Here is a 54,171-nt window from a genome sequence, read left to right on the forward strand (position 1 = left end):
CTGACCGAGTCGGTCAACGCGATGGCGGGCAACCTGACCACGCAGGTGCGGGACATCGCCCAGGTCGCCACCGCGGTGGCCAGGGGGGACCTCTCGCAGAAGATCACCGTCGACGCGCGCGGCGAGATCCTGGAGCTGAAGAACACCGTCAACACGATGGTCGACCAGCTGTCCTCGTTCTCCGGCGAGGTGACCAGGGTGGCGCGGGAGGTGGGCACCGAGGGCATCCTCGGCGGCCAGGCCGACGTCAAGGGCGTCTCGGGGACGTGGCGCGACCTGACCGACTCGGTGAACTTCATGGCCGGCAACCTGACCGGCCAGGTCCGGGCGATCGCCCAGGTCGCCACCGCCGTCGCCCGCGGTGACCTCTCCCAGAAGATCACCGTGACGGCCCGGGGCGAGATCCTGGAGCTGAAGACCACCATCAACACGATGGTCGACCAGCTGTCCTCCTTCGCCGGTGAGGTGACCCGGGTGGCCCGGGAGGTCGGCACCGAGGGCCGGCTCGGCGGCCAGGCCGACGTCCGGGACGTCTCCGGCACCTGGCGCGACCTCACCGAGTCCGTGAACGTGATGGCCGACAACCTCACCGCCCAGGTCCGTTCCATCGCCTCCGTCACCACCGCCGTCGCCGAGGGCGACCTGACCCGCAAGATCCGGGTGGACGCGCGCGGGGAGATCCTGGAGCTGAAGGAGACCATCAACACCATGGTCGACCAGCTCTCGGCCTTCGCGGACGAGGTGACCAGGGTCGCGAGGGAGGTGGGCACCGAGGGCAACCTGGGCGGCCAGGCGACGGTGCGGGGCGTCTCCGGCACCTGGAAGGACCTCACCGACAACGTCAACGTGATGGCGTCCAACCTGACCGGTCAGGTCCGCTCGATCGCCCAGGTCGCCACCGCCGTCGCCAAGGGCGACCTCTCGCAGAAGATCACGGTCGAGGCCAAGGGCGAGGTCGCCGCCCTGGCCGGGGTGATCAACACCATGGTCGACACGCTCTCGGCCTTCGCCGACGAGGTGACCAGGGTCGCCCGGGAGGTCGGCACCGAGGGCACGCTGGGCGGGCAGGCCCGGGTGGCCAACGTGGCGGGCACGTGGAAGGACCTCACCGACAGCGTCAACTTCATGGCGCACAACCTGACCAGCCAGGTCCGCAACATCGCCCAGGTCACCACCGCGGTGGCCAACGGCGACCTCACCCGCAAGATCGACGTCGACGCGCGCGGCGAGATCCTGGAACTCAAGACCACCATGAACACCATGGTCGACCAGCTGTCCGCCTTCGCGGCCGAGGTCACCCGGGTCGCCAGGGAGGTCGGCACCGAGGGTCGGCTCGGCGGGCAGGCCGAGGTCGAGGGGGTCTCCGGCACCTGGAAGCGGCTCACCGAGAACGTCAACGAGCTGGCCGGCAACCTCACCCGGCAGGTCCGCGCGATCGCCGAGGTCACCAGCGCCGTCGCCGCCGGCGACCTCACCCGATCGATCACCGTGGACGCCTCCGGCGAGGTCGCCGACCTCAAGGACAACGTCAACTTCATGGTGGAGTCGCTGCGCGAGACCACCCGTGCCAATGAGGAACAGGACTGGCTGAAGACCAACCTGGCCCGGTTCTCCGCACTGATGCAGGGCCGGCGCGACCTCGCGGTCGTCGCCGAGGCGGTCATGGACGAACTCGCCCCGCTGGTCGGCGCGCAGTGCGGCGCCTTCTACCTCGCGGAGGAGGGCGGTGACGGCACGGTGCTCCAGCTCGTCGGCTCCTACGCGTTCCCCGACGGCGAGCGCCCCACCCGCTTCCGCCTCGGCGAGTCCTTCGTCGGCCAGGCCGCCCGCAGCCGGCGCACCATCGGCGTCGACACCCTCCCGGCCGACTACCTGGTCGCCTCCTCCGGCCTCGGCCGCACCGGGACGCTCTCCCTGGTGGTGCTGCCGATCGTCGTGGAGGACCAGGTCCTCGGGGTCATCGAGCTGGCCTCCGTGCGGCCGTTCACCCAGGTCCACCGGGACTTCCTCGACCAGCTGATGGAGACCATCGGCGTCAACGTCAACTCCATCGTGGCCAACGCCCGTACCGACGAGCTGCTCGGCGAGTCCCAGCGGCTGGCGGCGGAACTCCAGGTCCGCTCCGAGGAGTTGCAGGCACGCCAGGAGGAGCTGCAGGCCTCCAACGCCGAACTCGAGGAGAAGGCCGAGCTCCTGGCCACCCAGAACCGGGACATCGAGACCAAGAACCTGGAGATCGAGCAGGCCCGTCAGGAACTCGAGGACCGGGCCCACCAGCTGTCCCTGGCCTCGAAGTACAAGTCGGAGTTCCTGGCCAACATGAGCCACGAACTGCGCACCCCGCTGAACAGCCTGCTCATCCTCGCCCAGCTGCTCGCGCAGAACCCGACCCGCAACCTCACCGCCAAGCAGGTCGAGTACGCCGGCATCATCCACTCCGCCGGCTCCGACCTCCTCCAGCTGATCAACGACATCCTCGACCTGTCCAAGGTCGAGGCCGGCAAGATGGACCTCACCGTCGAGCCCGTCCCGCTGCGCGCCCTGCTCGACTACGTCGACGCCACCTTCCGCCCGATGACCGGACAGAAGAACCTCGCCTTCGCCGTGCACACGGCGGACGGTGTCCCCGCCGAACTCCTCACCGACGACTACCGGCTGCGCCAGGTGCTGCGCAACCTGCTCTCCAACGCCGTCAAGTTCACCGAGCAGGGCCGGGTCGAGCTGCGGATCGAGCCTGCGGAGGAGGCCGAACTGCCCGACGGCGTCCGGCCCGGCGGCCCGGTCGTCGCCTTCCGCGTCACCGACACCGGCATCGGCATCGCCCCCCAGCACTTGGAGAGCGTCTTCGGCGCCTTCCAACAGGCGGACGGCACGACCAGCCGCAAGTACGGCGGCACCGGCCTCGGCCTGTCCATCAGCCGGGAGATCGCCTACCTGCTCGGCGGTGCGATCACCGTCCGCAGCACGCTGGGCCGGGGCAGCACCTTCACCCTCTACCTGCCCGCCGGACCCGCAGACCCGGCCGACCACCCGGGCACCGTGCCGGCGACCTGGGCCCAGGAGCCCGGCGGCGCACGGGCCGTCGCGGTACCGGACGAGCCGCCGGCCGCCGCCCCCAGCAGCACGCCGCGGCGGCTCCTGGTGGTGGAGGGCCGACCGCACGGCCTGCTGCGCATGGTCGCGGAGAGCGCCCTCGCCGAGCTGGCCCGGCCGCCGCAGCACGGCGTCGGGAGCGTCGTCGAGATCGTCACGGCCGTCGGCGCCCAGGAGGCGGCCGCCACCCTGGCCGCCACCCCCTGTCACTCGGTGGTCCTGGAACTCGACATGCCGGACGGCTCGGCCCTGGACCTCCTGCGGGAGATGCACGGCGACCCGGCCCTGCAGACGGTCCCGATCCTCGCGCACCGCAGCCGCGGTATCGCCACCGACGACGACCTTCCCGACGGCGGCGGCGCCCGGACCCTGGAGGTCATCTCCAGTCTTGACGAACTGCGCGAGCGCATCGCCCTGCACATGAGCACCGACAACCCGGGGGGCGTCCCCCAGCTGGCCCGGGCGGAGGCCGACTGGAGCGCCGACATCGACTCCTCGCTGACCGGCCGCACCGCGCTGGTCGTCGACGACGACGACCGCAACCTCTACGCCATCACCGGCATCCTGGAGCTGCACGGCATGCGCGTCCTGCAGGCCGAGAACGGGCGCGCCGCACTGGAGGCGCTGGCGGCGCACCCCGGGATCGACGTCATCCTGATGGACGTGATGATGCCCGAGATGGACGGGTACACCGCCACCGCCGCGATCCGCGCCATGCCCCGCCACGAGGGGCTGCCGATCATCGCCGTCACCGCCAAGGCCATGATCGGCGACCGGGAGAAGAGCCTGGCCGCGGGGGCCACCGACTACGTCACCAAGCCCGTCGACGCGGACGAACTGGTCGTCCGGATCAAGGGCCACCTCACCGCCCAGCCGGTCCGTCCGCAGGAGGCCGTGTGAACCCGCCCCTGGAACCCGTGCCCGCCGGCCCGGCCCGGGAGGCCGCCCGCGAGGGCGTCCGGGTCGGACCCCAGCGTGACGCCGCCACCCGGGCCCCGGCCCCGGCCGGCGCCGACCACGAGCCCGGCGCGGTGAGCCGGCTGGCCGCCACCGTCGAGCGCCTGCGCGAGGAACTCGCCCGGGCCCGCTCGGACGCCGCCGGCCGCTCCCTGGTCGAGCTCGCGGTCGGCGTCCTGGTGGAGCGGCTGCGCTGCGGCCCCACGGAGGCGTCCGTCCAGCTGACCACGCTGGCCGAGCAGGCCGGCGTGCCCGTCCTCGACGTCGCCGCCGACCTGATCAACCAGGCCTCCGCGGACCGGATCTCCGCCATCGCCCGCACCTTCGTCGACCCCTCCGCGGACCCGGTCCCCGACCCGGCCGCGCTGCGGCTGCGCACCGCCCAGGCGAATGCGCTGGCCCCGACGGACAGCGAGACGGCGGCCCGGTCGATGCTCGAACACGCGCTGCGCCCGCTCGGGGCGGCCGCCGTCGCGATCTGGGCCGCCCACCCCGACCAGTCGCTGTCGCTGCGCGGCAGCGCCGGCTTCGGCGCGGCCGAGGCCCGGCGCTGGCGGCACGTACCCCCGGGGGTCGTCACCCCGGCCCGCCGGGCCCTCGACGAACGCGCCGCGGTCAGCCACCCGGTGCTGGCCGACACCGCAGTGCCCTCGATCGGCCAGGAGGAGTTCACCGGGGGCAGGCTCGCCGTGCCGGCCGGACTCGGCGGGCGCCTGATCGGCGTCCTGGAGGTGTGCTGGCACGAGCCGCTGCCGGAGCTGACCCAGTCGCTGGAGCGACAGTTCGAGGCCCTGGCCGAGCTGGCCGCCGCGACGCTGGAGACCTGGACCGACCAGGGGCCCGACACCGGCACCGGGAGCACCGAACTGGACGGCCTGCGCCAGCTCACCGCGGGGGTCTTCGACCCCTGCCTCGTCCTCCACCTGGCGCCCGACAGCGGGGAGGCGCCGCTGGAGTTCGTGGTGCGCCACGTCAACCCCGCCTTCGTCGACTTCGCCGGCCGGCCCACCAGCGCCGTCCTCGGAGCCCGGCTGCTGGAGGCCTACCCGCTGGCCGCCGAGCCCGGCGGCCTCGCCGAGAAGATCGAACACGTCTACGCCACCGGAGAGCCCTTCCGCACCACGAGCATGCGGCTCGCCGCCATGGTCGACGGCGTGCCGCTGCACACCCGCGGGCAGGTCAGCATCAGCCGGCACGGCGACCACCTGCTGGTCGTCTGGCGGCTGGAGGACGGCACCTCGCGCGTCGCCCGACTGCTCCAGCACGCCCAGCGCCTCGGCCGGATCGGCGGCTTCGAGGAGAACCTGCACAACCGCCACATCGCCTGGAACGACACGCTGTTCGAGCTCCACGGGCTCCCGCCGACCGCCCGGCCCATCCCGCTGGAACACCTCGGCGAGCACGCCCACCCCGACGACCGGGACGCGATCGACCGCTTCCTGCGCACCGTCCTGCACCACCAGCGGCCCGCCTCCACCGCCTTCCGGCTCCAGCGCCCGGACGGCGTCACCCGCCACATCCGGGTGGTCGCCGAGCCCGTGGACCAGCCCGAGAGCGGCCTGCGGATCGTCCGGGGCGCCTACCAGGACATCTCCGCCCAGCACTGGACGGAGGTCGCGCTCGCCGCCACCCGCGACCAGCTCGCCCAGAGCGAGCAGCAGGCCGCCGAGCGCAGCCGCCTCGCCCTCCAGCTGCAGCACGCCATCATGCCGCCCGCCCGCGGGCCGCTCGACCTGCCGGACCTGCGCGTCGCCGTGCGCTACCGCCCGGCGGAGAAGGACCACCTCGTCGGCGGCGACTGGTACGACGCCCTCACCCTGCCGTCCGGGGACGTCCTGCTGTGCGTCGGCGACGTCGCCGGTCACGGGATCGAGGCCGCCACCGGCATGGTCGCGCTGCGCAACGCCCTGCGCGGCCTCGCCGCCACCGGCGCGGGGCCCGGCCAACTGCTGAGCTGGCTCAACAGCGTCACCCACCACCTGACCGACAACGTCACCGCCACCGCCGTCTGCGGGCTCTACGAACCGGCGACCCGCCGGCTGCGCTGGGCCCGCGCCGGCCACCTGCCACCGGTCCTGCTGCGCGCGGGCCGGGCCGGAACCCTCCCGCAGATCGGCGGCCTGCTCCTCGGCGTGCTCGACCACGCCGACTACGAGGAACAGGAGATCCGGCTCGAACCGGGCGACACCCTGGTGATGTTCACCGACGGGCTGATCGAGCGGCGGGACCAGTCGGTGCACGCCTCCCTCGACAACCTGCTCGCCCTGACCGAGAAGGCGTCCCGGACGGCCCCGGACGGCCGGGCGGACCTGGAGGCCGCCCTGGACCACCTGCTGCGCTACAGCGCGGCGGACACCGACGACGACACCTGCCTGATCGGCGTCTCGGTGGGCGAGGCGCCGGCGGACGGCGCGGGCGGCGGCGCGGCCGGTGCCTGAGCGGCCGCCGGCACGCTGACCGGCCCGGGCGGACGACGCCGCATGCACCGCCCGCGGCGGGGAAGCCGATCGGGGGAGAACGCGTCGAGCCGAAGGGATGGTCACCCATGAACCCCAGCCGGGAAGCAGTCGGCGCCCAGCCGGTCCCGGTCCGTGCGGGTCTCGCGCCCGTGCCGGCCGGCGGGCAGCGGCGGCGCCTGCCCCTGGTCGGACTGCCCAGGCCGGTGTCCCGTGCCCGGGCGTTCACCGTCGACGCGCTCGCCGCCTGGTCCTGGCCCGACCCCGGGCGTGCGGGCGACGTCGTCCTGCTGGTCGCCGAACTCGTCGCCAACGCCGCGCTGCATGCCGGGGGAGCCCTCGAACTGGTCCTGCACACCTCCGCCACCCGCCTGCGGGTCGAGGTCAGCGACCGGTCCCGGGTGGTGCCGGTGCCCCGGGGGCCCCACCGGCCCGCCTCGCCCGGCGGCCACGGCCTGATCGTCGTCCGGCGCGCCGCCGACCGCTGGGGCACGGCCCTGCACCACCACGGCAAGACCGTCTGGGCCGAGGTCGACGTCTGAGCCCCCCACCTGCCTGCCCGGGGTTGCCCCCCACCTGCCTGCCCGGGGTTGCCGTCCGCCTGTTTGCCCGGGGTGTCATCCGCCCGGCGCACATGACCGCGGCCGTCGCGGGCACCCGTCCGGACATGGGTACACACCAGGAGACCGAACGGAAGTACGACGGGGCCGCGCTCCCCGGGCGGCTCGACCGGGTGAAGGGCGTCGCGGCCGCGCGGAGCACCGACCCCGAGGAGCTCGACGCCGTCTACTACGACACCCAGGACCTGCGCCTGCTGCGGCGCCGGATCACCCTGCGCCGCCGCACCGGCGGCGAGGACGCCGGCTGGCACCTCAAGCTCCCGCGCGGCGGCGACGTCCGCGAGGAGTTCCGGCTGCCCTTGACGGCGGGCCCGCCGAACGGCGTCCCGACCGAGCTCGCCCGGCTGGTCGCCGCCTTCACCCGCCGCGCCCCGGTCCGCCCGGTGGCCCGACTGCGCACCCGCCGCGCCGCGCAGGCCCTGGTGGACGACCGGGGGAGCACGCTCGCCCAGGTGACCGAGGACCAGGTCACCGTGCAGCTCCTGGACGCCGAACGCCTCCCCGCCGCACGGCTCCCCTCCGCGCCGGCGGACGGGGCACCGGCGGGGGCGGCGGACGGGGCCGGCACCGAGGTCCGCGGGTGGACCGAGTTCGAGGTCGAACTCGTCGACGGCGCCCCCGCCCTGCTGGACCGCGTCGAGGAGCTGCTCACCGAGGCGGGCCTCGCCCGCTCCTCCTCGCCCTCCAAGCTGTCCCGCGCCCTCGGGGAGTCCGCACAGCCCGAGGCCCGGCCGGACGGCCCGGAGCAGGCGGAAGGGACGGCCGGTGCCCTCGTCATGGACGCCTTCCGGGCACGGCTGGAAACGCTCCTCCACCTCGACCCGGCCGTCCGCTGCGGCGAGGAGGACTCCGTGCACCGCATGCGGGTCACCGCGCGCCGGCTGCGCAGCCTGCTCAAGGCCCACCGGCGGCTGTTCGACCGCGACCGCGCCGACCCGCTGACCGATCGGCTGCGCCGGCTCACCCGGCTGCTGGGCCAGGCCCGGGACCAGGAGGTGCTCGGCGCGGAACTGGTCGACGGGCTGGACGCCGTACCCGCGCCGCTGCGCCCGGACGCCCTGCGCGGGCGGCTCACCGAACGCTACGCCCGCGGCTACCGGGCGGCCTGGCAGCGGGCCGTCGCCGAACTCGACGGCTCCCGCTACTTCGCCCTCCTGGACGACCTCGACGCCTTCGCCGCCGACCCGCCCCTGCGCGGACGGGCCGGCCGCCCGGCGAGCGCCCACCTGTCCCGCGTGCTGCGGCACGAGCAGCGCCGGACGGTGCGGCGCCTCGACGAGGCCCTGCGCCTCGAACCGGGCCCGCGGCGGGACGAGCTGCTGCACCGCGCCCGCAAGGCCGCCAAGCGCGCCCGGTACACCGCGGACGACGTCCAGTCGCAGGTGCCGCACCGGACGGCGAAGCGCGCGGCGAAGTTCGGCGCCGCGATGAAGAAGCTGCACAAGGTCCTCGGCACCCACCAGGACAGCGTGGTGGCCCGGCAGGAACTGATCGCCCTGCAGGGCGAGGACGCCGCCGCGGGGCGATCGGACGCCTTCGCCTACGGCGTCCTCCACGAGCGGTGGCGGCACACCGCCGACACCGCACAGCGGCGGCTGCCGAAGCTCCGGCACCGGGCCTCCCGTCGTCGGCTCACCCGACTGCCCTGACCGGGCCCGGCGCGGGTGGCCGGCGGGGGTGCGGCCGCCCCGACGGTCGCCCCTTCGGTCACCACGGCGGCAGGTGGCGGGCCAGCAGGGCCGGCTGGGGGCTGCCGAGGGTGCTGAACAGCACCGTGGTGCCGAGCGCGTCCACCGCGGGTGAGCGGGAGGCGGCGGGCAGTTGGCCGCCGTCGGGGGTGGTGCTGACGCGCTCGACGCGGCCGGTCCACAGGTCACGGCGGAAGACGTCGGAGGCGCCGTTGGTGTCGCCGGGGACGAGGGTGTCGGAGTCGGAGGCGAAGTAGACCCAGCGGTCGTCCGCGGACATCACGGCGGTCAGGGCGTCGGCCGCCGTCACCGTCGTCACGGTGCCCTCCCGCAGGTCCCGGGCGTAGAGCCGGACGCGGACGGCGTCCTGTTCGCGGTCGAACACCCGGAAGAGCGCGTAGCGGCCGTCGGGGCTGAGCCGGGCGTCCCTGGCCGCGTCGCGCAGGGTGCCGGAGGCGTCGATGCTGGCGCCCTGGATCCGGCCGGTGCGCACGTCGTAGGAGTAGAGCGGGAAGAGCTGCCGGGCCGGCGGGGGCTTGGTGGTGGTGCGCGCCGCCGCGGCGGCGGGCAGCAGGTTCGTCGCCTTGGACCGGAAGGCGACGGTGAGGCCGTCCGTGCTGATCGAGGGCTCGACCGAGTCGCCGTCGGCGGGGGTCCGGTCGCGGCCGGCGCTGACCAGGCGGGTCGTCGCGGTGCGGCGATCGGCCAGGTGGACGTTCTGGACGCCGGGGCGGGCACCGGGAGCGAGGTCCGTGCGGTCCGAGGTGTAGGCGACGTAGCGTCCGTCGGCGCTGATGGCCGGGGCCTGGGAGTTGCCGCCGCCGTCTCCGGGGGTGACCGCCTCGGTGCGGCCCGTCCGGCGGTCGCGCACGTAGACGTCGAAGCGGCCGCCGCCCGGCTGCCCCGGGACGACGCCGGAGGCGTCGGTGCTGAAGGCCACGTACCGCCCGTCGGCGCTGATCGCCGCCTGGTTGGTCGAGCCGTTCAGCTGCGAGCCGTCGTCGGCGACGCTGACGCGCTCGGTGCCGCCGGTCCACAGGTCGCGGACGAACACGTCGTACAGGCGGTTGGTGTCGCCGGGCACCAGGTTGGACGCCAGGGAGGTGAAGAGCGCGTAGCGGCCGTCGGCGCTCAGGCCGAGCGGCTCGGACCAGTCGTCGGCCGGTGTGCCGTCGGGGGCGGTGTTCACGGTGACGGTGTCCCCCCGGAACGGGGCGGCCTGGGCCGGGACGTGGCACACGGCGGCGGCCAGCAGGGCGGCCGCCACCACGCCGCCCGTCCGTGGCACCCACCGGCGGCCGGTCACCGGACGGGCCCTCATGGAATGCTGCTTCACCCGGGATGTCCTCCCCTTCGCTCGGGCCGGCCGCCCCGCGCCCCCGTCGGCCGGCTGGAGGTGAGCCAACCGTCCGTCCGTGTACGGGTCAACAGGGCGGCCCCGCGGTGCGGTGCGATCGCGCCACGCTCCGGCCTGCGGCGGGGGCGCCCGGCCGACACGTCGGCGGACGCCACCGCCGGTCCGGGCGGTTCCCGGCGGGCATTCAGGTTTGGCCGGAGCGAGGGGCGGTACACGCGGGGGATGGCAGGGCCGCAGTAGACGGGTTCCGCCTCCCGGGACGGCCCCGGTCCGACCGCCGGACCAGCGGGTCGCCCCTCCGACAACCGTCCCCGCACCCATCGGAGGGCACCGTGATCGTCCTCGGCGTCATTCTGCTCATCGTCGGCTTCGTCACCGGAATCTCGTTCCTGTGGACCATCGGCGTCATTCTCCTGGTCATCGGCCTCATCCTCATGGTCGCCGGAGCCCTCGGGCACGCCGTCGGCGGACGCCGTCACTACTACTGATCCGTCCAGGCCAACATGCCCCGTCCGGTCGCCCTCCCCGGGTCGGCCGGACGGGCGTTCAGCGGACGGGGACCGCTGGTGGCATGGACGCGGCGGATCGGGTTAGACGAACGGGCGGAAACCGACCGCTCCCCGGAAAGGACCCCCCGTGACCGACCTGACCCGTCTTCCCGGAGCGCAGGAGCACCACTGGAACTGGCAGTTGGACGGTGCCTGCCGCGCAGCGGACAGCAGCATCTTCTTCCACCCCGCCAACGAGCGCGGCGTCGCCGCGACGGCGCGCGAGCGGGCGGCCAAGGCGGTCTGCGCCCGCTGCCCCGTCCGGGCCGAGTGCCGCCGGCACGCCCTCGCCACCCGCGAACGCTACGGCGTCTGGGGCGGTCTGACCGAGGACGAACGCCGGGCGCTGCTGTCGGGCGCCCCCTCGGCGGCCTCGGCCGCGTGAACGGAGGCCGCGGCCGCCCACGGCGGCGTCCGCGTCCGGCCCGGGGCGGCGCGTTTGGCCCCGAAGCGCCGGGGGAGACGCCCGGTCGAAGAGGGGAGGCCGTCGAGGAGCCGAGGAGGAGACGCTCGATGTCGAACGACGCCATCGTCCTGCTACGAGAGGACCACAAGGAGGCCCGCCGCCTGTTCCGCGCGTACCGCAGCCTCGCCGACGGCGACGGCCAGGACGGCCACGGCAACGACCGGGCGAGGCGCGAGGCTGTCGAGCGGATCGTCGAGGCGCTGACCGTCCACACCTACCTGGAGGACGAGCTGGTCTACCCCCGGATCCGCCGGGAGGTGCCCGGCCTCGCCGAGGAGATGGACCGCGCCAAGGAGGAGCACCACGTCGCCGACCTGCTCTGCGAGGAGCTCAGCCGGATGACGCCCGACGACGACGGCTACGACGCCAAGGCGGCCGTCCTGATCGAGGCCGTCGAACGGCACATCGCCCAGGAGGAGGATGACTGGTTCCCGAAGGTCCGGGCCGCGATCGGCCGCAACGAGCTCCGGGAGATCGGCGAGCGGATGCAGGCCGTGCGCGAGACCGCGCCGCGCCGCCCGCCCGGCGGGGGCGTGCTGCACCGCATCGCCGACGCCCTGGAGGACTGACGCCCCGGAGGACTGGCCCGGGCCCGCGCACCGAACCGGGCCCGGACGCCGTGGAGCAGCCCCCGGGCCGCGCTCACCGGCCGCCGGGACCCGCGAGCGCCCCGCTGATCCGCCGGGCCGCGAAGCCCGTGCCGGCGACGAAGCGCATCAGCGGCCCGAAGGTGTCCGCCGCCGACAGCCCGGTGAAGTAGAGCCCGAGCACCGACGACTGGAAGTCCCGGTCCAGCCGGGGCGCGCCCGTGGGGGCGCGGACGACCGCCCTGCGCAGTGCGGCGTCGAGCAGCTCCAGGCGGTCCACGTCGACCCGGTAGCCGGTGGCGGCCAGCACGTGGTCCGTCTCCAGCGGCTCGGGGGCGCCGCCCACCCGGAGCCGGACGACGCCGTTGGCGGACTCCGCGCCGTCCAGGGGGCGGCGCAGCAGCACCGGGACCCGGCCCTCGACGCGCTCCCGCAGCCACCACGCGCCGGAGGGCCCGAGTACGGTGCGGACCAGGCGGGACCTGGTGGCGTCCGGCAGGTGCCGGAAGGCGATCGGGGCGTGGCTCAGGGCGTAGTGGGACCAGCCGGGGCCGAGCGGGGTGCCCGGCTTGACGGCGCGCACCGGCAGCGGGCGGTCGCTGCTGAGCTCGGTGGCGGGAGGGTCGCCGAACAGCAGCTGCTCGGCGCGGGCGACCACGGTGGGCCGCGCGCCGTTCTCGTGCAGGAGCGCGGCGCTCTCCAGCGCCGACTGGCCGGCCCCGATCACCGCCACCCGCCGGCCCGCGAAGCCGGACAGGTCGGCGTGCGCGGAGGAGTGCGAGGCCAGGCCGCGCTCCTGCAAGCCGGCCAGGGCGGCCGGCACGCGGGCGTAGGGGCGCAGCCCGGTGGCCAGCACCACCGCCGCGGCGGTCAGCGACTCGCCGGTGTCGAGCGTGACGGCGAAGCCGTCCCGGTCGGCGGAGACCGCGGTCACCCGGGCCCGCTCCAGCGTCGGCACGAAGATCCGCTGGAACCACTCGCCGTAGGCGACGAACTCGTCGAGCGGTACCGGGTGCAGGTCCCCGCCGGACGGGCGCTGGTGGAGGGCCCGGAAGGCGGCCAGGCTGCCGTGGGCGCCGGGGTCGGAGATGGAGGACGCGGACGGGGTGGACTTCAGGAACATGCCCGCCGGCATCTGCAGCCGCCAGCTCTCCATGGGTTCGCCGAAGATCCTCGGCGGTACGCCCAGGGCGCTCAGGTGGGCGGCGGTCGCCAGCCCGTACGGTCCGGCGCCGATCACGACGACCGGCCGGCCCGCCGCCGCGCTCACGGCCCCGCCTCCGCTGGTGACTCGGTCCTTCGGGTCCGGGAGAGGCGTGGCATCGGTCCTCCTACGAGCGGCGGGACGGCTCCCGTCCAGGATGCGTCGAAGTCGGGGCGGGGGCATCCGGGTGCCCTGAGCTGGCGGGGGGCGCCGGGCCGGCCCCTCACGGGCCCGGGGCCGTAAGAGGGCCGAGCGTGCCCTCAGGGTGTTTCATGGTGATATGCCCGCTTCTCCCTCGGCGCCTCGTACCAGGACCGGGCGCCGCTGCGCGGAGGCCCCGACCGCTCCGGAGAGTCCGTCATGACGCTGCCCGTGCTGTCGGAGGTGACGACCGGGTTCCACTCCGCCGTGGGCGACCCGACCTCCGCACCCGTCCACGTGCTCCAACTGGACCTGGCCGTCCCGGGATCGCTGCGCGCCCCCGGCGGCCTGCCGCCGGAGAGCACCCACGGGCGCGTGCTGACCCTGGTACGACTGGACGGGCACCCCATCGGGTGGGTGCGCGCGACCGTGGACCACCAGGACCCGGACGACCTCTACCGGGCCCTGGCGGACACCGCCCGCCGGGGCTTTCCCGTACCCGCGCCCGCCGTGCCCGCCGTGGAGCTCGCCCACCGGCGCCCCGACGACGGGCCCCTGGTCAGCGTGATCGTGTGCACCCGGGACCGCACCCCGATGCTGGGCGCCTGCCTGGACTCGATCCTGCGGCTGCGCTACCCGCACCTCGAGGTCATCCTCGTCGACAACGCGCCGGCCAGCGACGCCACGCGCGAGCTGGTCCGCACCCGCTACGGCGACCGGATCCGCTACCTGAACGAGCCGGTGCCCGGCCTGTCCTGGGCCCGCAACCACGGGCTGGCCGCCGCCCGCGGCGAGATCTGCGCCTTCACCGACGACGACGTCATCGTCGACGACGCCTGGGTCACCGCCCTGGTGGACGGCTTCACCACCGACGCCCGCGCCGCCTGCGTGACCGGACTGGTGGCGCCCGCCGAACTGGACACCGAGGCGCAGCTGACCCTGGAGGCGTACGCGCCGGCGGGCCGCGGCTTCACCCTGCGGACCTGGACGCTCGACGGGACGGACACCGACGGACTGGCCCAGTTCTCCACGGGCCGGTTCGGCAGCGGCGCCAGCATGGCGTTCCGCACCGACGTGCTCCGCGGAGTCGGCGGCTTCGACCGGGCCGCGGGCGCGGGCAGCCCCGCCCGCGGCGGTGAGGACCTGCTGGCGTTCCAACAGGTCCTCACCGCCGGGCACACCGTCGTCTACCAGCCGGACGCCGTCGTCTGGCACCGTCACCGCCGCACCATGGACGCCCTGACCCGTCAGATCAGCGCCTTCGGCGTGGGTTTCGGCGCCTACCTGACCGCGGCGGTGATGCGCAGGCCCGGCCTGCTGCTGGTCCTGCTGCGCCGCCTGCCCAGCGGCGTGTGGCGCTGGCACCAGGCCGCCCGCAAGCGCACCCGGGGAGCCCCGCCCGGTTACCAGGGCGCGTTCCGCTCGCTCAAGCGGCTGGAGCGGCGCGGCTTCCTCTACGGGCCGTTCTGCTACCTGGTGAGCCTGCGCACCCAGCGGCGAGCCGCCCGGACGAGGGCCCCCGGGTGACGCCCGGGCCGGGGCCGTCGGCGCCACCACCCGACCCGCGCCGTGCCGACCCGTCACACCGCCCGCCCGCCGGCCCCCCGGGGCACGGCGGGCCGCCCGACCGCGCCGCGCCCGGGCGCCCCCCGCCGCGCGAACCCCCGGCGGGGGCCGGGCACGACGGGCCCACCGCCAGGGAGGCGCCGCACGGATCCACCGCCCTCCCGACCCGGACCCGCCGGCCGGCCCGCACGGGCAGGGCGCTGCGCCCGGCCGCCCAGGCCGACTCACTGCTGCGCAACGGCCGGATCCTGGCGGCCAGCGCGGTCGTCGCCGCCGGACTCGGCGCGCTGTTCTGGATGCTGGCCGCCCGTCACTACAGTGCGGCGACCGTCGGGCGCTACTCGGCGGTGCTCGCCGCCGCGACCTTCCTGTCCACCCTCGGCAGCCTCAACCTCGGCGAGGCGCTGGTCCGGTTCGTGCCCACCGCGGGCGCGGGCACCCGGTCCCTGGTGATCCGCTGGTACGCCATCAGCGCCGTGTGCAGCGTCCTGGCGGCGGTGGGGTTCCTGCTGCTCGTCCCGGTGATCAGTCCCGAGCTGGAGTTCCTGCGCGCCCCCGGGCTCGCCGTGTCCTTCGTCGCCGCCACCGCCGGCTACTCGGTCTTCGTCCTGCAGGACGGCGCGCTCACCGGGGTGCGCAGGATGGGGTGGGTCCTCGGGGAGAACACCGTCTTCGCCGTGGCGAAGGCCGTGTTCCTGGCCGGCTGCATCGCCCTCGACCTGGCCACCGGCATCCTGGTCTCCTGGGCCGCGGCGATGGTGGTCTCGATCGTCCTGACCAACGTCGTGCTGTTCCGCTGGGCCGTACCCGCGGCCCAGCGCGAGTACGAGGGCCGGGACCACGACGGCCCCGACCGGCCGCCGGAGCGGATGGCCCGCTGGGCGACGGCCGACTACGCGGGCAACCTCTTCGGCTTCGCCACCTCCGCCGTCCTGCCGCTGATGGTGCTCGACCAGGTCGGGCCGGGCCAGAACGCCTACTACGCGCTGGCCTACGTGATCGCCTCCACGCTCTACGTCGCCGCCTTCAGCATGGGGTCCTCCCTCGTGGTCGAGGGGGCGCGGGACCCGCACCGGCTCCGCGAGTACTCCTACCGCCTGCTGCGCCACTCCGCGGTGCTGCTGGCCGCCGCGGTGGCCGTGATCGTGGTCGCCGCACCGTGGGCCCTGCGGCTGTTCGGCCCGGACTACGCGGCGCACGGCACCACCGTGTTGCGGCTGATGGCGCTCTCCGCCGTCCCCAACGTGGTGGTCAACGTGGCGATCCAGGTGGCCCGGGTCCAGCGCTCCCTGCTGTGGATGATCCTGGTCCGGGCGGCCGTCGCGGTGCTGGTCATCGGCCTCGCCGCCGTGCTGCTGCCACGGCTCGGGCTGGCCGGGGTGGGGCTGTCCTGGCTGATCGCCGAGTGCGTGCTGGCGGTGCCGCTGCTGCTGCTGGTCCGTCGATGGCTGTCCCCGGTCCTGCCGGGCCGGCCCGAAGGAGGCTGACGGCATGGACCTCGGGCCCGCTCTCCCGGGTGGTCACGACGGCCCGTCACCGGGGAACGGCGTCGACGCCGCGGTGGGGGGCCGCCAGGGGCCGCTGGACGGCCGGACACCGGCGCTCCTGGTCAAGATCGGTCGCTATCCCCAGCACCAGGGCGGGCTCGGCGTGGTGCGCACCCTCGGCCGGGCCGGCGTGCCCGTGCACGCCGTGGTGGAACACCCCTGCACCCCGACCGCGGTGTCCCGCCACCTCTCCCGGCGGTTCGTCTGGCCCACCACCGGGCTGGAGAGCCCCGGGGAGCTGGTCGCCCGACTGCACTCCATCGGCCTGGCGATCGGCACGCCGTGCGTCCCGGTGGCCACCGACGACGAGGCCGCGGTGCTCCTGGCCGAGCACGCGGAGGAACTCTCCGACGTCTTCCTCCTGCCGCCCGTTCCGCCCGGCCTGCCCCGGAGACTTGCCAGCAAGGCCGACCTGTACGAGATCTGCCGGCGCCACGGCGTGCCCACGCCGCGCAGCTGTGCACCGGCCGGCCTGGAGGAGATCCTGGACTGCGGGCGGCAGTGGGGGTTCCCGCTGGTGCTCAAGAACCGCGAGGCGTGGACCAGGCTCGCCCGCCCCGCCGTCGAGGCCACCACGATCGTGTCCGACCTCGCCACCCTCCGGGCCGTGATGGCGCCGCGGGCCGGGCGCCCGGTGCTGGTCCAGGAGTACCTTCCGCCAGAGCACTGCGAGGACTGGTTCACCCATCTGTGCTGCGGCCCTGGCGGTGAGCCGCTGCTGGTCTTCACCGGGCGCAAGCGCCGCTCGTGGCCCCCGGACGCGGGCGTGACCACCCGGGCCTGCTCACTGCCGAACCCGGAACTGGCGGCCATGGCCACCGACCTCTGCCGGAAGGTCGGCTACGCCGGGGTGGCCGATCTGGACTGGCGCCTGGACCGGCGCGACGGGCGCTACAAGCTCGTCGACTTCAACCCCAGGACCGGCGCGCAGTTCCGGCTGTTCGAGACGGTCTCCGGCATCGACGTGGTGCGGGCCCTCCACATGTCGCTCACCGGCCTGCGGCCGCCCGTCGAATCCCAGTTGGTCCGGGACTACGGGCTGGGCAACCTCGACCTCGCGTCCGCCTCGGTCTGGGCCTGGCGGCACCGGCGGCTCCCGCCGCGGACCACCCGCCTGCCCGCCCGCACGGAACGCTCCTGGCTCGCCGCCGACGATCCCGCTCCGGCCCTGGTCGAACTCGGCTGGCTCGCGGGGTCGGTGGCGCGCCGGATCACGGCGCGGGCCGCCCGTCGGGCCCGGCGCACCGACCCGCCGCAGCCCTCCCTGACGGACGGCCCCTCCCCGGCCAAGCCCCACGGGGTACCGGGCGTGGCGCTCGACCGGCGCGGCCCGGGCCCGCGCCCCGCCGACGGACCCGCCCCGGACACCGGGGCGCAGGTGGAGGAGCCGTACGCCGAGCCGTGACCCCGGCACCGCCGGCGCTGGTGGGGGCGGCGCCGGCGAGGGCGGCGACGGTCGGAATCACGTCAACATCGTGTCCTATCGTCAACCTCGTGTCATCCCCGAGGGTGAACCCCGTCCGGACGGCTGCGCGGGTGCGGCTCGGCGCCCGGGTGGGGCCTGCGCTGCCGGCGCGCCAGGCGCGTGAGCTGCGGTGATGCGCCACCGACCTGCTGTTCGGCCCGTCCGGGCGAGCGGACGCGAGGCGTCGGCAGCCGAACCACGGGCCGGGCCCTCCGGGAGCGCCGGACGGCCCCCTCGGCCCTCCGGCGGCTTGATTTCGTCCTGGTGCCGTCGAACGCCGCCTGCCACTCTTGGCGCCGCCGAAGACGTCCGACGCCTCCCCGGTCCCCCCGCCCAGGCCGTCACAGGAAGCGAACGATGACCAGCCCGGAACCCGACTGCCACGCCGCGACGATCACCGCACGGTGCGGCCCCGCCTTCTCCCCGTCAGGGCGCTTCGCCGCCACGCTGGCCACCGACGACACCGGCCGCCCCGTCCTCGAACAGTGGCGGCTCCTGCCGACGGGAGCGCGCCTGCTGCGCTGCCACGCCTTCCCCGGCGCCACCGCCCGTGCCGCTCTGCTGCCCCTGGACGACGGGCGGGTCATCAGCTCCTGGCCGTCCGTCACGGGCCGGCGCCTGTACCTGCACGGCGACGCCGCGTGCGAGGGCGAGGGCACCGAGCTGGCGGGGTGGCCGGGGCGCGGGTTCCACCCCCTGCCCGCACCGCGGGGCACCGGCCTCCTGGCCCTCGCCGTCAGTCACGACCAGGACGGGAACTCGGTGCTCCACGGCCTGCGCGCCGGCGCGGCCGGCTGGCGGGACCTGCGCACCGTCCCCGGCGCCCTGGTGGGCGGACACCTCTCCGGGCGCCGGGTCCTCTTCACACTGAGGACCGCCGGCGGCCCGGGCGTGGTCGGGTTCGACCTCGCCCGCGGCACCCTCGGCCCGGCCGAACGCCTCACCTGCCGGCCGGCCCGGCTGCTGGCCGTCGGCGGCGGCCAGGCCCTCGTCGCCGTCGTCGAGGGGGCCGGCCACCGGCTCGGCATGGTCCCGGCCGGCGGGGGCGGGCTGCTGCGGCTGCTGCCCGACGCCTCGCCGCTGTGCCGCCTCACCGCCGCCCTGCACCCGGTGGCCGTGGACCCCTCCGGCACCCAGGTCCTGCACGTCGAGGTGCGGGGAGTGCGGTCCGGCCTGATCCGGCACTCCTGGGAGAGCGGCGAGATCCAGCGGATCACCGTCCCCGAAGGGGAGTTGACGGCGCGGTGCGCCTGGACCGCCAAGGGCGCCTGGCTGCCGCTGTCCACCCCGGACGAGCCGCTGGTCATCGCCGGACTGCCCCCGGACGGCGCCGCCCTGAGCGCCCCGGCGCCCCGCGGAGGCGTCGCCCACGTCCACCGCATCGCGGCGCCGACCTGCGCTCCGCGCCCCCGGGCCGAGGTCCTCCCGGGTGCGGTCGGCCCGGTGGAGGCGGTGGTCCACGGCCCCGACTGGCGGTCGTCCCGGCACGTCGTCCTCGCCCTGCACGGCGGCCCGGGCAGCCGCTGGACCCTGCGCCACGACCCGTTCCTCCGGTCCCTCGCCGCGGCGGGCGTCACGGTCGTGGCCCCCAACCAGCGGGGCAGCGCCGGCTACGGGGCCGGCCACGCGCTGGCCGTCGTCAACGCGTGGGGCGGGCCGGACCGGGCCGACATCGCGGCCCTCGCGGACCACCTCCGCCACGGCCGCGCCCCCGGCGCCGAACCCCCGGCGCTGTTCGGCGCCGGGTACGGGGGGTGCCTGGCGCTGCTGACCGCCGCCACCGACCTCGGTCCGTGGTCCGCCTGCGTGGCGTACGCGCCGTTCGTCTCCGGCCCGAGGCCGTTCGCGGACGCCGCGCCCGCCGTCCGCGACACCGTGTTACGGCTCGCCGGTCTCCGCCCCGCCGTCGACGCCATCGGCCCCCGGGACCTGGAGCGACTGGCCCCCGGCCTGCGGACCAGGGTGCTCGTGCTGCACGACGGCCTCGACGAGCCCGCCCCCGTCGCGCACGCCCGGGCCCTGGCCCGGTGCCTGTCCGAACGGGGTCGTGCGGGCGGGGAGTTCCGCTACGAGGAGCTGACCGCCGGAGGCCCCGGCGGCCCGGGCGGGGCGGGCCCCGACCAGGTCGCGGCCCGGGTCCTGCGGTTCCTGGCCGACGGCGGACCCGTTCCCGCCCGCCGGCCCGAACCGGCCCTCGGGCGGAGGTGAGACCGCGTCGTGGCACCCCGGTACCGGTGGCCGACGCCACCGGGGCCCACCATGCGCGGCCCTACGGCGCGGGCCACCGTACGGGCCCACGGCACGGGACCCGGCGCACGGGCCCCCGCGCGAGGCCCGGAGCGCTCCGCGCGGTGCACTTACGGCGTAGTCCCCGGGTACCGCCCCGGCGCCGAGGTTCCGCCCCGGGTATCACGGTTCGCCGCCGCGCCGCCGCTAGCGTGAGAGCAGGACGGCTGGTCGGCCCCCGGGCCGACCGTCCCACCGGGCCCCGGCCGGAAACTCCGGACCTCCCGGCGCCCCGCGGGCCGTCCGTGCTTGCGACCGGCACCACCGTCGACGGCATACGGAGGGCGTCATGAACACCGCGACCTGCCTGAACACGACCGGCCACGGGCTCGCCCGGACCGTCCGGACCCCCGGCCCCGCAGTCACGCCCGCCCCGTGGGCGGCGCGCGACACCCGGCCGATCCCGACACCACCGCTCGTGCAACCGCTCACGCCCCCCTTCACCACGGGCCCGGCGACGGCGGCCACCTGGACGCTCGGGGCGCCGGCATCGCCGCGCTGCGCGTGCCCCTGCTCCTGCCCGGCCGCAGCGCCGTCCGCACGGCGGGCCCCGCGGCCGGCCCGTCCGGTCCTGCCGGCGCCCGACATCGCCGGGGGCTCCCGCACCCGTCCGTCGCCGGACCTCCTCGGCATGCAGCGCCGGTGACCACGCGTCATCGGTGGGCGGGCGTTCGAGGCCGGGACCGACGGCCGGCCCCCGGTGCCGGACCGTCAGCAGCAGCGCCTGCCTGCGGACTCGCGGGCCGCGGGGGCCGACTCCGCCCGACGGGGCGCCCGCGCCGTCAGGACCGCCCACCGGGGAGTTCGAGGCCGTCCACGAGTCCGACCACTCCACCGTCTCGCTGATGGTCGGGTCGAAGCCCGGCCAGGGTGTGGGCGTCATGGTCACCCTGCCCTGCCCTGCCAGGCCCCGCCCGCCGGTGCGGCCACGCCCACCCCGACCGCCACGACCTGAGGCCGGCACGGCCCGCCCCCGGCGCAGGCTGTCCGGCTCGGTCACCGACCGCCCGGAGGGCCGGCCATGGCCCAGCGGATCGCACCCACCACGCCGCGGCCGAGCGGCCTGATCACCGCCGCCTCCCCGGGAGGAGCCGGCGGGATGCCGATCAGCCTTCGGTACCCGGCGGGCAGGAGGTCGACCGCGGCGGCGGCCAGCGCACCGTAGGCGGGGCGGGCCGGGAGCGGCACCGGCGGGTGCAGCAGGAGGAAACGGGCCGCCGAACGGGCCTCCGCGGTGGCCTCGAGCTCGGGGCCGTAGGCGCTCAGGCGGGCGTCGAGCGCGCTCCGGTCACGGGGCGGGTCCGCGACGCCCAGGGCCGCCGCCACCCTGGCCAGGTCGGCGACGTAGCCGTCGCAGCCGGCCCGGTCCAGCGGACGGGCGCCGTAGGCCTGGTGGGCGCGCAGGAAGCTGTCGGCCTCGGCGGCGTGCACCCAGGCGAGCAGGTGCGGATCGCCCGCCCAGTAGGCGCGGCCGTCGGCGGTGGTGCCGCGGATCCGTTCGTGCACGGCGCGGACCCGGTCCACGGCCGCCCGGGCGTCCCCGGCGGTGCCGAAGGTGGTGACGGCCAGGAACGTGCTGGTCCGCTGCAGCCGCCCCCAGGGGTCGCCGCGGTAGCCGGAGTGGGCGGCGACCGCCGCCATGGCCAGCGGGTGCAGCGACTGCACCAGCAGCGCCAGCAGCCCGCCCACGAACATCGCCGCGTCCCCGTGCACCGTCCGGATCGGCCGCGACGGCGCGAACCAGCGCGGCCCCGGGGTGTCGTGGATGCGGTGCCGCACGGCGGGCCCGTCGGGGCCCGCCACGCGCGCGAACAGTTCGGCGCCGAGCCGCACGCGCAGCCGGTCGACCGCGGTGTCGGCCCGGAGAGCGTCCATGACGGCCACGGTACGACCGGCGTCCCCGGTCATCAAGGCCCCGCCGGGCGGCGGAGCGGCCCGTTCCGGCCGCCGAGCGGCGGCCGGAACGGGCCCGGACCGGCCGTTCAGTGACGGTAGACGCTGAGCTCGCCGTAGACCGGCAGCACACCCGCCAGGTCGCCGGGCCCGGCCTTCAGCACGGAGTCCAGGAAGGCGAGGGTGGCCCCGGCGACGACGCGCGGGCTCCCGGTGCGGCCCAGGGAGCCGACGATCGAGGGCACCGGCGGCAGGTAGAGCGGGCCGTCCATGAAGGTGAGGTGCGCGGCGCCGGGGACGGTGAGCCGGTAGCTCGTCGCGGTGCCGGAGGCGAGCACCTCGGTGAGGCGGGGCAGGTAGCGCGGGTCGGTACCCGGGGTGACGGCCTGGGTGAGCGCGAGCGTCGGCCGGCCGAGGGCGGGCGAGGTGGGGCCGTGCGGGAAGCCGTCCAGATCGATGACGGCGTCGACCCGGGGGTCCTGCCGGGCCGCCTGCAGGGCGGCGGCACCACCCATGGAGTGGCCGGTCACCGCGACCCGGCCGGTGTCCAGGCGTCCGGTCAGCGGGTCGGTGCCCTCCCCCCGGTCGAGCGCCTCCAGCCGGGTCAGGACGAAGCCGAGGTCTGCGGCCCGGACCGCCGTCCAGCCGGCCGCCAGCTTCTCGTCCTCGTCCGCGTCGCCGCTGGAGGAGGTCTCACCGGTGATCGTCCGCCCGTCGGTGAGCACCACGGCGGCGGAGTCGTACGGGTGGTCGAGGGCGGCGACCAGGTAGCCGTGGCTGGCCAGTTCCTCCGCCCAGGCGGTGTTCTGGGTCCGCACTCCGCCCGACCCGGGGGAGAACAGCACCACGGGGAACCGTCCCCCCGCGCCGGCCACCGGGGCGCCGAAGACGGCGTGGCTACGGGCCCGCGGGACACCGTCGACCAGGAAGTCCGGCAGGCCGACGGCGTGGGCGAGGGCGGCGGAGACGGTGCGCGCCTCCTGCTCCGTGCGCCCGAGGTACTGGGCCCGCTGCGCCCCGGCGGGGCTCTGCTGCGCGGGGTACCAGAGCTGGACCACGACGGTGCGCCGGTCGTCCGGGTCGGCGGTGAAGGTCTCGGGGCGGCCCGGGTCCGTCCACTGCACCACGCGGGTGCCGACCGCGAACCCGCCCGACGGCTCGGGGAACACGGGAACGGGGAAGGCCCAGGCGGCCACCGGACCGGTGGCGATCAGCCCGGCGCAGGCCAGCGATCCCGGCAGCGCCAGCCACCAGCGGGCCCGCCACACCGGCCGGCCGGTCAGGCGCGCCGGCAGACAGCGGCTCAGCCGACGGTGCCTCAGCAAGGGGAGGAGGGCGAACGGCAACACGAGGGCGGCGCCCGCCAGGACCGGCAGCAGCTGCCAACGCAGCCCGGTCACGCCCAGCACGAGCACGGACAGCAGGAGAAGGGCCCCGGCCGCGATCGCGACGCGGGGGCGGGCGACGGGGGGCAGCCAGCGCGCCACCACCAGAGCGACGGCGCCCAGCAGGGCGAGGACTTCCAGGGGGGACATGGACAGTCCCGTGATGATCTCGGTCACCAGGCCATGCTCGGCGCCGGGCGTGTGCGCCACATCGATCCCCGGTCGCCATCGTGTGCGACCGGGGTCGCAAACCGGGGCGGGCCGTCGTGCCACCGGAGGAGCAGCCGAGCACACCGGATCGGCCGCCGCCCTGCGACCACGGGAGGTACGGACACTCCTCCTGCGGTCGTACCCCGGCACGGTGCCGTCCGACGTCGGGATCATGCGCGCCGCGGGGCCCGCGGCCTACCGTGACGGGGCTGCGGCGCGTGCCGGGCCGGGCGGGGCGAACGTCGCCCGTGCCCGACCCGGATCCGGCCGTACGGTGGCGGCCCCGGCCGGGGCCGCCACGAGGCCGAATCGACAGGGACGGACGTGTGATGACCGAGGCGGCCGCGGAACCCGGCGGGGCCCACCGGCACGGGCCACGGGGAGCGAGGACGGACCCACGGCCCACGGCGCGCGACCACCCGACCTCCGCACGAGCGGCGCGACCGGTGACGGCGGCCGCGCGCCGGGCCTCCCGCCTGCCGCCCGTGGTGGGGGACGCGCTGCTGCCGGCGCTGCTCCTCCTCAACGTCCTGACCACCCGCCCGGTGCACGAGCTCCCGGTGGCCGCCGCGCTCACCGCCGCCCTCGCACTGCCGCTGCTCTGGCGCCGCCGGGCCCCGCTCCCGGTGTTCGGCGCCGTGGCCGCCGCGGCCCTCGTCCAGTGGCTGGCGGACGTCCAACTCCCCGCGGACGTCGCCCTGCTGGTGGCCCTCTACACGGCGGCCGCGCACTCCGGCCGGCGCGGCGCGCTCGTCGCCGCAGCCGTCGTGGAGGCGGGGGCCCTGCTGGCCTGCCTGCGCTGGGCGCCCGGCGGCGCCTTCCTGACGCCCTTCGTCGCGGTCACCGCGATGGTCGTCGCCGCCGCCGTCCTCGGCGTGAACGTGCGCACCACGCGCGCCTACCTCGCGGCCGTGGAGGAACGGGCCGCGCGCCTGGAGCACGAACAGGAACAGCAGGCGCGACTGGCCGTCGCCGAGGAGCGCACCCGCATCACCCGGGAGATGCACGACATCGTCACCCACAACCTGTCCGTGATGGTCGCGCTCACCGACGCCGCCGTCTACGCGCAGCACCGGTCGCCCGACCGGGCCACCACCGCGATGCTCCAGGTCTCCGAGACGGGCCGCCAGGCCCTCACCGACATGCGGCGCGCGCTGGGCGTCCTACGAACCGACGAACCGGACGCGCAGCGCCACCCGCTGCCCGGCATCGCCCAACTGGAGTCCCTCGCCGACCAGATGGGCGCCGCCGGGCTGCCGACCCGGCTCGAGGTGCACGGCGGCCACGGGCACGTCCCCGCCACCGCACAACTCACCGTCTACCGCCTGGTACAGGAAGCCTTGACCAACACCCTCAAGCACACGCCCACCGGCACCCGCGCCACCGTCCGGATCGGGTGCTCCACCGGGGCCGTCACCGTGGACGTCACCGACAGCGGCCCCCGCCCGCCGCGCCCCGCCGCCACACCGTCCGGCCACGGCATCCCCGGCATGCGCGAACGCGCGGCCGCCTACGGGGGGACGCTGCGGGCCGGACCGCTCCCGGGCGGCGGCTGGGGGGTCCGTACCCGCCTCCTCCTCGACGGCGGCGGGGCGGTGTCCGCATGACGATCCGCATCCTGATCGCCGACGACGAGGCGCTGCTCCGGATGGCCTTCGGCACCGTCCTGGACGCCCAGCCCGACATGGCACCGGTCGGCGAGGCCGCGGACGGCGCCGAGGCCGTCCGCCTCGCCCGGGAGCTGCGCCCCGACGTCGTCCTGATGGACGTCCGGATGCCCGGGACCGACGGGATCGAGGCGACCGGACAGGTCATCGCGGCCTCCCCGCAGAGCAGGGTGCTGATCCTCACCACGTTCGACCTGGACGAGTACGCCTTCGCCGGGCTCAGGGCGGGGGCCTCGGGCTTCCTGCTGAAGAACACCAGGCCCGAGGAACTCCTCACCGCGATCCGCAACGTCGCCGCGGGCGACGCGGTGGTCTCCCCGCGGATCACCCGCCGCCTGCTGGAGGACCTCCGCCCGCACATCCCGGGCGGCCCCGGCGGCCCCGGTGCCCGCGGCGGCCGCACCGCCGAGCAGGACGAGCGGCTGGGCCGGCTCAGCGCCCGGGAACGCGAGGTGCTCGTCCAGGTGGGTCGGGGCCTCTCCAACGCCGAGATCGCCGCCGTCCTGTACCTCGCGGAGGCGACGGTGAAGTCCCACCTGGGGCGGATCCTGCACAAGCTCGAACTCCGCGACCGGATCCAGGCGGTGGTCTTCGCCTACGAGAGCCGTCTCGTCCACCCGGCCTGACGCCGCCGCGGCCGCCCGCTCGCGCCGGCCCCGGCTACGTCGGGTGCGCGCGACCCGGAGCCGTCGCCGTTCGCGCGCTCCGGGCGAGGCCGGCCCGCAGGACGGCCGCGGCGGCCTCGGCCTGGCGGGCGTCGAGGACGTCGGCCTGCCGCCCGGCGCGCTCCTGCAGCAGCCGCAGCCGGGAGTCGAGCGGCCCGTCGGAGGCCACCGCGGCGCGCAGCGCCCGCCAGAGCGCGATCTTGCCCTGGACACCGGCGCGCATGGCCTCCGCCTCCAGGAGGTCGCTCAGCGGGGAGCGGCGGACGACCCGGCCGTTGAGCTTGAGCCGGCCAGCCTTCTCCGCCGCGGTGCCCAGCAGCATCCGGTGCCACCGCGGCCGGACGCCGAGGGCCCGCATCAGGCCGACGAGGGTGTCGCGGTCCTCGGTGATCTCCGTCGCCAGGCGCCGGAGTTCGGGCGTGTCCGGGTGCTCGCGGGCGATCCGCCGGGCCAGGGCCGCACCGCCGTAGGCACCGGCGAGGTGGTCGTTGAGGTAGAGCGCCAGCAGGCGCCGGTCGTCGTCGTCCGTCATGGTGAGACCCCTTCGGGGTGCGGGTGCGGGTGCGGTGTCAGGCGGCCAGGGCGGCCGGGCGCAGCAGGACCTTCGTCCAGCCGTCGTCCCGGTGGTCGCGGCTGCCCAGTGGCAGGCGATGGAAACGGCCCCGGGTGGTGGTCTCCGGGCCCGGTCGCCCGTCCCGGGCGGCCCTACCCGCGGCCCTCGACCGCCCGGACGTCGCCGGTGAGCGCGTAGCGGCGGCAGGCCAGGAGTTCGTCGAGCGTGCTGCCGACGTCCTTCCCGAGCAGGTGCAGCACCGACTCGGCGTCGCGGTCGGCGAGGTAGCCCGGCGCCACCCGCAGGGCCAGCAGGCCCAGCTCGCGGAACCCGTCCAGGACGCGCCGTTGGGCGTCCGCGCCCTGCGCGACGGCGGCGCGCCACGCCTCGACGTCGCAGCCGTCCGGTCCCTGGACGGAGCCGAGGTCGGCGGGCGGGGCGTCCGGGCGTTCGCGCAGTTCGGCGACGGCGTCCGCGACGGCGGTGCCGACCGCGCCCGCCGGCAGCCCGCCGGCGCCGTCGCGGGCCTGGCCGAGGCGCTCGGTGATCAGGTCGGCGAGTTCGGAGAGGCGCCCGCGTAGCTCGACGACCGTCCGTACGGACAGCACCGGCCAGTCGTCCCAGGCGTGCGCGCGGGCGGGCCCGGCCGCGTCCGTCACGGTGGCCGTGATCAGCTCGGCCGCCGCGGCGAGGTCGAGCAGGCGGTACGCGGTCGGCCGCGCGACGCCGAGCCGCGCCATGGCGTAGGCACCCCAGGAGGGGTGGCCGAGCGCGGCCCAGGCCCGGGCCCGGTGCGCCGCACGGACCCGGCTCGTCAGGACCAGGGCGGAGGTGCCGGCGTCGGTGATCGCGGCCCGCAGCTCGTCGGTGAGGCGTTCGGCGTCGGCCCGGCCGACGGGGGCCCCGGGCCCGCGTGTGTCGTTCATCGGATTTCCCTGCCAGTGGTCGGGTGCGTCGGTCGGCCCCCGGTCCGACGGTAGGCGGTGCGGTGCTCTCCGGGGCGGAGACTCCGCCGGAGCGGGGTTCGTGGTTGAGTGACGGCACGGCTGGACACACGCCGGGTCGGGGTGTGTCCACCGGAATGCGAGGGACCGACATGACCGCCCGCTGCGCCTGCTTCTCCCGCTGCGCCCGCTTCGACCGCCGCGACCCTCCCGACCGCTTCGAGCGCCGCGGTGCGCACCGCCGGACGCGGGTGTCCGGGTGGCCGGGCGAGCCCGTCCTCCCGCGGTGCCCCCGATGAGCGGCGTGCGCCGCCGGGCCCGGAGCGCGTCGCGCGCCGGGGGGCCCCGGTGGTGGCCCTCCCTGCGGGCGGTGGCGGTCGACGCGTGGCGGCAGGGGCGGGAGATCGAACTCCTCCAGCGCTCGATGGCCTTCGCCGCGTTGTTCTTCGTGACGCTGGTGCCCCTGCTGATCGTCATCGCGGCCGCCTTCCCGTCCCGGGGCAGCGGGATCACCGAGTGGATCACCGACGGCCTCGGCCTGACCGGTCGCGGCGCCGACGCCGTCCGTGGGCTGTTCGGCTCCCGGGGCCAGGTCCTCAGCACCACCACGGCCTTCGGCCTGGCTGCCCTGGCGGTGTTCGGCGTGTCCCTGCTGGCCGCCGTCCAGGGTGTTTACGAGCGGATCTGGGGGCTGGACCGGGGTCCGTGGCACGCGGTGTGGCGGCAGGCGATCGGCCTGGCCGGGCTGACCGGCTACCTCGTGCTGGCCGCGTGGAGCGGCTCGCCCTGGCGGCACTCCGGCCTCCAGCCCACCGTCCGCATCCTGGCGTCGGTCGTCGGCGGGGTGCTGCTGTTCTGGTGGCTGCAGCGGCTGCTGCTCGCCGGCCGGGTTCCGGCCCGGGACCTCCTGCCGGGCGCCGTCGCGACCGTCGTGGCCCTGGCCGGGCTGCGGTTGTTCTCCCGGCTGGTCTTCGCGCCGCTGCTGGTGTCCAACGCGGTCTCCTACGGGACGGTCGGGACGGTCCTGGTCGTGCAGTCCTGGCTGATCGGGGTCGGCTACACCGTGTACGGCGGCGCGCTGGTCGGACGTGCGGTGATGCGCGCCCGCCGGGGGCCGTAGGCGCCCGTGTCGGGCCGTCGGGCGGCTCAACGCGAGGAGGCGGCGGGTGCGCCGGGCGGGTCGTCGCCGCCGCGGGGACCCTTCGCCCCGTCCGGTCCGTCCCCGTCCGGGGCCTCCTCGTCGCGGAAGGACACGTCGACGTGCTGCTCCGGCCGGCGCTCCTCCTGCCGGGCGACGGAGGACAGCACCTTCTCGTCCGCGCCGGTGAGGGGCGGTTGGAGCAGACTGCGCGGCCACAGTCGGCGGGCGAGGACGACGTTGGTCTCGGCCGCGTAGACGGTGACCTGCGCGGCCAGGTAGAGCCAGGAGAGCAGGCCGATCACCGTCGCGAAGAAGCCGTAGACCTGGCTCGTGTGCCGCAGCTGGTGGGAGATCAGCAGCGCCCCGAACGCCTGGAGGAGCGTGAACAGCGGCCCGGCGACGGCGCAGCCGGGCCACAGCGCCCGACCGGGCACCTCCCGCGGTGTGAGCACGCGGAAGCAGGCCAGGCACAGCGCGGCGTTGATCAGCGCCGAGACCAGCAGCCCGCCGACCCTGGCCGCAGGCCCGCCCAGCGTGGAGCCGATCAGCCAACCGGCGGCCGTTCCCAGCAGCAGTCCTACGGCGAGGACCGCGAACAGCAGCAGCCCGCGGGCCAGCCGGGGCCAGTAGCCCGGTCGTTTGACCCCGGGCACGTTCCAGACTTCCGCCATGGCGTGCTGCAGGACCTGGGCGATGCCGAGCGCTCCGTACAGCAGGCCGAGCACGCCGATGGTCAGCGCGAGGGCACTGCCCTGGAGGGAGTGGACGTTCTGGCGCAGCTGGTCGCCGATGATCGGGAAGTCGGCGAGGGCGGAGTCCAGCACCGACTTCTGGGCGCCGGGATGGCCGTGCAGCACGAACCCGAGGGTGGTGCTCAGCAGGAGCAGCAGCGGGAGCAACGCGACGAAGCCGTAGTACGTGATCAGGGCGGACAGCAGACCGCCCCGGTCGTCCCCGTACTTCTTGACGACGCCGACGACCACACCGGGCACGAGGTGCCGCTGCTGGAAGCGGTCCGCAGACCGCAGCTTCCGTTCGATGGCGTTCATGCCCGCGCGTCTGCCCCGGACGGCGCCCCGGACACCCGGCACGCTCCCCGCGCCCCGGCCGCACCTCGTACCGCCGAGGGTTTCCGGACCGGCCGGGGAGTGATCCGCCGCGCACCGGGCACACGCGCAGCGGTCGGGGCGGGAACCGGCACGGGTTCCCCCGGCAGCCCGGCGGCCGCACCGGCGCCCGCAGGGCGACGGCACCCGGGCCCCTGACCGCCCGCCACGGAAGGAGCACGGCGATGAGCGGACGTACGGCCACGAGCCGACCCGAGAAGCCCGGCGAGCCCGGAAGCCCCCGGAAGTCCGGCAGGCGCGACGCGCCGGAGGTCGACGAGGAGACGCGCGAGCGGTCCTCGGAACAGCGGAACATCACCGCCCCCACCCCGCCGGACGTCCGGGCCGAGGGCGAGGACGACGACCGACCCGAGCCCCCGGCCGGCGACACCCGGGCCCCCTGACGCCGCTCCCCGACGGCCCGACCCCGGGAGGCGGGGCGCATGACCTTCAGCCATCCGGCCGAGCGCGGCCGGGGACGCTTCGCACGGCTGGCCGAGCGCGCGTCGAACCTGACCGGTTCGCCGCTCTTCTACGCCCTGTGCGTGCTGCTCGTGGCCGCGTTCGTCGGCGTCCACGTCGCCGGGGTCTCCCCGTCCTGGCAGTACTTCGTCGGCGACATGATGTCGGCCGTCACGCTGCTGCTGCTCGCCCTGCTGAAGAACGCCGAACGCCGGGCCGAACGCGCGATCCAGCGCAAGCTCGACGCGATCGCGGCGGCGCTGCTCGCCCAGCAGGAGGACGACCCGGGCGAGGCGATGCAGGATTTGAGGGACGCGATCCGCATGGAGGAGGAGGTCTGAGCGGCCCGGGGTGTCACGGCGTTCCCCGGCGGGGCGCCGTGAGACCCCGGGAACCCACGTCCCGACGGAGGTACCAGGCCATGAGCGACGACGACACCGCGCTGGGCCGGGTCCTGGCCCGGCTGCTGGCCCGCTCCCAGGGGGCCGGACCGAACGAGGTGTCCCACCTGCTGCGGGAGGCCGCCCTGGCGCTGGGCGCGACCGAGGCGAGGGTCTACCTGGCCGACGTCCAGCAGCGGCACCTGGTTCCGCTGCCGGATCCGCCCGGGGCTCCCGGGCCGGACCCGGTGGACGTCGGGAGCACCCTGGGCGGCCGTGCCTACCGGTATCAGGAGGTGCAGATCTCCACCGGGACCCCCGCGGTCGGGTGGTTCCCGCTGGTGGACGGGATCGAGCGGATCGGCGTGCTGCGGATCGAGGCGCTGACCCTGGGCCGGGAGACCGTCGAGGCCTTCGAAGCGCTGGCCGCGCTGGCGGCCCTGCTGGTGCTCTCCAAGGCCGCCTACAGCGACGTCATCGTCCGGACCACCCGGCGGGAGGAGATGAGCCTGCAGGCGGAGCTCCTCTGGGCCTTCCTGCCGCCGCGCACCATCGGCACCCGCGACGTCACCTCCAGCGCCGTCCTGGAGCCCGCCTACGACGTGGGCGGCGACGCCTTCGACCACTCCATGGCCGGCGGGCGGCTGCACGTGTCCGTCTTCGACGCGATGGGCCACGACCTCGCCTCCGGCGGCGCCAGTGCGGTGGCCCTGGCGGCCTGCCGCTCCACCCGGCGGGCCGGCGGCGGCCTGGCCGACATCACCCGGACCATCGACCGCGCGCTGGCCCGGTGGATCCCGGACCGCTTGCTGACGGCGGTCGTCGCCGACCTCGACACGGGCACCGGCGACCTGGCCTGGGTCAACTGCGGCCACCCTCCGCCGCTGCTGATCCGCGACCGGCACGTCGTCCCCGACGCGCTGCGCCGCCATGCCGAGCTGCCGCTCGGACTGGGCTTCCACGACGGCGAACAGACCGTCCACCACACCAGGCTCCAACCGGGCGACCGGCTGCTCTTCTACACCGACGGCGTCACCGAGGCCCGCTCCGGCGCCGGCGAGGTCTTCGGCGAGCAGCGCCTGACCGACACCCTGGTCCAGCACATGGCCGGTGGCGAGCCCGCGCCGGAGGCCCTGCGTCATCTGGTCCACGGCCTGCTCGCCCACCAGGACCACCGCCTGCGCGACGACGCCACCATCCTGCTGGCCGAGTGGCATCCGGACCGCTCCGAGCCGTGACCGCCCCGGCGGACAGGCATGGAGTCGCCGGGCCGGGGCAGACGCGGTCCGAGACCCCGGGTCCGTTCGATTCGAGTCAGCCGAGGAGGATGTCGTGAGTACCGGTAAGAAGATCAAGCACACGGCCGAGACCGCCAAGGGCAAGGTGAAGGAGACCGCCGGAGAGGCCGTCGGCAATGAGCGCCTGATCGCCAAGGGCAAGGCCGAGCAGGTCAAGGGCGATCTCGGACAGGCCGGTCAGAAGGTCAAGGACGCTTTCAAGCACTGACCCTCAGGACACGGCGTGCGCCTCCCGTCCCCGAGCCGGGAGGCGCACGCCGGTGCCCGGCCCGGCGGGCGCACGGCCGGGGCCGTGTGGTGGGGTCAGGGCCCGGATCCGGTGTCGGGGTCGTCCAGCGACCGGGTGCCGCCCGTGTGCCGGTGCAGGTGCCGGACCGGCAGCAGCAGCCAGCAGAACGCGAACCACGCCATGACGGCCCCCGCGATCCAGCCCGCGGCCATCGATCCCGTCGCCACCCGCAGCAGGAGCAGCAGGGCGGAGCCGATGGTGAGTGCCAGCAGGACCAGGCCGACGGCGACCAGTCGCGCCGTGGCGTCGACCAGTTCGGGCTTCAGGCGACGCCCGGCGAAGATCCGGTGGTAGGCGACCGGTGCGGTCAGCGCGCCGGTGGCGAGGGCGCCCTGGACGACCGTGGCCACGTACAGTCCGCGGTCGAGGGCGCCGAGCCCGGCGGACCGGGGCATGAAGACCACGCTGAGCAGGAAGCCGAAGAGGACCTGTGAGCCCGTCTGGGCGACCCGGACCTCTTGCAGGAGGTCGCTCCACCGCCGGTCCGCCCGCTCGTCGGGCGACTCACGGCGACCGGTCCGGGCCCGGTGGAGGTGGCCGTCGCGTCCGGTGTCCGGTGCCGTCGGCATGGTGATCGCCTCCGTTCCTCTCCTCGCGGTGCGTGTAGCCGGAGGGGATCCGGGCAAACGCGCCGCATGGACGTGGAACAGGCGCTGTGCCCGGTCGCACCCGGGCCGACCCGCGACCCGCGGACGACCCGCTCCGACCTGCCGACCCACCCCCACCCCGGGGCTGCGCCGACGGCTCCGGGCCGGCCGTCCGCAGGAGCACCTGATCGCGGCGGGACGGGGGACCGGTGAACGGCTACCGGAGGCCGCCCCCGCCGCCGGCGCCGAGGGTGCCGGCCGTCGGCGAGACGAGACGGCTCGCCCTCGCCGGCGGAGACTGCGCGGTGCGCCGCAGTCGTGCGTTCAGCGTCGAGGCGTTGCGGGCCTGGCGTTGGTGGGCCGTCGACGACCCCTCCGCCCGCGAGGCGCAGCGGGCCGTCGTCGAGGACGTGCTGCTGATGGTCTCGGAACTGGTGACCAACGCCTGCCTGTACGCCCCCGGCGGCCCGCGGGAGCTGCGGCTGCACTGGGACGGCGTCCGCTTGCGGGTGGAGGTCGTGGACGCGAGCCCGGTGCCGCCCCGTTTGCGCGAGGAGGTGGTTCCGGGGCGGCCGTGCGGTTACGGCCTGCGGGTGGTGGACCGGCTCGCCGCGGCCTGGGGTTCGGTACCCGAGGGTGGGGGCAAGGCGGTCTGGCTGGAGGTGTCGCCCCCGCCCGACGGGCCCGCACGGCGGCTCTGACAGCCCTCCGAGGGGGGCGGTGCGTCATGGCGGCGGGTCACGCCGGCCCGGGGTGCGGCCGGGGAAGCGGCGGCGCCGGATCGGGTTGGGGGAGGGGATCCGGGAAGGGCGGGATCGGCGGGGGTTCCGGGTCGGGGCCCGGGCCCGGCCGTGGCGCGGGGTCGGGGTGCGGGAACGGCTCGGTGTCCGGATCAGGTGGGGTCGGGACGGTCATGGCGATGTCTCCGTCGGGCTGCGGGGTGGGGGAGGTGCGGTCAGCGGCCGAGCGCGTGCGCCAGCTCGCGCTTGTTCATCTTCGAGCGGCCCTTGATGTTGCGCTGCCTGGCCTCGTTGTACAGCTGGTCGTAGGTCGGGCCCTGGGCGCCCTGGTGGGAGCGCAGCCCGCCGCGGCGGCCGGACGAGATGTCGTGGGTGGAGCTGCGGCTCGCGGTCCTCGACTCGCCGTGCCGTGCGCGTTCCTTGTTGACCGTCCGGGCGGCGATCTCCTCGGCCCGGTCCTCGCTCTCGCCGCGGTCGAGCGCGCTCTCCTTGATGTGCTCGTACTGGCGCTCCCGCTTGGGGCTGGATCCTCGGGGCATGACCGGCACTCCTCTCGGCATCGAGGTCGTTGCCCGGGCACGTCTACCCGGGCAAATCGCAATAAACCGGCCGAATCGTGAATTCAATGTCGCATGTCGGGTAGAACAACCGTGCGGCGGATCGGCAGAGACCCGCCGACCAGCACCCGAGCCGGGTGCCACCGGGACCTTCGCTTGAAGAAGCCGGGCACGGGTCCTGGGGGAAGAAGCCCACGATGCGCGAGCGAGAGTTCGCCGGCGTCGTCCGGGCGTTGACCCCGATGCCCAGGAGATCCACGTGACCACTCCCCTCGATACCGCCAGCCCTGCCGGCCGGGATCCCGCCGGGTCCGCCGAGCCCGTCGAGTCCTCCGGCCTGCCCCCCGACCTGCCGCCGAGACCCACCGAGGCCGAGCTGCGGGCGATGGGCAAGTCCGAGGCGCGCGAGCTCAGCGACGCGCTGTTCGAGCGCCTGGCCGGTCTCGCCCGCGAGACGCACGCCTACAGCTACGTCCGCGGCACGATCATCGAGCTCAACATGCCGCTGGTCCGCTTCATCGCGGCCCGGTTCCGGCACCGCCCCGAGGACATGGACGACATCCTCCAGGTGGGGACGATCGGCCTGATCAAGGCCGTCGACGGGTACGACCCGCAGCGCGGCGTCGAGTTCGTCACCTACGCCATCCCCACCATCGCGGGCGAGATCAAACGGTTCTTCCGGGACACGTCCTGGCCGGTGCGGGTGCCCCGCAGCATGCAGGAGCTGTACCTCACCGTGGCCCGCGGCTCGGACCGGCTGGAGCAGGAGCTAGGACGGCTGCCGCGACCGGAGGAGATCGCCGAGGACCTGCACCTCACGGTCGAGGAGGCCACCGAGGGCCTGGTCGCCGGCCGGGTGTACCGGCCCAACTCGCTCGACGCACTGCGCGACCAGGACACCGACGAGAGCGGGAGCGCGCTGCTGGACCGCCTGGGCGCGTGCGACCCGGGCATCGAACTCGCCGACTTCCGCACCGCCGTGCGCCCGCTCCTGGAACACCTGCCGGAGCGCGAGCAGACCGTGCTCAAACTGCGGTTCTGGGACGGCTGGACGCAGTCCCAGATCGCCGAGCGGATCGGCGTCTCCCAGATGCACGTCTCCCGGCTGCTCTCGGCGACCCTGGCGGGGCTGCGCGAACAGCTGGAGGACCAGGACGCCGACGGCTGGACGGACGATCCGCCGGAGCCGGAGGAGTGAGCCCCGCGGGGCCGACCGGCGCCCGGGCGGGTGAACGCCCGGCGGCCTGATCCGCCGGCGTTCCGCCCGCCGGCCCGCCGGTCGGCACGGTCAGTCCGCGTCGCCCGGGTCCGGGAACGAGTGGTGCTCGTGGGTGACCACCCAGCGCCCCGCGTCCTTGCGCAGGCCGACGGTCAGCCGCAGGCGCTGCGCGGGGCGGTCCGCGAGGTCCTGCGGCGTCCCGCAGCGCAGCAGGGCGAACGCGAACGCCACCTCCGACCCGGTGGTGACCTGCAGCGACTCGACCTCGAAGACGGCGCCCCGGGCCTGCCACTCGAAGAACGGCGGCCAGCTGTCCCGGTAGGCGTCGATGCCGCGCACCCCCTCGTACGGCGGGGGCACGTCGAACATCACCACGTCCGCGGCGTGGTCGGCCACGACGCCGTCCAGGTCGCCCGCGTGCACGGCCGCCGCCCAGCGCTCCACCAGTGCCCGGACCTGCTCCTCGTCAGTGGCCATGGTCAGGATGCTCCGCCACCCCGGCCCGCCCCGCAACGGCGGGGCGGGCCGGAGCCGCGGCCCGACCGGTGACCGGCGGGGCCGGGGTCGCTCAGGAGGACTTGCCGCGGCCGGTGACGAGGTCGCGGGCGCGGTCCACCAGGCCGGTGCCGGCGGCCAGCAGCTTGTTGTCCGGGGCGTTCGGGTGGGGCCGGGTGGGGGCGAGCTTCTTCGCCCGGCGCACCTGGTCCCCGAGTTCGTCGAGCGCCCCGGGCGGGCAGGCGTCGGTCAGGGCGGGGAAGAGGTTGCGCTCCTCGTCCTGGATGTGGGCCGTCACCTCGGCGACGAGGCGGTCGACCACCACGTCGAAGCGCACGTCGCCGCAGTCCACGCCCTCCAGCTCCTTGAGGAGCTTCTCCACCCGTTCGTGGTCGGCCACCTCGCGGTCCGCGATCGCGTCCCCGCCGGGGACGTGGTCGCGCACCGCCGGGTACAGGTACTGCTCCTCCGCCACCGAATGCCGGACCAGCTCGATGGTGACCTGGTCGGCGACCTCCCGGCGTCGTTCGTCGCCCGCCGGAAGCGCCTGGATCCGGGCGAACATCTCCTCCACCTCACGGTGGTCCGTCATCAGTTCGTTGACCACGTTGCCGCCGTGTCCCATGACCTCTGCTCCTGTTCCCGACGAGTGCGCCGGTCGGTGTTCGGACGCGGCGCCCGGCCCGGGGGCGGGCACCTCGGACCCGGCGTCTTTCCGTGTTCGGACGAGATATGCAGGGGCCGGGGGCGGCGCTAGAAATCCGGGCCGTCGGGTAGGCGCGCGGTGGTAGTGGGACGTCCGGTACCGGGACGGAAGGGGAACTCCATGTTTCTGCTGGGATTTCTGCTGTTCGCGGCGTCCGGCGCCTTCATCGGGCTGCTGATCGCGGACAACCTCTCCGGGGGCCCCGAATACCAGGTGACGGTCCTCGGCCACGACCTGGTGACGCTGAACAGCCTGGCGATCTTCCTGTCCGGCGTCGCCCTCGCGCTGCTGTTCTGCCTCGGCCTGGCCCTGATGGGGGCGGGTCGGCGGGTCCGGCGCCCGGCGCCGGCGCCGGTGGCTGCGGGCGGCGCCGTCCCCCGCGAGGCCGATCCGCAGCGTCCGGTCCGCCGGGCGCGGGTCGGCGCGGACCGGGCCGGTGCGGCGCGCGACGGCGAGGACCGGATCGGCGAGGAGCGGGCTGGCGAGGAGCGGGTCGGCGAGGCCCGGATCGGCGAGGAGCGGGCCGGCGAGGAGCGGGTCGGCGCGGACCGGGCCGGTGCGGCGCAGGACGAATCGCTGACCGTCCCGGGGAGCCCGGCCGACGAGCAGGGAGGCCGAGCCGAAGGCATTCCCGTCGCGCCGCGGAAGGAGGCCCGCAGACGGCACCTGTTCGGCCACTGACCCGGCCGCGGCCCACGGCCGGGGGCGTGGCTCCCCGGCGTGAGCGGCTGCATACTGTCCGAACACGTCGGAGGTCCTCATGCCCATGGTGGATGTCGCCGCGCTCGCCCGGCTGGTCGCGGAGTACGACGCCCTGTCCGCGCTGCCGTCCGCCGAGGCCCGGCAGCGGCTGCGCGACGTCTGCTACACGATCGGCATCTACACGGGTGAGACCGACCCGGCCCGCGCGGTCGCCCGGGCCCGGACGCTGCTGGACCCGGCCCTCCGCGCCACGGCGACGGCCGCGGTGCAGCCGGTGGTGGCGGTCGCCGACCGTGCGACCGGTCCGCTGCTGGCCGAACTGGAGGAGCTCGCCGGCCGCGAGCGCGGACGGCACCGGCCGAGCCTGCACGACGTCGTCCAGCTGACCAGAGTGGTCCTCCCGGACTGCGTCGGCGCCGCCGTGAGCACCTGGTCCGACGACGGTTCCGTCGAGACCCTCGCGGCGAGTTCCCCACAGCTGTTGGCCCTCGAGCGGATCCAGGGCGAGGCGGGCACCGGGCCGCTCGCAAGGATCCGCAGCCAGGGGGAGGGGCAGGTCGTGGTCCCCCTCGACCCGGGTCGCCCCGGCCGGTTCGCCGACCGGGCCAGGCGCTGCGGCGTGCGTGCCGTGGCGACGGAGCACCTGCGCACCCTGCCGCACGGGTGCACCGCCTTCAGCGCCTACCTGCGCACTCCGGTACAGCCCGGTACACCGGCGGCGGCCCTGGTCACCGTCCTCGCCCTGCAGGCGTCGGCCGCGCTGGACCGCTCCGCCCTGACCCGCACGGTCGCCGACCTGCTCGACCGGCGGCACGCCACCGGTCTGGCCCTCGGCATCACCATGGAGCGCTTCGGGGTCTCGGCGCACACCGCACTGACCCTGCTCGCCCGGGCGGCCCAGCGGCTGGGAACGGACCTCGACACCGTGGTCCGCCGCCTCGCCGCGGACGGCCGGCTGCTCCCCGCGGGCGCGGACGGGCCCGGTCCGTGACCGGTCCGGGGCAAACGGCTTCCGTGCGGCCGGGCCCGGCGCGATGGTTACGCGGGCGGCCACCGGGCAGACGCGCGATCGGCCGGGAAGCGCCCGGTTGCACGACGCGAGGAGGCTTCAGATGAGCATGGTGAAGGAATCCGTCGACGTCGACGTCCCCCTGCACGCCGCGTACAACCAGTGGACCCAGTTCGAGGAGTTCCCGAGGTTCATGGAGGGCGTCGAGTCGGTGACCCAGCTGGACGAGCGCCACAACCACTGGCGGACCAGCATCGGCGGCGTCACCCGGGAGTTCGACACCGAGATCGTCGACCAGCTGCCCGACGAGCGGATCGCCTGGCGCACCATGGACGGCGACGTCCGGCAGAAGGGCGTCGTGACCTTCCAGCGGCTCGACGACTCGCACACCCGCGTCAACATGGCCATCGACTTCCAGCCCACCGGGATGGTCGAGCGGGCCGGCGACGCCATGGGCATGGTCGACCGCAGGGTGAAGGGGGACCTGGTGCGGTTCAAGGACTTCATGGAGGAGCGCGGCCGGGCCGAGGGCGGCTGGCGGGGGCGGATCAGCCCGAGCTGAACCCGCCCTTCCGCCGTCCGGGCGGCTCCGGTCCCTCCCCGTGGGGCCGGAGCCGCCCGGGCTTCCGCCCGCCGCCGCCCGTGCTGCGAAAGCCCCGTCGTCCTCGGCGCCCCTGCGCGGCCTCCTCACCACGGTGCTCCTCCGCATCGGTCCGAATGGCTTCGACGCCCGGGGGTAGGCGCCCGGCATGGAGGACATCGGACCCCCGGCGGGCGACTGGACCACCGGCGACGACGCGGACGGGCTCGACCTGTGCGACCACTGCGGACAGGCCGTGGCGAACTCCGACCTGCTCGGCGCGCTGGTGCCGGACTCCTCCGCCCTGCATGCCACCGACCCCGGGCTCGACGGGAAGAGGGTCCTGACGGCCTGTTCCGTGGAGCACCTCGCCGCGCTGATCGAGCACTACCGGGTCCGCCCGTTCGTCCCCGCGGAGCAGTGGGCGGGGAAGGTCTGCCGGGCGATCGCCGACTACGACGAGCCCGTACCGCTCAGCCTGGTCGCCCGGCTCAGTGGTCTCTCCGTGCAGGAGGCGTCGCAGGGCGTGGAATGGCACAACGCCCGCGCCCGGGAGTGGCGGGAGACCTACGGCGAACAGGGGGCGCCCGAAGAGGACGACGGCGAGCCGTGATCCGGTGGGCCGTCATCGTGAGGACGACGAGTCACGACGGGAAGGACGACGAGTCATGAAGCACGCCAGGCACTACCGTCTCATCGCCGGCGATCCGCACCGCGAGATCCTGCTCACCGCCACCGGAGCGATGGGCAGCCAGGGCACCGAGGTGTACGTGGACGACTCCGGCGTCGTCCGGGCCGAGGTCGACGGCCACGGCGACGTGCGCACCGTCACGAGCACCCTGTTCCTGGGGCGCCCGCTCCGCATCGAACCCGTGGCCTGACGCGTTCGGCACCCGCTCCTGCCGCTGGAGAGCACCCGCCGGGACCGGCGGGCGGGTCCGCGATGCCGAGCCAGCCCCGCCATGCCGCGCGGGCACCCCCCGATCGGCCGGTCGAATCCGGCATGGCGGCCACCGTCCCGGGTACCCGCCGACGTTCGGGGGCGTCCGCGCCCCGACCCGACAGGCAGCCAGGCTGCCCCGACCCTGCTCTGATCCCAGCCGACGCAGGAGGAAAGATGACCCACCACGCCAAAGCCCTGGCCATCGTCATGAACCACGGCGTCGAACAGGACGAACTCCTCGTCCCCGTACACCACCTGCGCGAACAGGGAGTGCAGGTCGACATCGCCGCCCCCGAGCGGGACCCCATCCGAACCCTCGTCCGCGACAAGGAACCCGGAGAGACCGTCGACCCGACCCACACCCTCGACGAGGTCGACCCCACCGGCTACGACCTGCTGCTCATCCCCGGCGGCACCCTCAACGCGGACGCCCTCAGGCTACGCCAGTCCGCCGTCGACACCGTGCTGGCCTTCACCACCGCCGGTCGGCCCGTCGCCGCCATCTGCCACGGACCGTGGTTGTTGGCCGAGGCCGGAGTCGCGTACGGCAAGCGGCTGACGTCCTTCCCGTCGCTGCGCACCGACCTCGCCAACGCCGGTGCGACCTGGGCCGACGAGCCCCTGGTCCAGGACGACGCGAACGGCTGGCGGCTGGTCACCTCCCGCAACCCCGACGACCTGGAGCACTTCCTGCGGGGCGTCGACGCCGCACTGCGCGAGCGCGCCGAGGCCGTCGGCCTGCGCTGATCGGCTCAGGGGGCTGAGCGGCGTGCGGACCCAGCCATATCCTGAAGCCATGAGCGACCAGCACCCGGTGTCGGGGTGGACCTTCCTCACCAACCACGCCCGCGTGCTGGTGCAGATCGCCCGGGACCCGGGTATCCGGGTGCGCGACATCGCCACGCGCTGCCTGCTCACCGAGCGGGCGGTGCAGCGGATCATCGTCGACCTCGAAGAGGCCGGCTACCTGAAACACGAGCGTCGCGGCCGCGCCAACCACTACGAGGTGATCGCGGGCAAGCAGCTGCGGCACCCGGCCGATGCGGGCCCGACCATCGCGGAGCTGCTGGCCGTCCTGCTCCGCTGACCGGCCGTCCTGCTGCGCCGGGGTGAGCGCTGCAGGACGGCCGAACGTGCGGTCACCGCGGGTGCCCGGCTCGGCCCGCACCGTGCACGGCTGCGCATCGCGGACTCGACGCGAAGCGATCCCCGCCGTCCCGATTCGTGGAATCCCCCTCGGGTGAGGGGAGCCGACGGGACGTCACCAGGGGGTCCGGACGGCTCAGTCCCGGACGCGGCGGTAGCGCTCGTAGACCACGCGGGAGCCGAAGGTGCCGGTCTCGACCAGCTCCATCCGGATCTGCTCGGTGACGGGCGGCAGGAAAGGGGTGCCGCCGCCGACGACGACCGGGTGGCGGAGGATCCGCAGTTCGTCGACGAGGCCGAGTTCGACCGCCGCGGCGGCCAGGCCCGCCCCGCCGACCGCGAGGTCGAGGTCGGTCGCGCCCTGTGCCGCGGCGGCCTCCTCGGTCAGCGGGGCCCGGGCGAGCCTGGCGTTGCCCCGGACGGCGTCCAGGGTGCGGCTGAAGACGACCTTGGGGACGGCGGACCAGGCGTCGGCGAACGCGGCGTGGAGCTCGTCGCCGCGCATCGACGGATCCGTCTCCCAGGGCAGCATGGTCTCGTAGAGCTTGCGGCCGCAGAGGAACCCGCCGAGCTCGCGGACCTGCGCGAGGTGGAAGCGGAACTGCTCGTCGCTCGGGACCGTCCAGGCGAACGCGCCCTCGCGGTCGGCGATGAAGCCGTCCACCGAGACGCCCATCGAGTAGATCAGCACGGTTTGGGCCTCCTGGGTGCCGGGGTGACGGACGGGGGTGCGACGCACCTCTCCCGCCCGGGTGATCGTACGGCCGGGCCCGCCGCCGGGCCGCGAACGCCGTGCCGCGGGTCGTGTGTGCGGGGCGGGCGTTGTGCGGCTGCGCCCCGGCGTGCGCTCCCAGGGTGTGACGGAGGCGCCGTGCGCCGTGCGGAACTCCCTTGTCGGTGGCGGCGGTTAGTCTTGCGCCGCTGCCCCGCCTGTGGGTGGTGCCCGGGTGGCGGGCGGCGTTTGGCGGGAATCGGGGCGGTGGTGGTGCGGGTGGTGGACGTAGGGTGTGCGCTGCAGAACTGTGAACGACTCGACGGGGGACGACGATGAAGGTGGCTGCCAGAAGCCGGGACTTGGCCGGGCTGGAGCGCAAGCTCCGCAGTGCGGGGCGCCCGTGGACGCTCGCCGAGGTCGTGATGACCGCTGACGGGCAGTGGGCCGTGGGGGCGGCGAGCCGCCGGACGGCGAGCGGTCCGGAGCGGGGCCGGGAGGAGCACCGGGGGGCGGGTCCGCGCGACGCGGCGGGCGCCTGACCCCGGTCCGGACACGGCGTCAGACCGCGGGCCTCGGGCCGGTCCGGCGGATCCTGCCAGGGCGCCGGGTCCCACCGGGCACGCGCTACCCGCCCTCGGTCGCGGTCTGCCGGGCGGCCGTGTGCAGGAAGGCGATCAGCTCGCGGACGAGGGTCGTCGGGCGGCGCTGGTGGACGATCGAGATCTCGCGGGCCGGCGCGCAGCCGGCCAGCCGGTGCAGGGCGAGCCGGGACCGGTCCGTCCTGGTCAGGACACTGGCCGGGACGAGGGCGACGCCGAGTCCCGCGGTGATCAGCGCGAGGATGGCGTGGTAGTCCGCGGACTCGTAGGCGACGCGCACCCCGACCTCGGCCTGCCGGGACAGGCTCTCCAGGCAGACCCGGTTGGGGATCCCCGGGGCGCCGGAGATCCAGGACTCACCGGCGAGCTCGCGCAGGCCGACGGGCCGGTGCGCCGGCCGGTCGGCGAAGGGGTGACCGGCCGGGACGACCAGGCGCAGCGGGTCGTCGAGCAGCTTGTGCCGTTCGAGGCCCGGGTGCGGCGCCGCGGGCACGCCGGGACGGTAGCGGTGGGTGATCAGCGCGTCGAGGTCACCGGACGTCACCAGCCCGTAGCCGCCGGGCGGTTCGATGTCGACGAGGGAGAGTTCGGCCCGGGGGTGCCGGTCGCGCAGTGCGGCGAGGGCGGAGGGGACGAGGACCTGACCGGCGGTGGCGAACGCTCCCAGGGCCAGCCGCAGCGGTTGCTCGGCGATGACGGCGCCGATCTCGGCGCGCGCCCGGCGTAGCTCGCCGACGACCCGTTCGGCCTGGGCCAGGACGAGGGCGCCGACCGGGGTGAGGACGACGCCGGTGGCACGGCGTTCCAGGAGCCGGACGTCGAGGTCCTTCTCCAGTTTGGCGATCTGCTGGGACAGCGCCGAGGGGGTGAAGGCGAGCCGGCGGGCGGCCTCGGCGATCGAGCCGGAGTGCGCCACCTCGACGAGGATGCGCAGCCGTTGGACGTCCAGTTCCCGTTCCATGCCGCCTACCGTAAGCGTGGCTAACGGCCGGCAAGGAATCCTCGCTGGTGCTGATGGCTCGGCGCCGCGGATCATGAGGGCATGAACCCGACGCAGATGCTCTCTCCCGCCGCCGTCGCCCGTGCCGCCGAGCGGATCGGCCCCTACGCCCGCCGGACCCCGCTGCTCGACCTGGAGCTGGACGGCCGGCGGGTCCTGCTGAAGCTGGAGCACCTGCAGCGCAGCGGCTCCTTCAAGTTCCGCGGCGCCGTCAACGCGGTGCTGGAGGCCGGGGCGGCCGGCCCGGTGGTGGCGGCCTCGGGCGGCAACCACGGTCTGGCGGTGGCCGAGGCGGCGCGGCTGCTGGGCGTGCCCGCCACCGTATACGTGCCGGAGTCCGCGCCCGTCGCGAAGACGTCGCGGATCGAGGCGGCGGGTGCGCGCCTGGTGCAGCACGGCGCCAGGTTCGCGGAGGCCGCGGTGGCGGCCCGGGAGGCGGCGGACCGGGCCGGGCACCGCTTCCTGCACGCCTACGAGGACCCGATCGTGATCGCCGGGCAGGGGACGCTGGCCGCCGAGGTGGTGGCGCAGGCCCCGGGGGCCGACGCGATCGTGGTCGCCGCGGGCGGGGGCGGCCTCGCGGCCGGGACGGTGCTGGGCGCCGGGGGTCGGACGGTGGTGGCGGTGGAGCCCGAGGGCTGCCGGTGCCTCCATGACGCGCTCGCGGCGGGCGGGCCGGTGGACTCGTCGGTGGACTCGGTGGCGGCCTCGGCGCTGGGTGCCACCCGGGTGGGCGACCTGGCCTTCGGGGTGCTGTCCGGGGCGGGGGTGCGGTCCGTGCTGGTCGGGGACGATCAGCTGGTGGCGGCGCGGGACCGGCTGTGGGAGGAGTGCCGGATCGCGGTCGAGCCGGCCGGGGCGGCGGGCTTCGCGGCCTGGCTGGCGGGGCTCGTGCCGGGGCGCCGGCCGTGCGTGGTGCTGTGCGGGGCCAACGCGGAGTGGACGGCGGGGTGACGCTCCCGGCGCCCGCCGGGTGACGCCGCGGCCGTCCCCGGGCCCGGCGGGTGCCGGGGAGCGTGCGGGCGGCCGGGAACGCGAAAGCTCGCCGGGAACGCGAACGCCGCCGGGACGGGTCGGTTCCGGCGGCGTGGCGTGGCGTGGCACGACGGCCGCGGTCGCCCGCGGCGCGGGCCGTGGAGGGACCGGCCTTACAGCCCCTGCCAGGCCGGCTTGGCGGCGTAGGTGTCGCGGAAGTAGCCGGCGAGCTTGAGGCCGGAGGCGGCGGCCTCGTCGACCACGACGGTGGCGTGCGGGTGCAGCTGGAGGGCCGAGGCGGGGACGGCCGCGGCGAGGGGGCCCTCGACGGCCAGCGCGACGGCCTCGGCCTTGGCCTCGCCGGTGGCGAGCAGGACGAGGTGGCGGGCCTCCAGGATGGTGCCGATGCCCTGGGTGATGACGTGGTGCGGCACGTCGTCGATGCTGTCGAAGAAGCGGGCGTTGTCCTCGCGGGTCTGCCGGGTGAGGGTCTTGATCCGGGTGCGGGAGGCCAGCGAGGAGCAGGGCTCGTTGAAGCCGATGTGGCCGTCGGTGCCGATGCCCAGCAGCTGGAGGTCGACGCCGCCGGCCTGGGCGAGGGCCCGGTCGTAGGCGGTGGCCGCGGTGGCGATGTCCTCGGCGTTGCCGTCCGGGCCGAGGAAGGAGGCCTCGGTCAGGCCCAGCGGTTCGACGACCTCGCGCAGCACGACCGAGCGGTAGGACTCGGGGTGGCCGGCGGGCAGGCCGACGTACTCGTCGAGCTGGCAGACGCGGGCGCGGGAGGCGTCCAGCCGGCCGTCGCCGACGCGTGCGGCGAGGGCCTGGTAGATCGGCAGCGGGGTGGATCCGGTCGCCACGCCGAGCAGGGCGTCGGGTTTGCGCGACAGCAGATCGGTGATCGCCGTGGCGATGAGTTCGCCGGCCGCAGTGGCGTCAGGGACGATCACGATTTCCATACGGGTCCACCGTTTCTGAAAACGACAAGGAGGTCTAGACCATTCTGTCGTGAACGGGGGCCCCAGGTCCAGCCGGGTCCCGGGGCCGGTCACCAGGGGCCGGACCGGTGGTCGGGCGGTTCCGCGGCCGGCGGTGCGGGCGCGGCCACCGGCGTGCCCGCGGAGGGGGCGGGGGACGGGCCGGCGGGCGGCGCGGACGACCGGCCGGACGGGAGTTCGGCGATGACGGCGCCCGCCAGCAGACCCACGGCGATCACGGTCAGGATGGTGACCAGCTTCGTGATGTCCCGGAAGCCCTCGATCGGATGCCCGCCCGCCAGGTCCGTCAGCCCGCGCAGCCCCAGCGAGCCGACGGTGAGGGTGAAGAACCCCGGCAGGGCCAGGACGAGCCGCGGCGGCATGCCCGGCCGGCGACTGAGCAGGCCGGCGGCGGCCCCGAGCGCCACGGCCGCGACGAAGGTCCCGCCGAACTCGCCGAACAGCCAGGTGCCGACGCTCTGCACGCCGACGGTCAGGTAGACCAGCACCAGCAGCGCCGGCAGCAGCCGCCAGGGCACCGCGAAGGAGAGCACCGTGCCGACGGTGAAGACCACCCAGCTCAGGAACAGCATCCACCGCGGCAGGTCGCCGTGGGCCGCGACGTCGAACAGCGAGTGCCGCGGCGTCCCCGTGAAGACGAGGCCCAGCAGTACCCCGACGTACAGCTGCAGCAGCAGGAACACCGCGTAGACCAGCCGGATCGCGCCGGTGGTCAGGTACCCGGCGGCCAGCTCCGCGGCCGCGGCGCTCAGGTAGTCGCCGGGGACGAAGTAGAACAGCGCAGGCAGCATCAGCAGGACCGGCCCGCCGTGGGCGGGGGTGCCGGCGAAGGCCTCCAGGGCGATCACCGAGACCGCCACCGCCGCGACCGGCGGCAGCAGGACGGCCAGCCGCGGCACGCGCTCGGCCCCCACGGCCAGCCCGGCGCTGACCGTGGCGAGCACCGCCGTCGTCCACACCTCGTACCAGGTGGCCTGCATCAGCGGGGCGAAGCCGACGGAGAACAGCACGATGCCCAGCATCCGCAGCCACCACGGGTAGGGCTGCGGGGCGTCGGCGATCGCAGCCAGCCGCCGGTCCGCCTCGGCCGCGCCGATCCGCCCGGCCGAGACCTCGGCCAGCAGGGGGTCGAGGGCGACCACCCGGTCGAGGCGGAACACCTCGGGGAACGCCCGCACCCCTGCCGTCGTGGTCCGCCCGTGCGAAGTCACCGTGACGGTGGCGCCGTCCGGCACCACCAGCAGGGCGGCGCTGCCCCCGCAGTCGCGGGCGGCCCGGCGCACCGTCCGCTCGACCTGCTCGGCGCCCTCCCCGCTGACGCCGAGCAGGACCTCCGTCAGCCGGGTCAGGAAACCGGCCAGCTCCTGGTGGGTGCCGGTCGGACGGTCCATCCGGGTACCTCCGCGGGTCGTGCCAGGGCGGTGGCGGCGGTCGTCGCGCGGCGCCGCGCGGGCGCTCAGGGGGTGCGATCCGTGTTCCGTCCCACCCTGCCCCGGCCCGGGCGCCCCCGCCCGCCGGACACGGCCGTCAGGGCGCCCGGGCCGCCGGGCCGGGCACCCACGGCGACCAGCGCGATCAGAGCGGAGGCCCGGGTGCGGCGGCGTCCGGGCGGGCCGGTACATTCGCCCCCGTACCAGCCAGCGAGGGGAGAACTCCCGTGCCCGACCGGCCCAGCCTCCTGTACGTGACCGACCTGGCCTACCAGGCCCGCGGCCGACGCTACTGCGACGAGGACATCCTGCTGACCTCCCGGCTCCGGGCCGAGTTCGACCTCGCGCTGTGCCACCCGCTGGACGCCCGCGCCCTGATGGCGGGCTTCGACGCCGTGGTGGTCCGCAACAGCGGGCCGGTGCTGCACTACCGGGACGAGTACGCGCGCTTCCGCGAGCAGGCCCTCGCGGACGGCGTCCGGGTCTACAACCCGCTGACCGGGCGCGCGGACATGGCGGGGAAGCAGTACCTGCTGGACCTCACCGAGGCCGGCTATCCCGTCATCCCGACCGTCGACCGGCCCGGGGACCTGGACCGGCTGCCCGACAGCGCCGCCTACGCGGTCAAGCCCAAGGCCGGCGCGGACAGCATCGGCCTCGCCTTCCATCCGCGCGCGGAGCTCGCCGGGATCGACTGGACGGACGTCCTGGTCCAGCCCCGGATCGACCTCCGCTACGAGGTCTCGTTCTACTTCGTCGACGACGCCTTCCAGTACGCGCTGTACGCACCCGATCCGGACCGGCGCTGGGTGCTGGAGCCCTACCGGCCGAGCGAGGCCGACCTGGCCTTCGCGCGGCGCTTCGTCGCGTGGAACACCCTCGACCACGGGATCCAGCGGGTGGACGCCTGCCGGTCCCCGGACGGCGGGCTGCTCCTGGTGGAGCTGGAGGACCTCAACCCCTACCTGTCCCTGGACCGCGTCGACGTCGGGACCACGGACCGGCTCGTCCGGGCCATGGCGGACTCCCTGCACCGCTTCCTCGGCTGAGGCCGGGGCCCGCACGCCCGCGAGCCCACGAGCCCCCGGGGCGGGCGTCAGCTCCGGGGCACGCCGCCGACGAAGTCCTTGAGGGCGTCGATCCGGGTGCGGCGCCCCGGCGGGAAGCGGCGAAGGGCGCGTTCGGCCCGGCGCGAGCCCTCCGGGTAGCGCCAGCGGGCCCACGGCGAGGCGGGCTTGGCCAGCCGCAGGCAGGCGACCATGGCGACGGGGGAGACCAGCAGTCCGATCACGCCCGTCGCCGTCTTGCCCTTGAGGATCGCGATGGCGCTCATCAGCGCGTTGACCAGCAGCACCAAGGCGAAGGTCAGATGGGCCGCGGTGCCGGAGCCGGCGTCGGAGAACGGGTTGAACCCGGCGACCAGCAGCAGCCCGACGGCCACCGCCAGGAAGGCGGCGTCGACCGACTTCCGGCCCTCGCGGCTCCAGTACACGTCCTCCAGGTGCAGCCAGAGCGCGTACTCGTCCAGCGCGAGCGCGGCGCCCGCGCCGAACAGCACCGCGAGGACCTGCACCCCCGGGCTGTCCGGGCGGTAGGCGAACTCGATCGCACCGGCCACCAGCATCGCGAGGATCCCGTACACCTGGTGGTGCACGTGGGTGCCGCCGACCTGGACGTCGCGGAAGGGCCCGCGACCGGCCCGGATCAGCCGGGTGATCACCCGGGTGCCGACGAAGGTCGCCACGAACGCGCCGAGCATCCAGAGCCCGATGCCGTGGTTCGGCACGGTGAGGTTCACCTCGATCCGTACGTCCGCGGTGTACACGGCCGCCGTGCCCCGTCAGCCCCGGGGCCCGTGCGCGGCCCGCGCACGGGGCGGCCGGGGGAGACGCCGGGCGGCCGTGGCCGCCACGCTTCGGGGGCCGCGCCCTGGCGGCGTTCGCTGTTCCGGCACCACTTCCGCACCTCCGTGGGGCGGCCGGCCCGCCCGTGCTCCGCGGGCCCGGCGCCCTCGCCCAGCCTATGCGGATTCCCCGCGCCGGGCCCGCGCCGGCGTCGGGAGACCGGTGGGCCGGCCGGGACCGGACCACCGCAGCGCCGGGCCGCCGGAAAACGGCGAGCGCTCCCGGCCCCGGTCGTGCCAGGATGCTCGGCATGTCTGCTCGTGCCCTGAGCTTCGGCGCCGTCGCGGAAGCCTACGAACGGTTCCGGCCGGGATACCCCGACGAGCTCTTCGACCTGGTGGCGGCGTACGCGGGCCGGCCGCTGCGGACGGCCCTGGAGATCGGCGCCGGCACGGGCAAGGCGACCCGCCTGTTCGCCGGTCGGGGGGTCGCCGTCACGGCCACCGATCCCGACGCCGCCATGCTCGCCGAACTGGCCAGGGCCGTACCCGGGAACGTGACGACCGTACGGGCCGCCTTCGAGGACCTGCGGCCGGACGGGGCCCACGGGCTGGTCTACGCGGCTTCGGCCCTGCACTGGACGCGGCCGGAGGGCCGGTGGTCACGGGTGGCCGCGCTGCTGGAGCCGGAGGGCGTGTTCGCCTGCTTCGGCGGCCCCGTCCAGCTCGCCGACCCGGCCGTCGAGGCGGCCGTGCGCGCGGCACGGGCACCGTTCCTCGCGGACGACGAGGTGCCCGCCCCCGACGGCACCTCCCCGGGGGCGGAGCTGCAGTGGCCGGGCACCGAACTGCGCCGCTCCCCGCTCTTCCACGACGTCCGACAGGTCGTCGTCGCCCGGCGCCTGACGATGAGCGCCCCGGACTACCTCGGCCACCTGTCGACCGTCTCGGCCTACCTCCAGCTGCCGCCGGCGGCGCGGGAGCAGGCGTACGCCGCGATCACGGCCGCGCTGCCCGGCACGGTGGACATCGCCGCCGACATCACCGTCCACCTCGCCCGCCGCCGCCCCGCCCACGGCCTGCCGGGCAGCTGACGGGGACGCCCGCCGGCTGGCGCTACCCGGCGTCGGCCTCCAGCGAGCGCTTCAACGCGGCCAGTGTCTCCGTCATGGTCCGGCGGTTCCACTCCGCGCGGTGGCCGGTGCGCAGCACGGTCTCCGTCGTCCAGGCGCTGATCCGGTCCCGGCGGTCCTGCCAGAACTGCTCCACCACCGTCACCCCGTCGCCCCCGGTGAGGCGGAAGCCCCAGCGGGCGACCGGGATCGGCCCGAAGCTGACGTCCCAGGCGAAGGCGTGCCCCGGCTCGGCCTCGACGACCCGGCAGACGGTGTTCCAGCGGATGCCCCCCTTGCGGTTGTGGCCCCGGAACCGTGCACCCGGCACCGGAGCGGCCGGGCTGCCGCGCCAGGAGGCGCCGGTGCACTCGGGACTCCACTCGCCCATGCGCGTCACATCGGCGACGGCGGCCCAGACGGCGTCCGGCGCGGCGGCGATCTCCGCCCGCACGGAGACGGATTCACGGCCGGCACTGCTCATGCGAACCTCCTGAGGATGTTCCCGGCATCGCACCGCGCGCGGGCCCGCCGCGTCAACGTGCGCCGGATCACAGCGTCCTGACGGGCCGGCCGGAGCGGGGGCGGCCGGGAAGCGCCGGCCCGTCGGCCGCGGCTCAGTCGAAGCGGATGTGCTGCACGCCCGTCCAGGCCCGGCGGAGGCGCCCCCGGAGCGCGCCGTCGGTGTTCGGGGCGAGTTCCAGCCCGCAGGAAGCGGCGACGTGATCGGCGACCTGGCGGATCGTGAGGCGGTCGGTCCAGAGGTGTTCGGCGAACTCCGGCTCGCGCAGGCGTTCCAGGCAGAGGTCGAGCTTCGACACGGCGAAGCTCTCCCGGCGCAGCGGAGCGTCCTTCCCGGCGACGAACCGCACGGCCTGCCCGAAGCCGCGTTCGCGCAGCCGTCGCAGGACGGTGTCCCGCCCGGCCAGCAACGCGAAGTGCCGGACGTCGTGGTGACGCTCCCGCAGCCGGCCGACGATCTCGCGGAAGTATGACGGCTCCACCACCGTCATCGGCACGATCACCACACCGTCGTGCCCGGTGAGGGCGCGGTCCAGGACCTCGAAGACACCCTGCCGCCAGGCCGGGAGGTCCTGGAAGTCCCCGCGCAGCGCCGGCGGCATCATCCGGTGCAGCCCGAACCCGACGTGTTCGGGATCGCAGACGACGCTGCCGGGGAGCCGCCGCCGGATCTCGTGCGCGGTCTGGGTCTTGCCTCCGCCGAAGGGCCCGTTGATCCACAGGAGCATGCCCGGGACCCTACCCGGCCCGCCCCGGCGGCACCGGCGCCGGGCCCTCCCGCGCCCCCCGGCGGCCCCGGCCGCCGGGGGGCCGGTCTGCTCCGAGTGGAGGCCACGAGTGGTGGGCGGCCGCCCGGCGTCCGACGCTGGCCAGGGCCCGCCCGGAACCACCCGGCGGCGGGCGCAGCCACCCGGCGCCGTCCCGATCGGGCGGCCGGGGCGTCAGAGAGACGGGATCACATGACGGAACAGGGCATCACGGCGGGCTGCCCGCCGCCCGTGCGCGGGACCGGACGGTCCGGACGGCGGTGGCCGGGGCAGCGGTCCGCGCGCGGACGTCGCCGGGGCGCGCCCGCCGCGGCGGCGCTCCTCGCCGGCGTGCTGGCCCTCGCCGTCGCGGTCGGCCCGACGCCGAGCACCGCCGCCGCGCCCGCCGACCGGGCGTCCCCGGCGACGGGGGGCCGGGCGCGGTTCGTACCGGGCCCCTGCCCCGAGACGCCGGAGCCGGTCCCCGGGCGGTGCGGGTTCCTGGAGGTCCCCGAGAGCCGCGAGCGGCACCAGCACGGCGAGCGGGGCGGTCCCGGCGAGCGGGGAGGCGGGCGCACGCTCCGGCTGGCCGTCGCGATCGTCCCGGCCGTCTCGGCGACGCCGGCCGCGGACCCGGTGGTGTTCATGGAGGGAGGCCCCGGCGGCGACGCGTTCGGCAGCATCCCCTTCCTGATCGGCTCCGGGGTGAACCGGGACCGCGAGCTGATCGTGATGGCCCAGCGGGGCACGCTGCACGCACGGCCGAACCTGGCCTGCCCGGAGATCGACCGGTTCAACGCGACCGCGGTGGGGCTGCGCTACGACGCCCCCTCGACCGGGCGCCTCCTGGTCCGGGCGGCCCGCGAGTGCCGGGACCGGCTGACGGCCGACGGCGTGGACCTGAGCGCCTACAACACCACCGAGAATGCCGCCGACTTCGCCGCGCTGCGCACGGCCCTCGGCATCGAGCGGTGGAACGTCTACGGGTACTCCTACGGCACCGAACTGGCCCTCACCTACCTGCGGCTGCACCCCGGGGGGATCCGCTCGGTGGCGATCGACTCCGTCGTGCCCCCGCAGGTGGTGAGCCTGCCGTGGACCTGGGACGGCGCCCGGGAGGGGATCGGCGCGATCCTCGCGGCGTGCGCGGCACAGCCCCGCTGCGGGAGCCGCTACCCCGACCTCCCGGACACGCTCACACGGCAGGTCCGGCGGCTGGAGGCGCACCCGCTGAGGGTGACGGCGCAACCGCCGGCGGGAGGCGAGCCGGTGGAGGTCGTCCTGGACGGCGGCGCGCTGGTGAACCTGCTGGTCGCCAACGCCGTCAAGGCCGTCGACGTCCCCGCGGCGCTCGACGAACTCGCCCACGGGAACCCGGAGCGCTTCGCCCGCGCCCAGGCCGCCGGAGCGACGCCCGTCATCGGCGAGTTCGCCCACGGCCTGACGCAGTCGGTGGCCTGCGCCGAATGGGTCCCGGACCACTCGGAGGCCGACCTGCTCCGGGCGGGCCGCCGGGCCTTCCCCGACTGGCCGGACACCGTCCTGGCGCAGGCCCCGCAACTCCCCTTCGAACACGACGTCTGCCGCGCGTGGAACGTCCCGGACCGCACCGGGGTCCAGCGGGTGGCCACCCGCAGCGACGTGCCGACCCTGATCGTCTCCGGCAGCTTCGACGCGAAGACCGGGGCGAGCTGGGGCCCGTTCACGGCCCGGACGCTGCCCCGTTCGACCACCGTGCTGATCCCCGGGATCGGCCACTTCGTCGTCCCCCAGTCGCTCTGCGCGCAGAGCGTCCTCGCGTCCTTCCTCGTGGCTCCGACCGCACCGGACACCGGGTGCGTCGCCGGACTCGCACCGCCGCCGTTCACCATCACCCCAGAGACGGACACCGCATGACGCCGATTCCCCCGCCCCATCGCCGCCGCGACCGGCGACGGATCCGGGTCACGCTGGCCGGGGCCACCGCCGGCGCGCTCCTCGCCGGCCTCGCCGCGCTGCCCGCCCGGGCCGCGGACGGCGCCGACGCACCGCTCGGTACGCTCGCCCGGACGGCGGGCCGGGCCCACTTCGAGCCCGGCCCCTGCCCGCGGACGGCGGACCCGACCCCGGCCCTCGACGGGGCCCGCTGCGGAACGCTCACCGTGCCCGAGAACCGCGCCCGACACAACGGGCGGACCATCACCCTCGCCGTCGCCATCGTGCCGGCCGCGCGGAAACGGGCCCCCGACCCGGTCGTCTGGCTCGCCGGCGGGCCCGGGGACGACGCGAACTCCGAGATCCAGCTGGCGCTCGGCGGCGGACTGAACCAGGACCGGGACGTCATCTTCATGTCCCAGCGGGGGACCTACTCGGCCGACCCCGCGCTCACCTGCCCGAACGTCGACCGGTTCGCCGCGGACTCGCTCGGCCTCGTCTACGGCGCGCCGTCCACCGGGCGCCTGCACGTCGGGGCGACGCGCGCCTGCCGTGACCGGCTGGTGGGCCTCGGGGCCGACCTGAGCGCCTACAACAGCACCGAGAGCGCCCACGACTACGCGGACCTGCGCCTCGCGCTGGGCATCCGGCAGTGGAACCTCTTCGGCATCTCCTACGGTACCGACCTGGCCCTGCTCTACCAGCGCCTGCACCCGGAAGGCCTCCGATCGGTCGGCATCGACGGCGTCCTGCCGCCCTCGCTGGCCGGGGGAGCCGTGACCTGGAAGGCCGCCCGGGAGGGCTTCGACGGCATCTTCCGGGCCTGCGCCGACCAGCCCGCCTGCAACGACCGTTACCCGGAGCTGAAGGCCACCTTCGAGCGCCTGGTCCGCGAGCTCGAAGCCCGGCCGGTCACCACGACCGTCACGCTCCCGGACCACCCGGACCCGGTGGAGGTCACCCTGGACGGCGGCGTCCTGGTGAACTGGCTGACCTTCGCCAGCCACCTGGCCGCCGGCGTGCCCCGCTCCATCGACGAGCTGGCCCACGGCGACCCGGGGCGGATCGCCACCCAGTGGGCGGGCGGCAAGCTCAGCCCGCAGGCCGTCGGGCGGATGTCCCACGGGCTCGCCTACGGAGTCTTCTGCAGCGAGTGGACACCGTTCGAGACCGAGCAGGACGTGATCGAGGCGGGGCGGCGGGCGTTCCCGTCGTTCCCCGGGTCGGTGCTGGCCAATGCACCGCTGCTGCCCTGGCTGCACGAGGACTGCCGAGCCTGGGACGTCCCCGCCGCGCCCGCCTCGGTCCGGGACGTGACCCGCAGCGACATCCCGACCCTCGTCCTGTCCGGCGGCTTCGACGCTCAGACCGCGCCCAGCAGCGGGCCGTACGCCGCCCGCACGCTGAGCCGCTCCACGGCCGTCACCGTCCCCTACGTCGCCCACGTGGTCTTCGCCGACTCGCCGTGCGCGCAGGCGGTCACCCGCTCGTTCTTCGACACGCCGACCGCGCCGGACACGGAGTGCCTGGCCTGTCTGCAGCCGCCCGAGTTCGAGATCGCCCCCTGAGAGGGTGTTCGATAGGGGATTCCCCCCAACTGTCCGGCTTTGATCGAGGTAGCACGGACTCGATTCCAGGATCTCGTGGCGGTCGGGTCCGTGT

The 54,171-nt window shown here is 75.5% G+C and carries 51 protein-coding genes (1 of these 51 cut by a window edge); 33 read left to right on the top strand and 18 right to left on the bottom strand.

The genetic code is table 11. The annotated features are described in order from the left end of the window. From ACIRS1_RS30145 to ACIRS1_RS30160, 4 genes are all read left to right on the top strand, one after another. Nucleotides 1-3,993, top strand: partial view of a HAMP domain-containing protein gene (locus tag ACIRS1_RS30145; RefSeq protein ID WP_402845201.1) — the 3' portion only. The gene continues 312 nt to the left of window position 1, outside the view; 3,993 of the gene's 4,305 nt are visible here — the last part of the coding sequence; its start codon lies beyond the left edge, outside the window; its stop codon occupies nt 3,991-3,993. After that, nucleotides 3,990-6,488: a SpoIIE family protein phosphatase gene (locus tag ACIRS1_RS30150; protein ID WP_402845203.1), complete on the top strand. Its 2,499-nt coding sequence runs from the start codon at nt 3,990-3,992 to the stop codon at nt 6,486-6,488. Before ACIRS1_RS30145 ends, ACIRS1_RS30150 begins: the two co-directional genes overlap by 4 nt. Before the next feature lie 107 nt (nt 6,489-6,595). Next, nucleotides 6,596-7,048 carry an ATP-binding protein gene (locus ACIRS1_RS30155; protein ID WP_402845205.1) on the top strand — a complete coding sequence of 151 codons (453 nt, stop codon included), beginning with the start codon at nt 6,596-6,598 and terminating at the stop codon, nt 7,046-7,048. 125 nt (nt 7,049-7,173) lie between these two features. Beyond that, nucleotides 7,174-8,775 (top strand): CHAD domain-containing protein, encoded by a 1,602-nt coding sequence (locus tag ACIRS1_RS30160; RefSeq protein ID WP_402845206.1) that lies wholly within the window; start codon nt 7,174-7,176, stop codon nt 8,773-8,775. Nucleotides 8,776-8,833: 58 nt separating this feature from the next. Here the strand turns inward: ACIRS1_RS30160 and ACIRS1_RS30165 are convergent, their stop codons facing one another. After that, nucleotides 8,834-10,135, bottom strand: coding sequence for a TolB family protein (locus ACIRS1_RS30165; protein WP_402845208.1), 1,302 nt, complete (start codon nt 10,133-10,135; stop codon nt 8,834-8,836). Nucleotides 10,136-10,503: 368 nt separating this feature from the next. Here ACIRS1_RS30165 and ACIRS1_RS30170 point away from each other — a divergent pair, with 368 nt between their 5' ends. From ACIRS1_RS30170 to ACIRS1_RS30180, 3 genes are all read left to right on the top strand, one after another. Next, nucleotides 10,504-10,659, top strand: a complete 156-nt coding sequence (locus ACIRS1_RS30170) for a DUF6131 family protein (RefSeq protein WP_360219279.1) — start codon at nt 10,504-10,506, stop codon at nt 10,657-10,659. Between the two features lie 148 nt (nt 10,660-10,807). Continuing rightward, a complete protein-coding gene (locus ACIRS1_RS30175; RefSeq protein WP_360219276.1) occupies nt 10,808-11,104 on the top strand; it encodes a WhiB family transcriptional regulator in 297 nt (98 codons plus the stop codon). Nucleotides 11,105-11,232: 128 nt separating this feature from the next. Continuing rightward, complete coding sequence (locus ACIRS1_RS30180; RefSeq protein WP_402845210.1) at nt 11,233-11,754, top strand: hemerythrin domain-containing protein; 522 nt, start codon at nt 11,233-11,235, stop codon at nt 11,752-11,754. 73 nt (nt 11,755-11,827) lie between these two features. Here the strand turns inward: ACIRS1_RS30180 and ACIRS1_RS30185 are convergent, their stop codons facing one another. Then, on the bottom strand, nt 11,828-13,042 hold the full coding sequence (locus ACIRS1_RS30185; RefSeq protein ID WP_402845212.1) for an FAD-dependent oxidoreductase: 1,215 nt from the start codon (nt 13,040-13,042) through the stop codon (nt 11,828-11,830). A gap of 294 nt (nt 13,043-13,336) precedes the next feature. On the opposite strand from ACIRS1_RS30185, the gene ACIRS1_RS30190 reads away from it, so the two are divergent. From ACIRS1_RS30190 to ACIRS1_RS30205, 4 genes are all read left to right on the top strand, one after another. After that, the gene (locus ACIRS1_RS30190) at nt 13,337-14,644 is read left to right on the top strand and encodes a glycosyltransferase (protein WP_402845214.1); all 1,308 of its coding nucleotides are present in this window, start codon (nt 13,337-13,339) and stop codon (nt 14,642-14,644) included. Beyond that, the gene (locus ACIRS1_RS30195; RefSeq protein ID WP_402845215.1) at nt 14,641-16,170 is read left to right on the top strand and encodes a lipopolysaccharide biosynthesis protein; all 1,530 of its coding nucleotides are present in this window, start codon (nt 14,641-14,643) and stop codon (nt 16,168-16,170) included. The genes ACIRS1_RS30190 and ACIRS1_RS30195 overlap by 4 nt, the downstream gene beginning before the upstream one ends. A gap of 4 nt (nt 16,171-16,174) precedes the next feature. Further along, nucleotides 16,175-17,635: an ATP-grasp domain-containing protein gene (locus ACIRS1_RS30200; protein ID WP_402845217.1), complete on the top strand. Its 1,461-nt coding sequence runs from the start codon at nt 16,175-16,177 to the stop codon at nt 17,633-17,635. A 417-nt stretch (nt 17,636-18,052) separates the two neighbouring features. Then, complete coding sequence (locus tag ACIRS1_RS30205) at nt 18,053-19,903, top strand: alpha/beta hydrolase family protein (RefSeq protein ID WP_402845219.1); 1,851 nt, start codon at nt 18,053-18,055, stop codon at nt 19,901-19,903. Nucleotides 19,904-20,977: 1,074 nt separating this feature from the next. On the opposite strand, the gene ACIRS1_RS30210 is transcribed toward ACIRS1_RS30205, so the two are convergent. Further along, nucleotides 20,978-21,856 carry an oxygenase MpaB family protein gene (locus ACIRS1_RS30210; RefSeq protein ID WP_402845220.1) on the bottom strand — a complete coding sequence of 293 codons (879 nt, stop codon included), beginning with the start codon at nt 21,854-21,856 and terminating at the stop codon, nt 20,978-20,980. 107 nt (nt 21,857-21,963) lie between these two features. Beyond that, entirely contained in the window at nt 21,964-23,409 is a 1,446-nt protein-coding gene (locus ACIRS1_RS30215; protein ID WP_402845285.1) for an alpha/beta hydrolase family protein, read from the bottom strand. A gap of 506 nt (nt 23,410-23,915) precedes the next feature. Here ACIRS1_RS30215 and ACIRS1_RS30220 point away from each other — a divergent pair. Together ACIRS1_RS30220 and ACIRS1_RS30225 are read left to right on the top strand one after the other, a co-directional pair. Beyond that, nucleotides 23,916-25,076, top strand: a complete 1,161-nt coding sequence (locus ACIRS1_RS30220; protein ID WP_402845222.1) for a sensor histidine kinase — start codon at nt 23,916-23,918, stop codon at nt 25,074-25,076. Then, nucleotides 25,073-25,762, top strand: a complete 690-nt coding sequence (locus ACIRS1_RS30225; protein ID WP_402845224.1) for a response regulator — start codon at nt 25,073-25,075, stop codon at nt 25,760-25,762. The genes ACIRS1_RS30220 and ACIRS1_RS30225 overlap by 4 nt, the downstream gene beginning before the upstream one ends. Before the next feature lie 34 nt (nt 25,763-25,796). Here the strand turns inward: ACIRS1_RS30225 and ACIRS1_RS30230 are convergent, their stop codons facing one another. Both ACIRS1_RS30230 and ACIRS1_RS30235 read right to left on the bottom strand, forming a co-directional pair. Then, nucleotides 25,797-26,333 carry a hypothetical protein gene (locus ACIRS1_RS30230; protein WP_402845226.1) on the bottom strand — a complete coding sequence of 179 codons (537 nt, stop codon included), beginning with the start codon at nt 26,331-26,333 and terminating at the stop codon, nt 25,797-25,799. A 173-nt stretch (nt 26,334-26,506) separates the two neighbouring features. Further along, nucleotides 26,507-27,280: a hypothetical protein gene (locus ACIRS1_RS30235; protein ID WP_402845228.1), complete on the bottom strand. Its 774-nt coding sequence runs from the start codon at nt 27,278-27,280 to the stop codon at nt 26,507-26,509. A 388-nt stretch (nt 27,281-27,668) separates the two neighbouring features. Here ACIRS1_RS30235 and ACIRS1_RS30240 point away from each other — a divergent pair, with 388 nt between their 5' ends. Beyond that, entirely contained in the window at nt 27,669-28,418 is a 750-nt protein-coding gene (locus tag ACIRS1_RS30240; RefSeq protein WP_360219225.1) for a YhjD/YihY/BrkB family envelope integrity protein, read from the top strand. Between the two features lie 26 nt (nt 28,419-28,444). On the opposite strand, the gene ACIRS1_RS30245 is transcribed toward ACIRS1_RS30240, so the two are convergent. Then, entirely contained in the window at nt 28,445-29,488 is a 1,044-nt protein-coding gene (locus ACIRS1_RS30245; protein WP_402845230.1) for a YihY/virulence factor BrkB family protein, read from the bottom strand. Nucleotides 29,489-29,730: 242 nt separating this feature from the next. Between ACIRS1_RS30245 and ACIRS1_RS30250 the strand changes: the two genes are divergently transcribed. The 4 genes from ACIRS1_RS30250 to ACIRS1_RS30265 all read left to right on the top strand — a co-directional run bounded on the left by ACIRS1_RS30250 (nt 29,731) and on the right by ACIRS1_RS30265 (nt 31,893). Continuing rightward, a complete protein-coding gene (locus tag ACIRS1_RS30250) occupies nt 29,731-29,949 on the top strand; it encodes a hypothetical protein (protein WP_402845232.1) in 219 nt (72 codons plus the stop codon). 39 nt (nt 29,950-29,988) lie between these two features. Continuing rightward, nucleotides 29,989-30,348 (top strand): low affinity iron permease family protein, encoded by a 360-nt coding sequence (locus tag ACIRS1_RS30255; RefSeq protein ID WP_360219216.1) that lies wholly within the window; start codon nt 29,989-29,991, stop codon nt 30,346-30,348. Nucleotides 30,349-30,428: 80 nt separating this feature from the next. Continuing rightward, on the top strand, nt 30,429-31,625 hold the full coding sequence (locus ACIRS1_RS30260; RefSeq protein WP_402845234.1) for a PP2C family protein-serine/threonine phosphatase: 1,197 nt from the start codon (nt 30,429-30,431) through the stop codon (nt 31,623-31,625). A 94-nt stretch (nt 31,626-31,719) separates the two neighbouring features. Beyond that, nucleotides 31,720-31,893, top strand: a complete 174-nt coding sequence (locus ACIRS1_RS30265; RefSeq protein WP_402845235.1) for a CsbD family protein — start codon at nt 31,720-31,722, stop codon at nt 31,891-31,893. Nucleotides 31,894-31,988: 95 nt separating this feature from the next. Here ACIRS1_RS30265 and ACIRS1_RS30270 read toward each other — a convergent pair whose 3' ends face one another. Next, nucleotides 31,989-32,543: a DUF6328 family protein gene (locus ACIRS1_RS30270; RefSeq protein WP_402845237.1), complete on the bottom strand. Its 555-nt coding sequence runs from the start codon at nt 32,541-32,543 to the stop codon at nt 31,989-31,991. A gap of 323 nt (nt 32,544-32,866) precedes the next feature. Between ACIRS1_RS30270 and ACIRS1_RS30275 the strand changes: the two genes are divergently transcribed. Beyond that, on the top strand, nt 32,867-33,262 hold the full coding sequence (locus tag ACIRS1_RS30275; RefSeq protein ID WP_402845239.1) for an ATP-binding protein: 396 nt from the start codon (nt 32,867-32,869) through the stop codon (nt 33,260-33,262). Between the two features lie 254 nt (nt 33,263-33,516). Here the strand turns inward: ACIRS1_RS30275 and ACIRS1_RS30280 are convergent, their stop codons facing one another. After that, a complete protein-coding gene (locus ACIRS1_RS30280) occupies nt 33,517-33,840 on the bottom strand; it encodes a plasmid stabilization protein (RefSeq protein WP_402845241.1) in 324 nt (107 codons plus the stop codon). A 277-nt stretch (nt 33,841-34,117) separates the two neighbouring features. On the opposite strand from ACIRS1_RS30280, the gene ACIRS1_RS30285 reads away from it, so the two are divergent. After that, the gene (locus ACIRS1_RS30285) at nt 34,118-35,056 is read left to right on the top strand and encodes a SigB/SigF/SigG family RNA polymerase sigma factor (RefSeq protein ID WP_402845243.1); all 939 of its coding nucleotides are present in this window, start codon (nt 34,118-34,120) and stop codon (nt 35,054-35,056) included. Between the two features lie 90 nt (nt 35,057-35,146). Here ACIRS1_RS30285 and ACIRS1_RS30290 read toward each other — a convergent pair whose 3' ends face one another. Beyond that, on the bottom strand, nt 35,147-35,554 hold the full coding sequence (locus tag ACIRS1_RS30290) for a nuclear transport factor 2 family protein (protein ID WP_402845245.1): 408 nt from the start codon (nt 35,552-35,554) through the stop codon (nt 35,147-35,149). A gap of 91 nt (nt 35,555-35,645) precedes the next feature. Next, the gene (locus ACIRS1_RS30295) at nt 35,646-36,197 is read right to left on the bottom strand and encodes a hemerythrin domain-containing protein (RefSeq protein ID WP_402845247.1); all 552 of its coding nucleotides are present in this window, start codon (nt 36,195-36,197) and stop codon (nt 35,646-35,648) included. A 201-nt stretch (nt 36,198-36,398) separates the two neighbouring features. Between ACIRS1_RS30295 and ACIRS1_RS30300 the strand changes: the two genes are divergently transcribed. From ACIRS1_RS30300 to ACIRS1_RS30330, 7 genes are all read left to right on the top strand, one after another. Then, on the top strand, nt 36,399-36,959 hold the full coding sequence (locus ACIRS1_RS30300; protein ID WP_402845248.1) for a hypothetical protein: 561 nt from the start codon (nt 36,399-36,401) through the stop codon (nt 36,957-36,959). Between the two features lie 79 nt (nt 36,960-37,038). Beyond that, the gene (locus ACIRS1_RS30305) at nt 37,039-37,971 is read left to right on the top strand and encodes a DUF5133 domain-containing protein (RefSeq protein WP_402845249.1); all 933 of its coding nucleotides are present in this window, start codon (nt 37,039-37,041) and stop codon (nt 37,969-37,971) included. 121 nt (nt 37,972-38,092) lie between these two features. After that, nucleotides 38,093-38,551, top strand: a complete 459-nt coding sequence (locus tag ACIRS1_RS30310; RefSeq protein ID WP_402845251.1) for an SRPBCC family protein — start codon at nt 38,093-38,095, stop codon at nt 38,549-38,551. 187 nt (nt 38,552-38,738) lie between these two features. Continuing rightward, on the top strand, nt 38,739-39,182 hold the full coding sequence (locus ACIRS1_RS30315) for a hypothetical protein (RefSeq protein WP_402845253.1): 444 nt from the start codon (nt 38,739-38,741) through the stop codon (nt 39,180-39,182). A gap of 55 nt (nt 39,183-39,237) precedes the next feature. Continuing rightward, a complete protein-coding gene (locus ACIRS1_RS30320) occupies nt 39,238-39,450 on the top strand; it encodes a DUF6296 family protein (RefSeq protein WP_402845255.1) in 213 nt (70 codons plus the stop codon). Nucleotides 39,451-39,686: 236 nt separating this feature from the next. Continuing rightward, complete coding sequence (locus ACIRS1_RS30325) at nt 39,687-40,259, top strand: type 1 glutamine amidotransferase domain-containing protein (protein ID WP_402845257.1); 573 nt, start codon at nt 39,687-39,689, stop codon at nt 40,257-40,259. A 49-nt stretch (nt 40,260-40,308) separates the two neighbouring features. After that, nucleotides 40,309-40,599, top strand: a complete 291-nt coding sequence (locus ACIRS1_RS30330) for a helix-turn-helix transcriptional regulator (protein ID WP_402845259.1) — start codon at nt 40,309-40,311, stop codon at nt 40,597-40,599. 195 nt (nt 40,600-40,794) lie between these two features. On the opposite strand, the gene ACIRS1_RS30335 is transcribed toward ACIRS1_RS30330, so the two are convergent. Beyond that, nucleotides 40,795-41,334 (bottom strand): dihydrofolate reductase family protein, encoded by a 540-nt coding sequence (locus ACIRS1_RS30335; RefSeq protein ID WP_402845287.1) that lies wholly within the window; start codon nt 41,332-41,334, stop codon nt 40,795-40,797. 377 nt (nt 41,335-41,711) lie between these two features. On the opposite strand from ACIRS1_RS30335, the gene ACIRS1_RS30340 reads away from it, so the two are divergent. After that, a complete protein-coding gene (locus ACIRS1_RS30340; protein WP_387903077.1) occupies nt 41,712-41,912 on the top strand; it encodes a hypothetical protein in 201 nt (66 codons plus the stop codon). Between the two features lie 85 nt (nt 41,913-41,997). On the opposite strand, the gene ACIRS1_RS30345 is transcribed toward ACIRS1_RS30340, so the two are convergent. Beyond that, nucleotides 41,998-42,933, bottom strand: coding sequence for a LysR family transcriptional regulator (locus ACIRS1_RS30345; protein WP_402845261.1), 936 nt, complete (start codon nt 42,931-42,933; stop codon nt 41,998-42,000). 81 nt (nt 42,934-43,014) lie between these two features. On the opposite strand from ACIRS1_RS30345, the gene ACIRS1_RS30350 reads away from it, so the two are divergent. Beyond that, on the top strand, nt 43,015-43,926 hold the full coding sequence (locus ACIRS1_RS30350; RefSeq protein WP_402845263.1) for a serine/threonine dehydratase: 912 nt from the start codon (nt 43,015-43,017) through the stop codon (nt 43,924-43,926). Between the two features lie 194 nt (nt 43,927-44,120). On the opposite strand, the gene ACIRS1_RS30355 is transcribed toward ACIRS1_RS30350, so the two are convergent. Continuing rightward, a complete protein-coding gene (locus ACIRS1_RS30355) occupies nt 44,121-44,903 on the bottom strand; it encodes a glucosamine-6-phosphate deaminase (RefSeq protein WP_360219380.1) in 783 nt (260 codons plus the stop codon). Between the two features lie 89 nt (nt 44,904-44,992). Then, complete coding sequence (locus tag ACIRS1_RS30360) at nt 44,993-46,333, bottom strand: threonine/serine exporter ThrE family protein (RefSeq protein ID WP_402845265.1); 1,341 nt, start codon at nt 46,331-46,333, stop codon at nt 44,993-44,995. A 266-nt stretch (nt 46,334-46,599) separates the two neighbouring features. Here ACIRS1_RS30360 and ACIRS1_RS30365 point away from each other — a divergent pair, with 266 nt between their 5' ends. Further along, nucleotides 46,600-47,421: a hypothetical protein gene (locus tag ACIRS1_RS30365; protein WP_402845267.1), complete on the top strand. Its 822-nt coding sequence runs from the start codon at nt 46,600-46,602 to the stop codon at nt 47,419-47,421. Nucleotides 47,422-47,468: 47 nt separating this feature from the next. On the opposite strand, the gene ACIRS1_RS30370 is transcribed toward ACIRS1_RS30365, so the two are convergent. Continuing rightward, on the bottom strand, nt 47,469-48,197 hold the full coding sequence (locus ACIRS1_RS30370; protein WP_402845269.1) for a hypothetical protein: 729 nt from the start codon (nt 48,195-48,197) through the stop codon (nt 47,469-47,471). A 329-nt stretch (nt 48,198-48,526) separates the two neighbouring features. Here ACIRS1_RS30370 and ACIRS1_RS30375 point away from each other — a divergent pair, with 329 nt between their 5' ends. After that, entirely contained in the window at nt 48,527-49,309 is a 783-nt protein-coding gene (locus ACIRS1_RS30375) for a class I SAM-dependent methyltransferase (protein ID WP_402845271.1), read from the top strand. A gap of 22 nt (nt 49,310-49,331) precedes the next feature. Here ACIRS1_RS30375 and ACIRS1_RS30380 read toward each other — a convergent pair whose 3' ends face one another. Continuing rightward, the gene (locus ACIRS1_RS30380; RefSeq protein WP_402845273.1) at nt 49,332-49,811 is read right to left on the bottom strand and encodes an SRPBCC family protein; all 480 of its coding nucleotides are present in this window, start codon (nt 49,809-49,811) and stop codon (nt 49,332-49,334) included. 133 nt (nt 49,812-49,944) lie between these two features. After that, a complete protein-coding gene (locus ACIRS1_RS30385) occupies nt 49,945-50,577 on the bottom strand; it encodes an AAA family ATPase (RefSeq protein WP_360219355.1) in 633 nt (210 codons plus the stop codon). A gap of 663 nt (nt 50,578-51,240) precedes the next feature. Here ACIRS1_RS30385 and ACIRS1_RS30390 point away from each other — a divergent pair. Beyond that, nucleotides 51,241-52,491, top strand: a complete 1,251-nt coding sequence (locus ACIRS1_RS30390) for an alpha/beta fold hydrolase (RefSeq protein WP_402845289.1) — start codon at nt 51,241-51,243, stop codon at nt 52,489-52,491. Continuing rightward, nucleotides 52,488-54,077 (top strand): alpha/beta fold hydrolase, encoded by a 1,590-nt coding sequence (locus tag ACIRS1_RS30395; protein WP_402845275.1) that lies wholly within the window; start codon nt 52,488-52,490, stop codon nt 54,075-54,077. Before ACIRS1_RS30390 ends, ACIRS1_RS30395 begins: the two co-directional genes overlap by 4 nt. Nucleotides 54,078-54,171: the final 94 nt, after the last annotated feature.

Source organism: Kitasatospora sp. NPDC101176 (assembly GCF_044768035.1).
Classification (GTDB): Bacteria; Actinomycetota; Actinomycetes; order Streptomycetales; family Streptomycetaceae; genus Kitasatospora.

Bases quoted from the DNA above. Each gene is read 5' to 3' on its own strand.
- ACIRS1_RS30155 (WP_402845205.1), top strand. From the start codon at position 6,596: ATGAACCCCAGCCGGGAAGCAGTCGGCGCCCAGCCGGTCCCGGTCCGT.
- ACIRS1_RS30160 (WP_402845206.1), top strand. From the start codon at position 7,174: ATGGGTACACACCAGGAGACCGAACGGAAGTACGACGGGGCCGCGCTC.
- ACIRS1_RS30165 (WP_402845208.1), bottom strand. From the start codon at position 10,135: ATGAGGGCCCGTCCGGTGACCGGCCGCCGGTGGGTGCCACGGACGGGC.
- ACIRS1_RS30180 (WP_402845210.1), top strand. From the start codon at position 11,233: ATGTCGAACGACGCCATCGTCCTGCTACGAGAGGACCACAAGGAGGCC.
- ACIRS1_RS30190 (WP_402845214.1), top strand. From the start codon at position 13,337: ATGACGCTGCCCGTGCTGTCGGAGGTGACGACCGGGTTCCACTCCGCC.
- ACIRS1_RS30200 (WP_402845217.1), top strand. From the start codon at position 16,175: ATGGACCTCGGGCCCGCTCTCCCGGGTGGTCACGACGGCCCGTCACCG.
- ACIRS1_RS30205 (WP_402845219.1), top strand. From the start codon at position 18,053: ATGACCAGCCCGGAACCCGACTGCCACGCCGCGACGATCACCGCACGG.
- ACIRS1_RS30210 (WP_402845220.1), bottom strand. From the start codon at position 21,856: ATGGACGCTCTCCGGGCCGACACCGCGGTCGACCGGCTGCGCGTGCGG.
- ACIRS1_RS30215 (WP_402845285.1), bottom strand. From the start codon at position 23,409: ATGTCCCCCCTGGAAGTCCTCGCCCTGCTGGGCGCCGTCGCTCTGGTG.
- ACIRS1_RS30225 (WP_402845224.1), top strand. From the start codon at position 25,073: ATGACGATCCGCATCCTGATCGCCGACGACGAGGCGCTGCTCCGGATG.
- ACIRS1_RS30230 (WP_402845226.1), bottom strand. From the start codon at position 26,333: ATGACGGACGACGACGACCGGCGCCTGCTGGCGCTCTACCTCAACGAC.
- ACIRS1_RS30235 (WP_402845228.1), bottom strand. From the start codon at position 27,280: ATGAACGACACACGCGGGCCCGGGGCCCCCGTCGGCCGGGCCGACGCC.
- ACIRS1_RS30245 (WP_402845230.1), bottom strand. From the start codon at position 29,488: ATGAACGCCATCGAACGGAAGCTGCGGTCTGCGGACCGCTTCCAGCAG.
- ACIRS1_RS30250 (WP_402845232.1), top strand. From the start codon at position 29,731: ATGAGCGGACGTACGGCCACGAGCCGACCCGAGAAGCCCGGCGAGCCC.
- ACIRS1_RS30255 (WP_360219216.1), top strand. From the start codon at position 29,989: ATGACCTTCAGCCATCCGGCCGAGCGCGGCCGGGGACGCTTCGCACGG.
- ACIRS1_RS30260 (WP_402845234.1), top strand. From the start codon at position 30,429: ATGAGCGACGACGACACCGCGCTGGGCCGGGTCCTGGCCCGGCTGCTG.
- ACIRS1_RS30270 (WP_402845237.1), bottom strand. From the start codon at position 32,543: ATGCCGACGGCACCGGACACCGGACGCGACGGCCACCTCCACCGGGCC.
- ACIRS1_RS30280 (WP_402845241.1), bottom strand. From the start codon at position 33,840: ATGCCCCGAGGATCCAGCCCCAAGCGGGAGCGCCAGTACGAGCACATC.
- ACIRS1_RS30290 (WP_402845245.1), bottom strand. From the start codon at position 35,554: ATGGCCACTGACGAGGAGCAGGTCCGGGCACTGGTGGAGCGCTGGGCG.
- ACIRS1_RS30295 (WP_402845247.1), bottom strand. From the start codon at position 36,197: ATGGGACACGGCGGCAACGTGGTCAACGAACTGATGACGGACCACCGT.
- ACIRS1_RS30300 (WP_402845248.1), top strand. From the start codon at position 36,399: ATGTTTCTGCTGGGATTTCTGCTGTTCGCGGCGTCCGGCGCCTTCATC.
- ACIRS1_RS30305 (WP_402845249.1), top strand. From the start codon at position 37,039: ATGCCCATGGTGGATGTCGCCGCGCTCGCCCGGCTGGTCGCGGAGTAC.
- ACIRS1_RS30310 (WP_402845251.1), top strand. From the start codon at position 38,093: ATGAGCATGGTGAAGGAATCCGTCGACGTCGACGTCCCCCTGCACGCC.
- ACIRS1_RS30315 (WP_402845253.1), top strand. From the start codon at position 38,739: ATGGAGGACATCGGACCCCCGGCGGGCGACTGGACCACCGGCGACGAC.
- ACIRS1_RS30320 (WP_402845255.1), top strand. From the start codon at position 39,238: ATGAAGCACGCCAGGCACTACCGTCTCATCGCCGGCGATCCGCACCGC.
- ACIRS1_RS30325 (WP_402845257.1), top strand. From the start codon at position 39,687: ATGACCCACCACGCCAAAGCCCTGGCCATCGTCATGAACCACGGCGTC.
- ACIRS1_RS30330 (WP_402845259.1), top strand. From the start codon at position 40,309: ATGAGCGACCAGCACCCGGTGTCGGGGTGGACCTTCCTCACCAACCAC.
- ACIRS1_RS30335 (WP_402845287.1), bottom strand. From the start codon at position 41,334: ATGGGCGTCTCGGTGGACGGCTTCATCGCCGACCGCGAGGGCGCGTTC.
- ACIRS1_RS30345 (WP_402845261.1), bottom strand. From the start codon at position 42,933: ATGGAACGGGAACTGGACGTCCAACGGCTGCGCATCCTCGTCGAGGTG.
- ACIRS1_RS30350 (WP_402845263.1), top strand. From the start codon at position 43,015: ATGAACCCGACGCAGATGCTCTCTCCCGCCGCCGTCGCCCGTGCCGCC.
- ACIRS1_RS30355 (WP_360219380.1), bottom strand. From the start codon at position 44,903: ATGGAAATCGTGATCGTCCCTGACGCCACTGCGGCCGGCGAACTCATC.
- ACIRS1_RS30360 (WP_402845265.1), bottom strand. From the start codon at position 46,333: ATGGACCGTCCGACCGGCACCCACCAGGAGCTGGCCGGTTTCCTGACC.
- ACIRS1_RS30375 (WP_402845271.1), top strand. From the start codon at position 48,527: ATGTCTGCTCGTGCCCTGAGCTTCGGCGCCGTCGCGGAAGCCTACGAA.
- ACIRS1_RS30380 (WP_402845273.1), bottom strand. From the start codon at position 49,811: ATGAGCAGTGCCGGCCGTGAATCCGTCTCCGTGCGGGCGGAGATCGCC.
- ACIRS1_RS30385 (WP_360219355.1), bottom strand. From the start codon at position 50,577: ATGCTCCTGTGGATCAACGGGCCCTTCGGCGGAGGCAAGACCCAGACC.
- ACIRS1_RS30390 (WP_402845289.1), top strand. From the start codon at position 51,241: ATGGAGGGAGGCCCCGGCGGCGACGCGTTCGGCAGCATCCCCTTCCTG.
- ACIRS1_RS30395 (WP_402845275.1), top strand. From the start codon at position 52,488: ATGACGCCGATTCCCCCGCCCCATCGCCGCCGCGACCGGCGACGGATC.